The sequence below is a fragment of the Bacteroidales bacterium genome, from assembly GCA_023229505.1.
In the GTDB taxonomy this organism is placed as follows: Bacteria; Bacteroidota; Bacteroidia; order Bacteroidales; family JAGOPY01; genus JAGOPY01.
Map to the genome: position 1 here is coordinate 1 of JALNZD010000004.1, position 57,671 is coordinate 57,671.

At 43.1% G+C, this 57,671-nt stretch carries 56 protein-coding genes (1 of these 56 running past the window's edge); 25 read left to right on the forward strand and 31 right to left on the reverse strand.

Annotated elements, in window-relative coordinates; translation table 11 throughout:
- Positions 1-128 precede the first annotated feature (128 nt).
- Positions 129-3,071: a DNA polymerase III subunit alpha gene (gene dnaE / locus M0Q51_02195; protein MCK9398790.1), complete on the forward strand. Its 2,943-nt coding sequence runs from the start codon at positions 129-131 to the stop codon at positions 3,069-3,071.
- A 146-nt stretch (positions 3,072-3,217) separates the two neighbouring features.
- Here dnaE and M0Q51_02200 read toward each other — a convergent pair whose 3' ends face one another.
- The 5 genes from M0Q51_02200 to selD form a co-directional block, all read right to left on the reverse strand.
- On the reverse strand, positions 3,218-4,009 hold the full coding sequence (locus tag M0Q51_02200; protein ID MCK9398791.1) for a tetratricopeptide repeat protein: 792 nt from the start codon (positions 4,007-4,009) through the stop codon (positions 3,218-3,220).
- Positions 4,010-4,102: 93 nt separating this feature from the next.
- On the reverse strand, positions 4,103-4,543 hold the full coding sequence (locus tag M0Q51_02205; protein ID MCK9398792.1) for a hypothetical protein: 441 nt from the start codon (positions 4,541-4,543) through the stop codon (positions 4,103-4,105).
- A 662-nt stretch (positions 4,544-5,205) separates the two neighbouring features.
- The gene (locus tag M0Q51_02210; protein ID MCK9398793.1) at positions 5,206-5,433 is read right to left on the reverse strand and encodes a DUF433 domain-containing protein; all 228 of its coding nucleotides are present in this window, start codon (positions 5,431-5,433) and stop codon (positions 5,206-5,208) included.
- A gap of 185 nt (positions 5,434-5,618) precedes the next feature.
- Positions 5,619-6,689 carry a YCF48-related protein gene (locus M0Q51_02215; protein MCK9398794.1) on the reverse strand — a complete coding sequence of 357 codons (1,071 nt, stop codon included), beginning with the start codon at positions 6,687-6,689 and terminating at the stop codon, positions 5,619-5,621.
- A 154-nt stretch (positions 6,690-6,843) separates the two neighbouring features.
- Positions 6,844-9,033, reverse strand: coding sequence for a selenide, water dikinase SelD (gene selD / locus M0Q51_02220; protein MCK9398795.1), 2,190 nt, complete (start codon positions 9,031-9,033; stop codon positions 6,844-6,846).
- Between the two features lie 140 nt (positions 9,034-9,173).
- On the opposite strand from selD, the gene M0Q51_02225 reads away from it, so the two are divergent.
- Complete coding sequence (locus tag M0Q51_02225) at positions 9,174-10,136, forward strand: transketolase family protein (protein ID MCK9398796.1); 963 nt, start codon at positions 9,174-9,176, stop codon at positions 10,134-10,136.
- On the opposite strand, the gene truA is transcribed toward M0Q51_02225, so the two are convergent.
- On the reverse strand, positions 10,102-10,857 hold the full coding sequence (gene truA / locus M0Q51_02230; GenBank protein MCK9398797.1) for a tRNA pseudouridine(38-40) synthase TruA: 756 nt from the start codon (positions 10,855-10,857) through the stop codon (positions 10,102-10,104). The two genes, M0Q51_02225 and truA, sit on opposite strands and share 35 nt — an antisense overlap.
- Before the next feature lie 101 nt (positions 10,858-10,958).
- Here truA and nikR point away from each other — a divergent pair, with 101 nt between their 5' ends.
- From nikR to M0Q51_02245, 3 genes are read left to right on the forward strand one after another with little or no spacing between them, the layout of a single operon-like run.
- On the forward strand, positions 10,959-11,357 hold the full coding sequence (nikR, locus tag M0Q51_02235; GenBank protein MCK9398798.1) for a nickel-responsive transcriptional regulator NikR: 399 nt from the start codon (positions 10,959-10,961) through the stop codon (positions 11,355-11,357).
- A 33-nt stretch (positions 11,358-11,390) separates the two neighbouring features.
- Entirely contained in the window at positions 11,391-12,095 is a 705-nt protein-coding gene (locus M0Q51_02240; protein MCK9398799.1) for a formylmethanofuran dehydrogenase subunit E family protein, read from the forward strand.
- A 55-nt stretch (positions 12,096-12,150) separates the two neighbouring features.
- Positions 12,151-12,843, forward strand: a complete 693-nt coding sequence (locus M0Q51_02245) for a sulfite exporter TauE/SafE family protein (GenBank protein ID MCK9398800.1) — start codon at positions 12,151-12,153, stop codon at positions 12,841-12,843.
- A 135-nt stretch (positions 12,844-12,978) separates the two neighbouring features.
- On the opposite strand, the gene M0Q51_02250 is transcribed toward M0Q51_02245, so the two are convergent.
- Positions 12,979-14,370 (reverse strand): Gfo/Idh/MocA family oxidoreductase, encoded by a 1,392-nt coding sequence (locus tag M0Q51_02250; protein MCK9398801.1) that lies wholly within the window; start codon positions 14,368-14,370, stop codon positions 12,979-12,981.
- Positions 14,371-14,442: 72 nt separating this feature from the next.
- Here M0Q51_02250 and M0Q51_02255 point away from each other — a divergent pair, with 72 nt between their 5' ends.
- On the forward strand, positions 14,443-16,434 hold the full coding sequence (locus tag M0Q51_02255; protein MCK9398802.1) for a glycoside hydrolase family 127 protein: 1,992 nt from the start codon (positions 14,443-14,445) through the stop codon (positions 16,432-16,434).
- Here M0Q51_02255 and M0Q51_02260 read toward each other — a convergent pair.
- On the reverse strand, positions 16,431-17,339 hold the full coding sequence (locus M0Q51_02260) for a PAS domain S-box protein (GenBank protein ID MCK9398803.1): 909 nt from the start codon (positions 17,337-17,339) through the stop codon (positions 16,431-16,433). The two genes, M0Q51_02255 and M0Q51_02260, sit on opposite strands and share 4 nt — an antisense overlap.
- A 520-nt stretch (positions 17,340-17,859) precedes the next feature.
- Here M0Q51_02260 and M0Q51_02265 point away from each other — a divergent pair.
- From M0Q51_02265 to M0Q51_02285, 5 genes are read left to right on the forward strand one after another with little or no spacing between them, the layout of a single operon-like run.
- A complete protein-coding gene (locus M0Q51_02265; GenBank protein MCK9398804.1) occupies positions 17,860-18,831 on the forward strand; it encodes a substrate-binding domain-containing protein in 972 nt (323 codons plus the stop codon).
- A 2-nt stretch (positions 18,832-18,833) separates the two neighbouring features.
- Entirely contained in the window at positions 18,834-19,736 is a 903-nt protein-coding gene (gene pstC, locus M0Q51_02270) for a phosphate ABC transporter permease subunit PstC (protein ID MCK9398805.1), read from the forward strand.
- Positions 19,736-20,593: an ABC transporter permease subunit gene (locus tag M0Q51_02275; protein MCK9398806.1), complete on the forward strand. Its 858-nt coding sequence runs from the start codon at positions 19,736-19,738 to the stop codon at positions 20,591-20,593. Before pstC ends, M0Q51_02275 begins: the two co-directional genes overlap by 1 nt.
- Position 20,594: 1 nt before the next feature.
- Positions 20,595-21,356, forward strand: a complete 762-nt coding sequence (locus M0Q51_02280) for a phosphate ABC transporter ATP-binding protein (protein MCK9398807.1) — start codon at positions 20,595-20,597, stop codon at positions 21,354-21,356.
- A gap of 36 nt (positions 21,357-21,392) precedes the next feature.
- Positions 21,393-22,691 carry an alginate export family protein gene (locus M0Q51_02285; protein MCK9398808.1) on the forward strand — a complete coding sequence of 433 codons (1,299 nt, stop codon included), beginning with the start codon at positions 21,393-21,395 and terminating at the stop codon, positions 22,689-22,691.
- A 50-nt stretch (positions 22,692-22,741) separates the two neighbouring features.
- Here the strand turns inward: M0Q51_02285 and M0Q51_02290 are convergent, their stop codons facing one another.
- The 7 genes from M0Q51_02290 to M0Q51_02320 form a co-directional block, all read right to left on the reverse strand.
- The gene (locus M0Q51_02290; protein MCK9398809.1) at positions 22,742-23,473 is read right to left on the reverse strand and encodes a PKD domain-containing protein; all 732 of its coding nucleotides are present in this window, start codon (positions 23,471-23,473) and stop codon (positions 22,742-22,744) included.
- A gap of 72 nt (positions 23,474-23,545) precedes the next feature.
- Positions 23,546-24,523 (reverse strand): dihydroorotate dehydrogenase-like protein, encoded by a 978-nt coding sequence (locus M0Q51_02295; GenBank protein ID MCK9398810.1) that lies wholly within the window; start codon positions 24,521-24,523, stop codon positions 23,546-23,548.
- A gap of 19 nt (positions 24,524-24,542) precedes the next feature.
- Entirely contained in the window at positions 24,543-24,950 is a 408-nt protein-coding gene (locus tag M0Q51_02300; protein ID MCK9398811.1) for a hypothetical protein, read from the reverse strand.
- A gap of 78 nt (positions 24,951-25,028) precedes the next feature.
- Positions 25,029-26,480, reverse strand: coding sequence for a Ni/Fe hydrogenase subunit alpha (locus tag M0Q51_02305; GenBank protein MCK9398812.1), 1,452 nt, complete (start codon positions 26,478-26,480; stop codon positions 25,029-25,031).
- 16 nt (positions 26,481-26,496) lie between these two features.
- Positions 26,497-27,045 (reverse strand): hypothetical protein, encoded by a 549-nt coding sequence (locus M0Q51_02310; protein ID MCK9398813.1) that lies wholly within the window; start codon positions 27,043-27,045, stop codon positions 26,497-26,499.
- Between the two features lie 24 nt (positions 27,046-27,069).
- Positions 27,070-27,771, reverse strand: coding sequence for a 2Fe-2S iron-sulfur cluster-binding protein (locus M0Q51_02315; GenBank protein ID MCK9398814.1), 702 nt, complete (start codon positions 27,769-27,771; stop codon positions 27,070-27,072).
- Positions 27,772-27,798: 27 nt separating this feature from the next.
- Complete coding sequence (locus M0Q51_02320; protein ID MCK9398815.1) at positions 27,799-29,604, reverse strand: NAD(P)H-dependent oxidoreductase subunit E; 1,806 nt, start codon at positions 29,602-29,604, stop codon at positions 27,799-27,801.
- A gap of 198 nt (positions 29,605-29,802) precedes the next feature.
- Here M0Q51_02320 and hypF point away from each other — a divergent pair, with 198 nt between their 5' ends.
- The 4 genes from hypF (at position 29,803) to hypE (ending at position 34,799) form a co-directional block, all read left to right on the forward strand.
- Positions 29,803-32,112 carry a carbamoyltransferase HypF gene (hypF, locus tag M0Q51_02325; GenBank protein MCK9398816.1) on the forward strand — a complete coding sequence of 770 codons (2,310 nt, stop codon included), beginning with the start codon at positions 29,803-29,805 and terminating at the stop codon, positions 32,110-32,112.
- Positions 32,113-32,197: 85 nt separating this feature from the next.
- Positions 32,198-32,686, forward strand: coding sequence for a DUF4440 domain-containing protein (locus M0Q51_02330; protein ID MCK9398817.1), 489 nt, complete (start codon positions 32,198-32,200; stop codon positions 32,684-32,686).
- A gap of 3 nt (positions 32,687-32,689) precedes the next feature.
- Positions 32,690-33,775, forward strand: coding sequence for a hydrogenase formation protein HypD (hypD, locus tag M0Q51_02335; protein ID MCK9398818.1), 1,086 nt, complete (start codon positions 32,690-32,692; stop codon positions 33,773-33,775).
- A gap of 4 nt (positions 33,776-33,779) precedes the next feature.
- Positions 33,780-34,799, forward strand: a complete 1,020-nt coding sequence (hypE, locus tag M0Q51_02340; GenBank protein ID MCK9398819.1) for a hydrogenase expression/formation protein HypE — start codon at positions 33,780-33,782, stop codon at positions 34,797-34,799.
- An 18-nt stretch (positions 34,800-34,817) separates the two neighbouring features.
- Here the strand turns inward: hypE and M0Q51_02345 are convergent, their stop codons facing one another.
- A complete protein-coding gene (locus M0Q51_02345) occupies positions 34,818-35,228 on the reverse strand; it encodes a class I tRNA ligase family protein (GenBank protein ID MCK9398820.1) in 411 nt (136 codons plus the stop codon).
- Between the two features lie 148 nt (positions 35,229-35,376).
- On the opposite strand from M0Q51_02345, the gene hypB reads away from it, so the two are divergent.
- Both hypB and M0Q51_02355 read left to right on the forward strand, forming a co-directional pair.
- The gene (gene hypB, locus M0Q51_02350; GenBank protein ID MCK9398821.1) at positions 35,377-36,195 is read left to right on the forward strand and encodes a hydrogenase nickel incorporation protein HypB; all 819 of its coding nucleotides are present in this window, start codon (positions 35,377-35,379) and stop codon (positions 36,193-36,195) included.
- A gap of 75 nt (positions 36,196-36,270) precedes the next feature.
- Positions 36,271-36,897, forward strand: coding sequence for a redox-sensing transcriptional repressor Rex (locus tag M0Q51_02355; GenBank protein MCK9398822.1), 627 nt, complete (start codon positions 36,271-36,273; stop codon positions 36,895-36,897).
- Positions 36,898-36,917: 20 nt separating this feature from the next.
- On the opposite strand, the gene argF is transcribed toward M0Q51_02355, so the two are convergent.
- Both argF and arcC read right to left on the reverse strand, forming a co-directional pair.
- On the reverse strand, positions 36,918-37,919 hold the full coding sequence (gene argF / locus M0Q51_02360) for an ornithine carbamoyltransferase (protein MCK9398823.1): 1,002 nt from the start codon (positions 37,917-37,919) through the stop codon (positions 36,918-36,920).
- Between the two features lie 31 nt (positions 37,920-37,950).
- A complete protein-coding gene (arcC, locus tag M0Q51_02365; GenBank protein ID MCK9398824.1) occupies positions 37,951-38,895 on the reverse strand; it encodes a carbamate kinase in 945 nt (314 codons plus the stop codon).
- Positions 38,896-39,002: 107 nt separating this feature from the next.
- On the opposite strand from arcC, the gene M0Q51_02370 reads away from it, so the two are divergent.
- The 6 genes from M0Q51_02370 (at position 39,003) to M0Q51_02395 (ending at position 46,565) form a co-directional block, all read left to right on the forward strand.
- Entirely contained in the window at positions 39,003-40,541 is a 1,539-nt protein-coding gene (locus tag M0Q51_02370; GenBank protein MCK9398825.1) for an SLC13 family permease, read from the forward strand.
- Positions 40,541-41,425: a DMT family transporter gene (locus tag M0Q51_02375; GenBank protein MCK9398826.1), complete on the forward strand. Its 885-nt coding sequence runs from the start codon at positions 40,541-40,543 to the stop codon at positions 41,423-41,425. The genes M0Q51_02370 and M0Q51_02375 overlap by 1 nt, the downstream gene beginning before the upstream one ends.
- Before the next feature lie 333 nt (positions 41,426-41,758).
- A complete protein-coding gene (locus tag M0Q51_02380) occupies positions 41,759-42,409 on the forward strand; it encodes a hypothetical protein (GenBank protein ID MCK9398827.1) in 651 nt (216 codons plus the stop codon).
- A 3-nt stretch (positions 42,410-42,412) separates the two neighbouring features.
- A complete protein-coding gene (locus M0Q51_02385; GenBank protein MCK9398828.1) occupies positions 42,413-42,985 on the forward strand; it encodes a hypothetical protein in 573 nt (190 codons plus the stop codon).
- A gap of 45 nt (positions 42,986-43,030) precedes the next feature.
- A complete protein-coding gene (locus M0Q51_02390; protein MCK9398829.1) occupies positions 43,031-43,870 on the forward strand; it encodes a hypothetical protein in 840 nt (279 codons plus the stop codon).
- Positions 43,863-46,565, forward strand: coding sequence for a hypothetical protein (locus tag M0Q51_02395; GenBank protein MCK9398830.1), 2,703 nt, complete (start codon positions 43,863-43,865; stop codon positions 46,563-46,565). Before M0Q51_02390 ends, M0Q51_02395 begins: the two co-directional genes overlap by 8 nt.
- A 63-nt stretch (positions 46,566-46,628) precedes the next feature.
- On the opposite strand, the gene M0Q51_02400 is transcribed toward M0Q51_02395, so the two are convergent.
- From M0Q51_02400 to M0Q51_02450, 11 genes are all read right to left on the reverse strand, one after another.
- Positions 46,629-47,393, reverse strand: coding sequence for an SDR family oxidoreductase (locus tag M0Q51_02400; protein ID MCK9398831.1), 765 nt, complete (start codon positions 47,391-47,393; stop codon positions 46,629-46,631).
- A complete protein-coding gene (gene thrH / locus M0Q51_02405; protein MCK9398832.1) occupies positions 47,390-47,989 on the reverse strand; it encodes a bifunctional phosphoserine phosphatase/homoserine phosphotransferase ThrH in 600 nt (199 codons plus the stop codon). The genes M0Q51_02400 and thrH overlap by 4 nt, the downstream gene beginning before the upstream one ends.
- A gap of 62 nt (positions 47,990-48,051) precedes the next feature.
- Positions 48,052-49,422: a threonine synthase gene (thrC, locus tag M0Q51_02410; protein ID MCK9398833.1), complete on the reverse strand. Its 1,371-nt coding sequence runs from the start codon at positions 49,420-49,422 to the stop codon at positions 48,052-48,054.
- A 56-nt stretch (positions 49,423-49,478) separates the two neighbouring features.
- Complete coding sequence (locus M0Q51_02415) at positions 49,479-49,769, reverse strand: hypothetical protein (GenBank protein MCK9398834.1); 291 nt, start codon at positions 49,767-49,769, stop codon at positions 49,479-49,481.
- 70 nt (positions 49,770-49,839) lie between these two features.
- Complete coding sequence (locus tag M0Q51_02420) at positions 49,840-50,178, reverse strand: cupin domain-containing protein (GenBank protein ID MCK9398835.1); 339 nt, start codon at positions 50,176-50,178, stop codon at positions 49,840-49,842.
- A 17-nt stretch (positions 50,179-50,195) separates the two neighbouring features.
- Complete coding sequence (locus M0Q51_02425) at positions 50,196-50,717, reverse strand: hypothetical protein (GenBank protein MCK9398836.1); 522 nt, start codon at positions 50,715-50,717, stop codon at positions 50,196-50,198.
- 214 nt (positions 50,718-50,931) lie between these two features.
- A complete protein-coding gene (locus tag M0Q51_02430; GenBank protein MCK9398837.1) occupies positions 50,932-51,783 on the reverse strand; it encodes an ice-binding family protein in 852 nt (283 codons plus the stop codon).
- A gap of 329 nt (positions 51,784-52,112) precedes the next feature.
- Positions 52,113-53,207, reverse strand: coding sequence for a hypothetical protein (locus M0Q51_02435; GenBank protein MCK9398838.1), 1,095 nt, complete (start codon positions 53,205-53,207; stop codon positions 52,113-52,115).
- A 95-nt stretch (positions 53,208-53,302) separates the two neighbouring features.
- Positions 53,303-53,863 carry a helix-turn-helix domain-containing protein gene (locus M0Q51_02440; protein MCK9398839.1) on the reverse strand — a complete coding sequence of 187 codons (561 nt, stop codon included), beginning with the start codon at positions 53,861-53,863 and terminating at the stop codon, positions 53,303-53,305.
- A gap of 539 nt (positions 53,864-54,402) precedes the next feature.
- On the reverse strand, positions 54,403-54,558 hold the full coding sequence (locus tag M0Q51_02445) for a lmo0937 family membrane protein (protein MCK9398840.1): 156 nt from the start codon (positions 54,556-54,558) through the stop codon (positions 54,403-54,405).
- Positions 54,559-54,943: 385 nt separating this feature from the next.
- Positions 54,944-55,273 (reverse strand): nucleotidyltransferase domain-containing protein, encoded by a 330-nt coding sequence (locus M0Q51_02450; protein MCK9398841.1) that lies wholly within the window; start codon positions 55,271-55,273, stop codon positions 54,944-54,946.
- Positions 55,274-55,533: 260 nt separating this feature from the next.
- On the opposite strand from M0Q51_02450, the gene M0Q51_02455 reads away from it, so the two are divergent.
- Together M0Q51_02455 and M0Q51_02460 are read left to right on the forward strand one after the other, a co-directional pair.
- A complete protein-coding gene (locus M0Q51_02455) occupies positions 55,534-55,731 on the forward strand; it encodes a hypothetical protein (GenBank protein MCK9398842.1) in 198 nt (65 codons plus the stop codon).
- Positions 55,728-55,994, forward strand: a complete 267-nt coding sequence (locus tag M0Q51_02460; protein ID MCK9398843.1) for a type II toxin-antitoxin system RelE/ParE family toxin — start codon at positions 55,728-55,730, stop codon at positions 55,992-55,994. The genes M0Q51_02455 and M0Q51_02460 overlap by 4 nt, the downstream gene beginning before the upstream one ends.
- Before the next feature lie 290 nt (positions 55,995-56,284).
- Here M0Q51_02460 and M0Q51_02465 read toward each other — a convergent pair whose 3' ends face one another.
- Positions 56,285-56,809: a hypothetical protein gene (locus tag M0Q51_02465; GenBank protein MCK9398844.1), complete on the reverse strand. Its 525-nt coding sequence runs from the start codon at positions 56,807-56,809 to the stop codon at positions 56,285-56,287.
- 232 nt (positions 56,810-57,041) lie between these two features.
- Positions 57,042-57,671, reverse strand: partial view of a DUF3427 domain-containing protein gene (locus tag M0Q51_02470; protein MCK9398845.1) — the end only. Its footprint extends 2,511 nt past the window's final position; the window shows 630 of its 3,141 coding nt (coding positions 2,512-3,141); the start codon falls outside the window, past its right edge; its stop codon occupies positions 57,042-57,044.

A 57,671-nucleotide genomic window follows, 5' to 3' on the forward strand; every position in this document is an offset into this window, starting at 1 on the left:
GCTTTTAACCCCAAGGCCTTGGATGATTATCAACAAAAATATAAAGAAAAGAAAATCAATCAACTAAAGAAGAGAATCGCTCAACTTGAAGCTGCTTGAAAAAAGAAGTTATATAAGAGTCATTGGTGATGTTTTGGAATTGTCATTCATATTACAGTCTGCGTTACGGGACGATGTCGCCGGAAAAGCTTGTAGAACAAGCCAAAGTGCTTGGCATAGAGGCATTGGGGATGACTGACATCAACAATTCCACCGGGGTGCTTGATTTCGTCAGACTTTGTAAGGAAGCAGGTATCTGGCCGCTGGCCGGAATTGAATTCCGCGATGGCGACACCCTTCTATATACCTGCCTGGCAATGAATAACGAAGGTTTCCGCGAGATAAACGAGTTCCTGTCCGGCCGGAACCTGGAGGGGACTCCCCTGCCCCGCCATCCGCCGGTTTTTCAGAATGTCTACGTCATTTACCCTTTCGGATCTGTTACCGGACGAAAATTGAAGGATCACGAAAAAATCGGCATCCGGCCGGAGTTTGTCCGCCAGTTGCTACAGACGGAGTTTTCCCATAACCAAAAGGGGTTAGTCGTTCAACATCCGGTGGTCCTTGAGAGCCCTGCCAGTTTCCTGCTCCATCAGAACCTGCGCGCCATCGACCACAACACACTCATTACCAAGCTTCAACCGGGTCAGACGGCATCCCGGCATGAGTATTTTGTTTCACCGGAGCGCCTGTCGGGAGCTTATCGCGACTACCCGGAAATCATCCTGAATACGGAAAAGATGATGGCATCATGCCAGATAGACTTTGATTATCAATCGGTTAAGAACAAGGAAACATTTACGGGCAGTCTCTACGATGACCGCATCCTGCTCGAGAAACTGGCGATGGACGGCCTGGAATACCGCTACGGTAAAACAAACAAAGAGGCCATCAAAAGGATAAGGCATGAACTGGAGATCATTTACAAGATGGGATTTTCGGCTTATTTCCTCATTGCATGGGACATTATCCGGTATTCCATGAGCCGGGGGTTTCATCATGTCGGAAGGGGCAGCGGAGCCAACAGTGTTGTTGCTTATTGTTTGAAAATCACAGATGTTGATCCCATCGACCTGAATCTTTACTTTGAACGATTTATCAACCCGAAGCGGACCAGCCCACCCGATTTCGACATCGATTATTCCTGGACCGAGCGGGAAACGGTGCAGGATTATATCTTCAAAAGGTACGGGCGGGAACACACCGCTCTGCTGGGGGCCATGTCCACCTTTAAAGGCCGTTCCATCCTGAGGGAGTTGGGAAAGGTATATGGCCTGCCAAAACAGGAGATCGATGATCTGACCAACTCGCCTTACACGGAAATCAATAAAAATGCCGTTACACGCCAGATTTACGAGATCGCGCGGATGATGGTCGATTTTCCTAACATCAGGAGCATTCACGCCGGCGGGGTGCTGATCTCCGAAAAGCCCATCACCTGCTACACGGCGCTGGACATGCCCCCCAAAGGGTTCCTCACTACCCAGTGGGATATGTATGTTGCTGAAGATTTCGGCTTTGAAAAGCTCGATATCCTGAGCCAGCGCGGTATCGGCCATATCAAGGAATGCTCTGACATTGTGGCTGAAAACAGGGCAATCAAAGTGGATGTTCACCAGGTCGAACGCTTTAAACGCGATCCCAAAGTTAAGTCACAGCTGAAGAACGGTGAAACTAACGGCTGTTTTTATATTGAAAGCCCGGCCATGAGGGGCTTGCTGAAAAAACTGAAATGCGATAACTACCTGACCCTGGTCGCGGCCAGCTCCATCATCCGCCCGGGTGTCGCCAAATCAGGCATGATGAAGGAATACATCCACCGTTTTCATCATCCCGATAAGTTCCGGTACATTCATCCCGTAATGAAGGAACAGCTGGAGGAGACTTACGGGGTGATGGTTTACCAGGAAGATGTGCTGAAGGTTTGCCATCATTTTGCCGGGCTTGACCTGGCCGATGCTGACGTGCTGCGACGGGCCATGAGCGGGAAATTCAGAAGCAGGAAGGAGCTTGACCGCATCGTGGATAAGTTTTTTCAGAATTGCCGCGAAAAGGGATACCCGGAAGAAATCACGAAAGAAGTCTGGCGCCAGGTCGAATCCTTTGCCGGTTATTCCTTTTCCAAGGCCCATTCAGCATCCTATGCCGTGGAAAGTTTCCAGAGCCTTTACCTTAAGGCCCATTACCCACAGGAATTCATGGTGGCCGTGATCAACAATTTCGGCGGATTTTACCGGACATGGGTATATTTCAATGAAGCCCGCCGGAGCGGGGCGAAAATACACCTCCCCTGCGTGAATAACAGCAACTATAAGACCTGTATAAGGGGCAGCGATATCTACATCGGGTTTATTCACGTCGACAGCCTGGAGCGCCAGATGGGACAGTCGATTATTTCGGAACGCGAAAAAAACGGGATGTTTGCCGGCCTGGATGATTTCGTGGAGCGGGTGAATGCCGGTCTTGAGCAGCTGATCCTGCTCATCCGTATTGGGGCCTTCCGGTTTACCGGCAGGTCAAAAGCCGAACTGCTCTGGGACGTCCACCAGTTGCTGCACCGCAGTCAGCCCAATGAACACCACCAGTCGCTCTTCCGGGCGCCTTCCAGGGCATTCGAACTGCCCCGCCTGGTGCACAACCAGGTGGAAGACGCCTATGATGAGATCGAGCTGCTGGGCTGGCCGGTAAGCATGACAGCATTCGACCTGTTGCAGACCCCGTTCCGCGGGGAGATCATGGCCAGGGACCTAACCGGCCATATCGGGAAAAAAGTGAGAATGGTCGGAAACCTGGTGACGATAAAGTATGTCCGCACAGTCAGGAAGGAAATCATGCACTTTGCAGCATTCCTGGATCATGAAGGAGAATTCTTCGATACGGTGCACTTCCCTCCTGCGCTGAGGACGTTTCCTTTTAAAGGCGACGGGGTTTATCTCATTTTGGGAAAAGTGGTGGAGGAATTCGGTTTCCCCAGCCTGGAAGTGGAAAAGATGGCAAAACTGCCGTTAAAACCGGATCCGAGAGGCAGATAGAGGAGTTTTAAGGTTTAAGTGTTAAGGTTTAAGTTCGGGTATTTTTTTATGTCTGTTATCAGAAAAGTGTCAACCTGAAAAAGAGATGAATTTCGTTTCAACCTATTGAAACAACAATTATTGCATAGAAATAAGTGGATATAATCCTATTCATTTCCTAAACTGTCGAGCTTCTTTTTGTAATCCGGGTCATTGGGATTCAAGTTGTAGGCTTCTGCATAACATATGCGAGCGTTTTGGATATCGCCTTTTTTACTATATGAAATGCCCATATTGTACCAGGCCTCGTGATAGTCCGGTTTTATTTCAACGGCCTTGCGGAAGGAGGAAATCGCTTCGTCATAACGCCCCCATTCATCCAACCAAAACGCAAGATTGTTATATAACTGATGACTTTGAGGTAAAGCTGATAATGCCTGCAAGTAAATAGCCTCTTTCTCTTTGGGATCTTTGGCGGCTGCAACTTTCAATTGCCACTGAAGCCAGTCGGTCGTATCAAAATCATCAGCCACTTTACCTAACTCGCTTTTTTCTTGGGCAGTACCTGTCAGGCCAATGCCCTTTCCGGCTTCTTCAAATTCATTGCGCAGTTTTTCGGCACGCTCTTTTGCCAGTTGTTCCAGCACATCATGTATCTTTGTAAGGCCAAAAAGGTCAATAAAGCGGAACATCAGCCGGTTGAATCCCCCGGTAACAACAAAACTGCCCCGATGTCTCGCTACTACATCTAAAATATCTTGGCGCGGGGTGCGTTCACTAACCAGACACCAGTACATTCGCTGGCAAGCGTCAATATGATTGAGGTAGTTCATCAGACTTCCGTCATTACCGCCATAGCCTATTACAATAGGTATATAGTTACTGAAAATACCGTTCAATGCTTTTTTCCATTGAGGCTTTATTTCTGCAATTTCGTCCTGGTCGTTCAGTGGATCCATGTATAGACCGGGATGTATTTTAACAATCAGAGGTCTTGTACTGCTTGGCCGCGCCAGGTGGGCTACATTTTCGTGGTTGCAAACCAAAGCGCGTTAGTTAGTAAATACCAATAGTGATTCTTCAGTCAGCGTGTCGAAGTTTGTTGTGATAACTACGTTGTGTTGTGTGCGTTGCAATACCTGGCTCAATATGGTATAGCCAAAACCGGGGTTACCTTTCTCTATAATACTGGTAATGTGGTGTATCCCATCATCGCGGTGGCCATCATAGCGTAGTCTGAATAGTTTGGAATAAAAAGCTGGAATATTGTTTTCATCAAAAGCCACTTCAGTTTTCCAATCGGCAATTCTTTGTTCGGAATGAAACTTAGGAAGTTCGCTATACCACTGCCGCGCAAGCATGGCTCCGCTTTCAATGCCAGATTCCACGCTGGCACCTGCACCTAATATAAAACAGATTTTATTGTCGGGATTGCGCAAAGTATCGCGTAAATGGTTGATTAGGACTTCGGTGGAAATAGTGGTTACAGGCATTTTCAGTTACTTATATGAGGTTTTTCGAATATTCCTTGTTTCTGGTTCTATATTGTCGTTAAAACATGACGTATAATATGGCTAAATGTACCACATATACTTATAATCCAGCGCCTGAATTATTATATATACTACAGACGGATGTTTGTGCGAATAAACATAACTCTACCTGAGTGGGATTCTTTATACATTAACGAATACATCCGTTTCTATAGTTAAATGTTGACTAATAGCGAATTGACGTGGTTAACTCTCTCAAAAGTACAATATTTAGATGTCCGAATTATCCTTCAGCATCTGTATTAATTAGTCACCGGAGCTATTTTCTTGTTTACCCGGGCTTTTTCGAAATATACAAATAGCAGGCAAATTCCCGCGTAAGCGGGAAACTCTTTCATGCCGCGCCGCTTTTGGTTAACATCACTAACAACGTCATCCCCGCGAAAGCGGGGATCCGCTTCAAGTACGAACCCTGATCAACCCGGTTCCTGTTGATTTAATCCTGCCGATGGCGGCCCCCGTGATGCCGCTTTCTGTCATTCGGTGAAGAAAATCCTAGTTGAATCTTTCTGGTGAGATGCCTTATTATTTGGCGTAAACGCTATTTTTATCTATATCTGATTATCTCAAAACAACCATGGTTTTTATCATAAATAAAAATCTCATACTGCAACCTGATATATCTTATTCTCTCTGTCCGCTGCATAGCTTAAAACTGCATAAATGTCGTCCTCCGTAAGCTCATCAAAATCTTTTAGAATCTCCGGAATTGTCATCCCGGAAGCTAACCAGCCAAGAATATCATTCACAGATATTCTCATCCCTCTGATGCATGGTTTACCGCCTCGTTTTCCTGGTTCTATTGTGATAATCTGTTTATAATCAATCATAATATTAACCTTTTTGCAAAGATACATCATAAAATTACGAACCCGGGTTTGAAAATAATAGAAATAGTGTCTAAAAAGAATATTTAGATTTCTTGCAGATTCACGCAGATCATTTCAAATCAGCACATTATAATCCGCGAAAATCAGCGAGAAATTCTTCCTGCCATACGATGTGAATCCGCTTTTTACCGCTTTCCACCAACAAAGGTGATCCTGCGTAAAGAAATATCAGCCGGGGTATGCTGAATGTCCCAGGTAGCTCCTCCATCGTTTGTGTGAAAGATTTGCCCATGCCCGGAAAAACCTTCTGACGTTATCCAAACCATGTTTTCATCCATTGCTGCGACCCCCATGTACATGGCCGACAATGCGCCATTAATGCCCGGTTGTTTAACCCAATCGCTATTTAGCCCGGATAGTTTGAAAATCATGTTATAATCGGTTGCAACCCATACTACCAGGTTATCTGCATAAGGGAAAATATCCGTATTACTGGCAATGCAAACACCGTTATTGTGATTGTACCCGATAGGAGTCGGTTTATTCACCCATGTTTTTCCTCCGTCTGTTGTATAAATGGCCTGGCTCGGACCCACAGCCCAGGCAAAATTGGCATCGACTGCATGAATGTCGATGAGCGCATTGGGCATATTACCGGTGGTAAGGCAGTCGGTCCCCTGCCTTTCCCAGGTAAGGCCTCCATCGGAAGTGTAATGGATCATTGCAACCGTATCGCCCATTCCTACAACCCAGACATGGTTTTCATCTGCAGCTGCCACCATCTGGTATTCATCTGAATAATCAATTGAGGCCTTTAGGGCTGTCCATGTATTTCCTCCATCTGTTGTTTTCAGGATCACTCCCTGGTCGGCTACAGCCCAGCAAACATCGTTATTCACAGGACAGATTCCCGATACAGATACATCCGGCAGTCCTGAACCTGATCCTTGACGGACCCAGGTTATACCTCCGTCTTTCGTTCTTAAAATCACCGGATAGCCGCTTTCAGAAATTCCGCCAGCCCATGCATTATTTTTATCTACGGCACGGATGTCCTGCAGGTATGCATCAGGGATCATCGTGGAATCGCCCTGTCTTTCCCAGCTGGTACCGCCGTTTGTCGTATGAATGATCGTTCCGAAACCATTGTGCGCATTCCCTGCCGCCCAACCAATTACTTCATTATCAGGCGGATTGTCGTTGTTTTTATTACAACTGGTCATGAATACCGGCACTGCAAATAATACCAAAATCATCAAGTTTTTATTTATCATGATTATAATGGATAAAGATTGATGTTGAATTAATTTTCAGAAAAGACCGGTTTGGTTGCCCACAAATATAAGAAATCCATCTGTAAAAATCAATTTTTTTCTTCACTCGGATGCCTGGGTAGATCCAACCCGAAAATCACCCAACCCTGATCAATCCGGTCCCCTGTGATGTGATCCTGCCAATGATGGCAGCGGTGATTCCACTTTCATCCATTCGGTGCAGAAAATCCTCTGCGTATCTTTCCGGTAAGGCAATCAACAGCCCGCCGGAAGTCTGGGCATCGCAAAGCAAAACTTTCCTTAGGTAAGACACTTTTTCGTCCCAGATCACAAATTTTTCAGCAAATTCAAGGTTATTGAGAGTTCCGCCCGGAATAATATTAGCTGCAGCCATTTCTTCTGCCCCGGGCAATAAAGGGACATCCGATGAAAAGATTTCAGCATCCACGCCACTGGCAGATGTCATCTCATATAAATGCCCCATCAATCCAAACCCGGTGATATCAGTGCATGAACTGACCGGAAAGTCTTTCATGATTTCTGCGGCTGTTTTATTAAGCATCATCATCTGGTCGATGGCAATTCTCCCCAGATTGCTATCAAGCACTCCCCTCTTCATAGCAGTTGCAAGAATACCTGTTCCAATTAGTTTGGTGAGGATCAGCTTATCTCCTGGCAGAGCGCCGTCATTCTTCAGGATTTTTCCAGGATGGATAATCCCGGTGACTGCCAGGCCGAATTTAGGCTCCGGGTCATCCACCGTATGACCGCCAATGATCTGGATCCCGGCTTCAGCCGCCTTATCGGATGCACCTTTCAATATCTGCTTAAGCACTTCCAATGGCAACCGGTTAGATGGGAACCCGACAATGTTCAAGGCAAACAATGGAACCGCTCCCATCGCGTAAATATCGCTTAGTGCATTGGCCGCTGCAATGGCACCGAATTCATAAGGATCATCAACCACCGGGGTGAAAAAGTCAAGGGTCTGGACAATAGCCTGGTCATCGTTGATCCGGTAAACTGCCGCATCGTCCGATTTATCATTTCCCACCAGGATATCCGGATGAAAACTTACAGGCAGGGATTGCAGTATTTCCTCCAGCGCCTCGGGACGGAGTTTGCAGGCACATCCCAGCCCATGGGTAAATTGGGTTAACCGGATTTCCCGCTCTTCTGCAGCTACAGGCTTATCCGACATCATGCGGCTTACTGCCCTGATTATCGAACCGGATGCATTTTCAATATCATCTTCATTGAGAAACCGTCCGGTAGAAAATCGGATAGTACCCATGGCAATTTCAAGCGGTACATCCATGGCTTTCAAAGTTGCTGAAATATTGGTTTCCCCTGCATGGCATGCTGCCCCGGCAGATGCTGCCACTTCTTCAGATAATTCAGATAAGATAAGGTTTGCTTCTATTCCGGGAAAAGAAAGGCTAAGGGTATTAGGTAGACGGCGTTCGGGGTGACCGTTAAGAACCACGTCCGGAATTGCTTCAGAAATCTTTTGATGAAGAAGATCACGGAGTTTTTTGGAATGCCCCATATTTTCATCCAGATCCCTGAGCGCCAATTCACAAGCCTTTCCAAGCCCGACGATCAATGCCACATTTTCCGTGCCGGCCCTTAAATTGTGCTCATGATCAGCGCCATGAATCAATTTTTCCAGCTTTACACCATCCCTGATAAAAAGCGTCCCAACACCTTTAGGAGCATAAAGTTTATGTCCTGCCACGGAAAGTAAATCGACATCCAGGTTATCAACCGGGATTTTCCCGGCCGATTGAGCTGCATCAGTATGAAAGAGAATATTATGTTTCCGGGCAAGAGCAACAAGCTGTGAAATAGGCTGAATGGTCCCTACCTCATTATTTGCATGCATGATGGTAACGAGGATCGTTTCATTGGTAATGGCTTTTTCCAGGTCATTAACCGATACCAACCCAGTTTCATCCACTGGAAGCCAGGTAATCCGGAAACCCTGAGTTTCAAGATATTTGCATACTTCCGAAACGGCAGGATGCTCTATACTACTGGTTATAATATGATTACCCTTATTTCTATAATTAAAGGCAACTCCTTTTATTGCCAGATTATTCGACTCACTTCCACCACTGGTAAAAATGATTTCATGATTCTTGCATCCCAGCAGAGCAGCAACCTTGGCACGGGCATTTTCCACAGCCATTCTGGCCCGGGCGCCGTAAACATGAGTGCTGGAAGGATTTCCAAAGATGCTTTCAAGGTATGGTCTTATGGCGTCTGCTACTTCAGGATGAACCGGCGTTGTGGCGTTGTAGTCGAGGTAGATCGGTAAGGGCATGATTGTTAGTTTCTGGTTTCAATTTCAAAGTTACTTTTAATTAAAATGATCCTGCCTTCCACAATAATAATTCAGATAGATTTGATTTGTTATTTTTACAATTGAAATGCTCTGGAACATTGAAACTTGAAACCTAGCTAATGCAAGAATTTGAAAATAAAGGAGATAAGCCCACCAAAACCGGCTTCGGTGAAGGAGTCAGGGATGCTGCCAGGATTAACCCTCATGTGGTCGGGCTGGGTGCAGATATTACAACATCTGTTGGAATGAACCTGTTCGCCATTGAGTTCCCTGAAAGGTTTTTCTCTCTTGGAATTGCAGAACAGAATTGTATCGGTGTGGCAGCAGGAATGGCCTTATCGGGCAAGATTCCCGTATTTTCAACCTATGGCGTATTTGCTGCCATGAGGACAACTGACTTTATCAGGATATCCCTTTGTTATAACAACCTTCATGTCATTATTGGAGGAGCGCATGCGGGGATTTCGGTGGGGCCGGATGGCGCCACGCACCAAGCCCTTGAAGACATTGCCATGATGCGTGTTCTCCCCAATATGACCGTCATTTCCCCATGCGATGCCACCCAGGCAAGAATCGCCACCATTCAGGCCATACAAGAGCTCACCGGTCCGGTTTATATCCGGTTTGGAAGGGAAGCCGTACCTGATTTTACGGATGTGAATCAGAAATTTGAAATTGGAAAATCGGAATTGATGTACGATGGTAACGATGCAACCATTATTGCCACGGGACACCTGGTTTGGGAAGCCCTGCAGGCAGCTAAGGCATTGAAAGAAAAAGGCATACGGGTGAGGGTGTTGAATATGCACACCATAAAACCTATTGATAAAGGGGCTATTATCAAAGCCGCCCGCGAAACCGGAAGGATCATCACTGCTGAGGAACACCAGGTAACAGGAGGTTTAGGGGGTGCGGTTGCAGAAGTTATAGCAGGGAATTTCCCCGTGCCGGTTCATTATGTCGGGATGCCCGACTGCTTCGGTGAGTCAGGAAGCCCAAGGGAGCTTATGGAAAAGTATGGGCTTACCAGTCAGTCTATACAAAAAATCATTCTGGAAAGCCCGGATATTCGATCCTTGTAAGATATAAACCTTTGGCAGGGACTGATTCCCCTGCACCCGAACGTTTTTTGCTTTCTATAATCCGTCTTAAATCTTCGATCGAAATTTTTTGCTGCCCTAGATCAAGGAGGGTCCCAACAATTGCCCTCACCATGTTATGAAGAAAACGGTCAGCTGTAATAGTAAAAATCAGGCGGTGGTCAGATAAATCCCAATTTGACCGGATTATCTTGCAGATATTAGTTTTTCGATTTGCATTAGGCTTCGAGAAGCTTGTAAAATCATTGTATTCTTTCAATATATCAGCCCCTGCGTTCATCAAACCGATATCTGATTTCTGAGGAACAAACCATGAAAACTCATTTAAAAATGGATCCTTTCGGGTATGGATGTGATATTCATAGGTTCTGGAGATGGCGCTGAACCGGGCATGAAGGTCTTGAACGACGGGAAAGATGTTGTATATCAGGATATCTTCCTCCAAATAACGGTTTAACCCGCGTGTAAGTTCATTCAGCTCCTCCCGGCTTTTCTCTTCCTCCAAATCAAAGTGTGCATAAAACTCCCTGGCATGGACGCCGGTATCAGTCCTTCCGCAACCAGCCATATTAAAATCCATTGACCATATTAACCGTATCGCTTTGGTAATAACCTCCTGAACGGTTAAAGCATTATCCTGGATCTGCCAGCCATGATACCTGGAGCCGTTATAAGCAAGCTTGATGAAATACCGGTAAGACATCTTATCTAAAATCGGTTCAAATTTAAGGCTTTCCTGCTTTTTTAACTAATTGGTATAGTAATTTAATATTTTTGTGTTATCATTTTAAAATTCGTGTTACTATGAATATAAAACGATTTGGTGTATCATTGGAAGATGATCTCCTTCAAGCGTTGGATGAATTTGCTGCAAAGAATAAATTTCCTAACCGGTCACAGGTAATCCGTCACCTGATCCGGAAGAATCTTGTTACGCAGCGATGGGAAGGAAACCAGGAAGTTGCCGGAGCCATTGTATTGGTATACGATCACCATAAGCGAGACCTGCAACATAATTCCACGCAAATCCAGCATGATTTTCACGACCTGATCCTTTCGGTACAACATGTGCACCTCGATCATCATCATTGCCTTGAAACCATTGCTGTTAAAGGAAAATCGGACAAGCTGACCGAATTGGCCAACCAGTTAATCGGGCTTAAAGGGATTTTTCATGGTGAATTAGTGATGAGCGGAATGTGATTAGTTCTGAGTTCTGAGTTAATAAAATAGTCTATGAAATTAATTATTATTTTCAGTATGATTATGATAGCAAATTCTATTATTGGGCAGGTTGTTTCCGATAAGAAGGAAAGCATACAAGGCTTTTCCGAGGAGCAAATTTCACAAAAAGATAGCACGGGTTCCCATTCTAATGAAAATGCAGGAGTCGTATTTTCCAATTTCCCCATTCACCCGGAAGATTACGCAATTGATATCCGGATGATGATGACTAAAGTCATCGAAAAATACGGGTATGAAGAATGGAGGCTTGTGGTTTTGACCAGCGAACTGCATGGTCATCTGGGCGTTTATGCAATAATCGGCGCCAAGATGGGTTTGTACGCCAGGGAAATCCTTAATGCCGGACATGATGAACTGATCATCATTACAAACGCAGGGTCTAAACCTCCAATCAGTTGTTTGAACGATGGCTTGCAGGTCAGCACCGGCGCCACCCTTGGTCATGGGCTGATCAGCATCAGGGAGGTTAATACTGCAGGCCCGGTTGCTGATTTCACCTGCGGGGGAAAGACAATAAGAATAGCTCTTAAAGAGATCATTTATAAAGAAATAGAAGGCTCAATAAAAGAAGCAATCAAGGTATCAGGAGGACTGACAGCCGAATACTGGCAAAGGATCCGGGAACTGGCCCTTGACATCTGGCTTGAATACGACAGGAATGAGATCTTTGAAATAGAGGAAGTTAAAGGAAACTAAAGAGGAACCAAATTAACAATCGAACAATCGAACAATTTAATTTAACAATTATCGAATGCTCCAATTCTTCACAGGTATCCTGATGTCCTCAGTACATGTGGTTACCGGTCCGGACCACCTGGCAGCGGTCACTCCACTGGCAATTGAAAACCGTAAAAAAGCCTGGCATATTGGATTTTTCTGGGGATTAGGCCATGTTTTGGGAATGTTGATGATTGGAATGTTGTATATAGCTTTCAGGGAAGTCATTCATGTAGAAAAAATTTCCGGATACAGTGAATACCTGGTTGGCATTGTTCTGATCGGAATAGGAATCTGGGCAATTATTAAATCGCTGAAACATTTTCATTCTTATCATGTTCACCCTCATTATCATGCAGTGCCGTCCCCACAGATCCATATTCACCGGCATGAACATGAAGATGAATTTGAGCATTTTCATGAACATCAGAAGACAAACAGGCAGAATAGCGTTACGGCACTCCTAATCGGAACCCTGCATGGTTTTGCAGGAATTTCACATTTCCTCATAATCCTGCCTACGTTGGCACTGCCCAGTATGCATGATTCAATTATCTATCTTTCTGGTTTTGCATTTGGAACAATAATCACGATGGTTTCCTATGCACTGATTTTAGGCCTGGTTGCCCAAAGGACTGCTGATTTCCCTAAGTCAAAAGTTTTCAGGAACATACGGATCATTGCTGGTTCCCTGGCTATTGCAGTTGGCATTTGGTGGCTGATCTGAACTTAATCCTTCCAGGATAACCGCTTTTTAATCCTGTATTCCGAAGGTGTCATGCCCGTAACCTTCTTAAACAAGCATTAAAAGAAGATTTTGATTGAAAGTGTAAAATTATATAGTAAGAAGATAGTCTGTTCCTTACTCCACAATACCTAACGGTTTGGTTTCAGCCCATAACCCCCTGGTAAAGTCAGGAATTTCAAGCATCTGGCTCTTATTTCTTACGGATATTTCGCTTAGTTCAACAATGCTTGACCAGGCGGCTGCATCATAAACATTCTCGTCGAGGGGAAGGCCATTCCGGAGGCAATAGATCAGGCGCCAGTCCATGATGAAGTCCATCCCGCCATGACCGCCGACTTCCCGGGCCATCTCCCCTACTTTTTTGACTAAGGGATGTTCATATTGAGCCAGGAGCTTTTTGTACTCGTCTTCAACCAGCCATTCGTGGGCATTGGGTTCCAGGGCGATCTGTTCCACCGGCCATTTCTGCGCAATTCCGCCCGTTCCGCTGATCATATGGATCCGGCTGTAAGGCCTGGGACTTGTCGTGTCGTGCTGGATCATAATGGTTTTACCATTTGCTGTTCGGACAAGTGTTGTATTCATATCACCCAATTCATAAGCTTGCTGATATTCGGGCGAGTTTTCCCCGAATTTATTTTTTGCATATAAGCTCATTCCAACCTGGTTGGTAGATATGGAAGTCAGGTATTCCATCCGGTCGCCGCGGTTGATACCCATGATCTGGGCAACCGGGCCAAGGCCATGAGTCGGATAAAGGTTGCCATTATGATTCATACTGTATTTAAGCCTCCACATGTTATAATAGCCATTTTCCTCATCGAATTTCAACCAGCGCAGGTCATGGATATAAGCACATTCAGCATGCATGATTTCGCCAAAGACCCCCTTTCGGGCCATATTTAAAGTTGCAAGTTCAAAGAAATCATAGCAACAGTTTTCCAGCATCATACAATGTCGTTGTGTCTGTTCTGCTGTATCGACGAGCGACCAACATTCTTCAAGTGTAGTTGCACCGGGAACTTCAATGGCCGCATGCTTTCCATTCTTCATTGCATATACTGCATTAGGGGTATGCAAGTACCACGGAGTGCAGGAATACACAAGGTCTATATCATCTCTTTCACAAAGTTTCATCCAATCATCTGGTCCGGCTGAAAAGCCAATTGGTTGAGGTAATCCAAGATCTTTCACATTTTTTTGAGCCTGAAGGACCCTATCGGGCAATATATCACAAACCGCGGTAATTACTACACCGTCCACGCTTAGCAATCTACTTACCGCTTCCATCCCTCTCATTCCCAACCCAATTACCCCAATACGGACTTTTCCCAATGGCTTACAAGTAAGCCCCATCACGGTTTTTTGACCTGACGGCCTGTTTGGGGTAATTCCTGGAATGGCTGAAGCGTATCCGCTGATTCCTTTCAGGCCTAAGCCAAGAGCCGCTGCACCTGCCGCAGCAATGCGGATAAAATCCCTACGATTTGTTCCTTTAACGGACATAATAGTATTTTTATTTGTTATTAATAACTTTGTAAATTTATAAAATGTTACTTGAGTATTATTGAAAAAAGTATGAAAGAAAAAACAACATTGACCGCTGTAAAAACATATGGTATTCTGCTTATTTTTGGTTTATCCTTCATACTGTTAAACGGATGTCAGAGAATTAGCCCTTCAACGTTGGACTATCCCATAAAACCTGTAGCATTTACTAATGTAAAGGTATCCGACAATTTTTGGGCCAGGCGGATGTTAATCAATCACGAAGTTACTATCCCGATCGCTTTCCGGAAGGCACAAGAAACTGGCAGGATTGACAATTTTCTAATTGCCGGAAAACAAGTTGAGGGTAAATTTTGCTCACCATACCCTTTCGATGATTCAGATGTATACAAGAATATAGAAGCAGCATGCTATTCGATGCAGATTTATCCAGACCCAAAACTCAATGCCTATCTCGACTCATTAATCGGCTATATTGCTGCTGCGCAGGAAAGTGACGGATATCTGTATACAAACAGGACTATTGATCCGCAAAATACACATGAAATGGCAGGAAAGCAACGGTGGGAAAAAGAAGAAGAGAGTAGCCATGAACTTTATAATGCCGGCCATTTATATGAAGCTGCTGTAGCCCATTACCAGGCTACAGGCAAACGGACATTACTCGATGTTGCTATAAAAAATGCAAACCTTACCGACAGTTTGTTTGGTTGGGGAAAAATCGAGAAAGCACCTGGTCACCAGGAAATTGAAATCGGTCTTGTAAAGCTTTTTCGTGTTACCGGTGAAAGAAAGTACCTTGATCTCGCAAAGTTTTTTCTTGATGTGAGGGGATCAGGCGGGGATGAATATAACCAAATGCATAAAAAAGTAGTAGAGCAGGATATTGCTGTCGGACATGCGGTGAGGGCTCAGTACATGTATGCGGCGATGGCCGATATAGCAGCTCTTACGGGAGAAAAGAAGTATTTGAAAGCAATAGATACGTTATGGTCAGATGTGGTATCAGGGAAAACGTATATTACAGGAGGCATAGGTTCGGCCGGGAGCTACGAAGGGTTCGGAGAAGCCTATGACCTTCCCAATATGGAGGCTTATTGTGAGACCTGCGCGGCCATTGCTAATGCATTATGGAATTACCGGATGTTTTTATTCCATGGTAAATCCAAATATTTTGATATTTTCGAGAAAGTCCTTTATAACGGCTTGCTGTCAGGTGTTTCTTTAAACGGTGATCAGTTTTTTTATCCAAATCCCCTTGCTTCAAAGGGCCAATATACCCGCAAACCATGGTTCGGTTGTGCCTGTTGTCCGGTGAATATTACCCGTTTCCTGCCATCAATCCCTGGTTATATTTACGCAGTTGATAGGGATAAGCTTTTTGTAAATCTTTTTATTGGTAATGAAGCTGAAATTAAGATCGAAGGGCAAGATATCAGACTTGGGCAATCAACCGACTACCCTTGGGAAGGTCAAATCAGGTTAAAGCTAAATACATCGGAGCCTTTATCCTTCAACATGATGGTCAGGGTTCCAGGTTGGGCCAGGAATGAGGCGTTTCCGACAGATCTGTATTATTTTGTTGATGAATTCAAAGAACAACCAAAGTTTTTAGTTAATGGAAAAGAATTGAAGGTTTCTCAAATAGATGGCTATGCTTCTATTGAAAGAAAATGGGAAAATGGCGATGAAGTTATTGTTGAATTTCCTATGATGCCCAGAAGAGTCAAATCGAACAAACTGGTCAAAGCCAATGAAGGGCGTGTTGCTTTGCAACGCGGGCCTATTATTTATTGTGCTGAAGCGATTGACCAAAAATTGCCCGGTGTTATGAACCTCATATTGGATGACGATGCAGAGGTACATTATGATTATCAAACAGGTTTGCTCAGCGGGGTAGGCACCTTAACCGGTACCATTAATGCTGCTTATGAATCGGAAGCCGGAATTGTCAGCCTTGTACCACAGGAGTTCAGGGCAATACCCTATTATGCATGGGCTAACCGCGGTTCCGGTGAGATGACAGTCTGGTTTAAGGATGGTTTTGTTCAGGATTTCTAACCCTTGGTCTTTAACTTTTCAATCAGGTCTTGTGCCGCCTTGAGTTTATCGATTATCTTTTCTTTTTCGCGCAAATCTTCTGTTATATCCACTCCGATGCTTAAGCTCCCTGTTATATTCTCGTTAAGATCCCGGGTCCTTACATTAAACCACCTGATCATTTTTTCTTCCTTGTATTTGGTTAAAATCAGGTTGTTGTAATGAGTATGAAATTCAAAATCAAGAATTTCGATAAATGCGCCCTGAACTTTATTGTACTCTTTTGGAGGAATAAAAAACTCAAACCAGTCTTTACCCATAACTTCATCTTCCTCGTAACCAGTTAATTCAAGAAAAAACGGATTGATAAACTCTACATGTCCCATACGGTTAAGGTCAACAACTATGACATCTGCTTCATAAATCAGGTTTCGCCATTTTTTCTCCTCTTCGTAGATTATATTATTTTCAAAGACATTTTTCAGTAAATCGGCATATGGGATAAAATTCAAAATCAGGTAAAACAGGAAAATTGTAAAAGGAAGCAAGTAGATCGAATTTATCGGGCCAAGGTCAACAATCTGATCGAATAAGCCTGCGAACAAGATCAACCCTAATCCTGTAAAAAATATGATAACGGTTTTATAACTGACAGAATCTAATCTTTTAACGATTAAAAGAATAGTTGAGATGGCAAACATTAAAATAGTCATGTCAGTAATTGCCCTCCACCAGGTAAAACCTTTACTGATCAATGGAATATTGCCATCAGACAAATCACTAAAGTACCGTGCTTGATTATTGCCAAATAAAATATTATCAGGTATGATCAGGCTCAGGATCATCAAAAAACCAATCATTGAAACATGCAATAAAATGATCAATTTCTTTGTATGCTCCAGGAAATAAAAAATTACACCAAGCATGAAAATGAAAACAGCCTGGGTCAATAATAACTGACATCTCAATAGGGTCAAATGATGATCTGCTATGCCAAAAGGTTCAGAGCATAATATAATTACGCTAAAACGGAGAAAAACAACAAAAGAAAGTATTAAACTAATGAGAGCCAGAATATTACCCCTTTTGACAAATGATAGAACAAGTTGAAGAAAGCACGTAAAAAGCGATATTGAAGCGAACGCGGTATATAATACCGAAACGGTTTTCATTGAGATAATAATATGAAAATTGTGGCAAAAGCTTAACAAAAATAAACAAATCAATGACAAAAGTCAAAATTTATATAAACAATTTTCTTATTCTTTAGCGCAGAATGCTGATATCCCCCATCATTTTCTTTCCGGACCAGCATTGGAAAAATCAAGATTAAATACTTTATGAGCAAATATTTTTAATTTTACTGAAATTTTTATAACGATCGGATAAGTCATACATTCCCTAGGATTGAGATAAGATGGCAATCCGGTCCGAAAAATAATACACATGAAAACTTTAAGAACAATCACGTTTTTGATTTTTATTTCCATGATTATTCTTTCGGCCGGATGTACGTCACCAGAGGGTGGAAGAAGAAACAAGAAAGGTGAACTTAAAGGGACCATTTCCATTTCAGGAGCTTTTGCTCTTTACCCTATGACTGTTAAATGGGCAGAGGAATTCCAGAAGCAAAACCCTGCTGTAAGAATCGATATATCGGCAGGAGGAGCAGGAAAAGGCATGACAGATGTCCTCTCAGGAATGGTTAACCTGGCCATGTTCTCCCGTGAAGTCAGTCAGTCCGAAATTGACCAGGGGGCATGGTTCATAGCCGTGACAAAAGATGCTGTTTTACCTACCATCAGCAACCAAAACCCTGTTCTTGATGAAATATTAAAAAAGGGATTTACACAGGAAATTTTCAAAGAAATTTACCTTAGTGGAAACACTCACACCTGGGGCAAATTTCTCGAATTTCCCGATCAAAATAAAATCAATGTTTATACCCGTTCAGATGCATGCGGTGCTGCTGAAATATGGGGAAAATACCTGGGAAAAAACCAGGAAAGCCTTCTTGGGGTTGGCGTTTTCGGTGATCCCGGCATTGCAGATGCGGTTAAAAATGATAAATACGGGATTGGCTTCAATAATGTGATTTATGCCTATGATATCAAGTCGCGTAAGAAATATGAAGGCATGGAAATCATCCCTATTGATTTTAATGGTAACCGGTTGATTGATGCTGAGGAAAACTTCTACGGAAGCCTTGATACTATTATGCTTGCCATTCAAACCGGCAGATATCCGTCGCCACCTGCACGTGACTTATATCTTGTCTCCAAAGGCAAACCAACCGATCTTGTGATCATTGCTTTCCTTGACTGGATACTTTCTAATGGTCAGCAATATGTACACGAAGGGGGCTATGTGCAGCTCCCTGATGAGAAGATCAAAAACGAAAAATTAAAACTCAAATAAGCTTGAGCAGGTATAGAATTGGGCGACATCTAAGAAGCAGGCTGCACCTGATCTGGATGATGATCGGTCTTATAATGGTCATTTTCCTTCCTTTCTTTCTGGGAGTCGGGCTTTATATAAAGTCTACCCTCCTTTTGGAAGACCAATCGCTTGTTGACCTTCTGTTCTCAAGCGACTGGCGGCCATTGTCCGGGAAATTCGGCTTTTTAGCTTTTGCCGTCAGTTCTATATGGGTGACTGTATTATCCCTTTTAATAGCCGGACCTATATGCCTGCTAACTGCAATTCACCTGACACAATATGCCAAAGGCTGGGTCCTTCGCATCATGCACCCGGTTATTGATATCCTGGCAGGGATACCTTCCGTAATTTTTGGTGTTTGGGGAATACTCGTTATTGTACCCTTCATTTCACATTATGTAGCTCCTTTTTTTGGAGTCAGTTCATCAGGATATACTATTATCACCGGCGCAATTGTTCTGGCTGTTATGATCATTCCTTTTGTCCTGAATATTCTTATAGATGTATTTAAGACTGTTCCTGATGAGCTTAAAGAAGCTTCGCTTTCGCTCGGTGCCAGTCAATGGCAAACGATCAAACTGGTGTTGCTCAGGAAAGCTTTTCCGGGCATTATTTCCGCTTTAGGGCTGGGCATTTCCCGTGCATTCGGCGAAACCATTGCCGTTCTGATGGTTGTTGGAAATGTGGCTAAAATACCGACCGGGATATTTCAGCCGGGGTATCCCCTGCCAGCACTTATCGCAAACAATTACGGGGAAATGTTATCGATTCCAATGTACGATTCGGCACTGATGCTGGCCGCGTTGATCCTGTTCTTCGTGGTATTGGTGTTTAACTTTTTATCACGACTAGCCATTGTAAGGCTTGAAAAACAGACGAGCTGATGAGGAAGTTCAGATTCATAGAAGAGAAATTTTTCAGGGTTTTGATGTTCATTTCAACTAACCTGATCGTGATCATACTTCTCCTGATCATTTTCAGTATATTATATAAGGGCTTACCGTCACTTTCCTGGCAAATGATTTCTCAAACCCCAAAAGGCGGCTTTTATTTTGGTAAGGAAGGCGGGATCCTGAATGCAATAATCGGCTCCCTGTATCTTTCAATCGGCGCCACACTGCTGGCTGTTCTTATCGGGTTGCCGGTAGCATTATTAATGAATGTCATCCTGGTGAAGCATAAAAAACTTATCAATATGATCAGGTTTTTACTGGACCTGCTCTGGGGAATACCTTCTATTGTTTATGGTGCTTTTGGATTTACGATCATGATCTATTTCGGGCTAAAAACTTCTTTGCTGGCAGGTATTATCACTGTAACGCTATTCATCATTCCAATCATGGTCAGGGCCATGGATGAGGTTTTAAAAACTATATCCATCGGGTTATTGGAAACATCCTTGTCACTGGGATCAACTCATTCAGAAACTGCTTTCAGAGTATTCCTGAGACAGGCTTCTCCAGGACTTGTCACAGCCATCCTGTTATCATTCGGAAGGGCAATAGGTGATGCGGCATCAGTGCTTTTCACAACCGGATATACCGATCATATCCCTACTTCACTCATGCAGCCCACGGCAACATTACCGTTAGCCATATTTTTCCAGCTTTCATCACCTATTGCAGAAGTTAAGGACCGGGCCTATGCCTCCGCCGTTATCCTAACGGTAATCATTCTCATCATCAGTATCCTGGCAAGGTTATATTCTAAAAGGTATCAGAAACACAAAATTAATTTCTGACATGGATAAAGGTGTCAAAATACTTATCAAAGATCTCGATCTGTACATCGGGAAACAACATATTCTGAAGAATATCAATGTTGTTATTCCTGAAAAGAAGATTACCGTCATACTGGGCCCTTCGGGCTGTGGAAAAACCACCCTGATGAAAAGTATGAACCGGCTTACCGATATATACCCGGACGTGAAGGTAACCGGACAGATCTTTATTAATGATGATGATATCCTTCATACCCAGATGGATATTACAAAACTCAGGCAGAAAATGGGTCTCCTGTCTCAGCGTCCTTACCCCCTTCCAATGAATATTTATAACAATATCGCTTATGGATTAAGGATCAGTGGAAGGAGAAAGAAAAGATTTCTGGATAAGCGTGTTGAACATTATCTCAGGGTTGCAAATTTATGGGATGAAGTGAAAGACAGGCTGAGGGACCCGGCCTCTAAATTGTCAATCGGCCAGCAACAACGACTATGCCTGGCGCGCGGCCTTGCAGTTGACCCTGAGATCATTCTTGCCGATGAGCCGACTTCTGCTCTGGATCCCATATCCAGCCAGGCTATTGAAGAGAAATTCATCGAGCTCAAAAAGAATTATACCATCATCCTGGTAACCCATATCCTGCGTCAGGCCAGGAGGATTGCGGATAACGTTATCTTTATGTATATGGGAGAAGTAATTGAACAAGGCACTGCAGACCAGGTGTTTAATCATCCGAAGGAAGAAAAAACCAAATCCTATCTAAAAGGGTTATTCTATTAAATTTTATTTATTCTTGAATCCTTAAATTTTAAACTGATGAAAAAAGTACTGATATTTTTTATTTTCGGACTGTTAATCATTTCACAAACGAAAGGACAATTTACGCTGAAAGGAGAATTCAGACCCCGTTTTGAATACCGGGGAGGCTATGGGGAAATCCTTTCGAAAGATGAAAAACCAATTTTGACAATTTCTCAGAGAAGCAGACTATCGGCTTACTATCAGACCGGGATTTTCTCATTCGGGTTTGGAATCCAGGATGTCAGGGTTTGGGGGGATGATGACATGTATTCTTCAACCGGCGTTACCGGGAGTAAGTCCAGTATCGACCTGAATGAAGCATGGTTGGGGATTAAACCTTATCAGAATGGATTGATTAAAATTGGCAGGCAATACTGGATTTATGAAGATGAGCGGTTACTTTCATCGCGTGGATGGAATCAAAGCGAAATTAAGTATGATGCAGTCCTTTTCCAGCATATCCAGGATAAATTGCAATTTGATGTGGGACTATCCTGGAATAACTTATCTGAAAAAAATTATTATGATGAATATACCAGCGCTAAGATGAAATCATTGAATTTCATATACCTGAAAAAGGGCATCACAAACTGGCTTAATGTTTCGGTAATGGCCCTTGCGTCTGGGTTTACTGCTACTGACACGACACCTGATATAAACTGGCAAGGAACTTATGGCGGTTACCTGGGGATAAAAAAAGGAGGGCTTAGTGCCATGGTCAGTGGTTTTTACCAGAATGGGAAAAACAGGAAAGGATTAGAGACCAGTGCTTATATGTTTGCCATCAGCGGTGATTATATTTTTAAGAAGGCCTTTTCAATTGGTGCAGGAATTGATTACCTGTCGGGTAATGATCAGAAGAAAATCAATTATCCCGATTATGGGGAAAAGTCTCATTCTTTTGATAATCTTTATGGAGTCAGGCACAGGGTTTTTGGGCACCTGGATTTATTCAATAATCTGCCAAAAGCTACCGGTGATGGCGGGATTATGGATATATTCCTGAGATTAAAATGGAATCCGGTAACCAATACAACACTCGCTGCAGACTTTCATTTTTTCAGCCTTGAGAATAACGTGATTGATGCATTGCCTCCCATGCAAACCAGTTACATACCAAAAGGACTCGGACAGGAACTCGACCTCAATATTTCATGGGATATCAGCAAAATAGTGAATTTGAAAGGAGGTTATTCTTGCTATCTCGTTACAGATTCCATGGAAAAACTCCAGGGAATTGAACCCGGTAACTCGAGGTTTCCTTCCTGGGTTTGGGTGATGATAACTGCAAAACCTGTTTTCCTCGAGAAATAAAAAAGGCCGCCTGATTCACCAGGCAGCCTTTTTTATTTATTTATTCATAATTATTTGGGTAGTTTAGCACCTTTGGCAATGATGTACATCTGAACACTAAAGTTCTTTGTCTCGCCCTGAATAATCTGGAATTCGGTCAATGCCGGGCTTCCCAGGCCACCTGATCCATACCATCCGACAAAGTCTCCTGATGACCAAGTAGCACCATTGTCAATATCTTTCCATACATCGAGGTAATAATTGCCAGGAAGCACATCAACCATCGAAAAAGTAACAGAAGCGCCTGAACCAATAGCACCCACAAATTTGATGGGCTGGTTCCAATTCCAGTTATCCAGCGTTGTATAAATGCTGACCTTAGAGTTGGAAAGATCACCACTAACACCTGCCGGGAAATAGGCTGTACCATTAATGGTCGTGACGGTGCTTACAGCAGTGACCGTAAGGGTGCCTGAACCGGTGGCTGTGCCTCCTTTACCATCCGTGACCGTAACAGTAACTGAATAAGTACCTGCCTGGCTGGGTGCAGTCCAACTGACTGAAGCGCCAGCCCCGTTGATGGCACCACCGTTTGGGGTGTAAGCATACGTCAAGGCATCGCCATCCGAATCAGTTGCTGTAACAGTTACGTTAACGGAGCCACTGGCCGCGATGCTGGAAGGATTAACAGCAACTGATACAATTACCGGATTGCTGTTATCTTTTTTGCAGCCAGGAAATAGGACTGCGAGAGCCAGGAAAAAAATGCCTGTCAATGTTGTAATGAGTAAGACTCTTTTCATAGGTTTAAGATTTAAATTTTAAGTGGGTAAAGATAAAAAGAAAATGACGATTCTGTAAATAAATTGCAAAAATTATTCTCCAAGTGCTTGTTTCAGGAATTGAACCCTTTCAAATGCAGCTATATTTTCATGATGTTTCGTTAATTTTCCTTTGAAATCGTCGATTTTTTCATAACCTTTCCAGGTCATCCATTTCTGCAGATCACTGATCATCGTATCAATATAACCGAGCCCATTGATATATAATGTTGAGCATACCTGAACTGCTGATGCACCGGCTAATATCATTTTAATCATGCCACTTCCGTCATGAATCCCGGTATTTCCGGCAATATCACATTTAACGCGTGTGGAGAAAAGGGATACCCAACGAAGAGGCTGGCCCATTTCCTGCGGGCAGCTCAAATAATTCGGCCGGGTGATTTCTTCCGTATCAATGTCAATATCCGGCCTGTAAAAACGGTTAAATACAACCATGCCATTGACTCCGGCCTGACAGAGGCGTTTGGTAGTATTAAATGCATTGCTGAAGAAAGGGCCGATTTTTATTGCAATTGGAATATCGACATTCTTCCTTACCTCCTCGACTATTTTAACATAAAGATCTTCGATTTCGGCACTGGAGGTTCTTTCATCTTTTGGCACGATAAAAACGTTTAACTCCAGACCATCCGCGCCGGCTTCAACCAATTCCTTCGCATAACGGGGCCACTCGGTGGCGGTGACACAATTAATACTGGCGATAATCGGGATATTGGTTTGTTCTTTTGCTCCATGTATCAGTTTAAGGTATCCTTTGATCCCATGCTCCTTTGAATGCTGACTTATGAATTCAATCGCTTCAGGATACCAGAAGTAACTCTCGTCCTGGTCTATCAGCCGGTTGGGATCTGCAATAAATTGTTCCTCAAACAGTGATTTCAAGACGATGGCGCCTGCGCCATAGTCGGCACATTTTTTAATATCTTCGACTGTACTGGTTATTCTTGAACTACTGACAATTAGGGGGTTGCGAAGCTTAAGCCCCATATAAGTCGTTGAAAGATCCATGCTATATCAGTTTTAAGTTTTAAGTTGGTCTTATTTCGGTGTTGAACAAATTTAACAGATAATCCTTCATGTATTCGAATGCTTTTTGTAAATTATTTTCCGCTTTTTCAGAAAAACCTTCCCGGAACTCCCATTGATATCCTTTGATATGCAACAAATACACTTTTGGGCATTTTCCGAATAAATCCGCACATAACTTCACGATATACCCTGGTGAGGCAGCATGAGTTGTGAAAGATACTTCATTTTCCCCTGTTACCTTTGTTAATATAAAATCATCAATTTCTTCTGTTGAGGCATCAGCAAAAATTACCAGATCTTTTTCTGAAATAACTTCTGCATCTTCGATATTCAATTGGTAATTTGAGTCAAATGTTATGCCTGGCAAACCAGATTTTTTAGACCAATCTTCCAGTCTTCTTGCCAACTCGATGCCAAGCCCGTCATCTTCCCGGCCGGGATTACCAAAGCCGTATATGAGTATTTGAAAGAACGCTGTCAATGTTTATGTCCGCTTCCTGTCAAGCAGGTTATTATCTTTATCAAAAAGTGAAATATCAAGAGGCATCTGACCCAATGCATGCGTAGCACAACTCAGGCAAGGATCATAAGCCCTGATAGCCACTTCAACGGCATTCATCATCGGTTCGGTAATCTGAGTTTTACCATTCATCCATGATTTAGCCACATGGTTCACTGAACGGTTCATCGGCTCATTGTTATGTGTGGTTGAAACGATAAGGTTGGCCATAATGATCTGGTCATACTCATTGATCTTGTAATGATGGAAAAGGGTACCACGGGGTGCCTCGATCAAACCGACACCTTCATTCGTTTTGGTTCCTTTTGTGACAAGTGGTCCTTCAAGAAGGTCAGGATCATTCAATAATTTTTTCATTTCTTCAGCCGAATGAAGAATTTCAATTAATCGTGCATAATGGTAATGCATGCAATGGTTGTTCGGTTTACCATTTGTCAGGGATTTAAATTCTTCAAATTCTTTCTGAGCAAGAGGAGTTGGAATAAAGTCGCAGGTGTTCAACCTGGCCAGCGCACCTACCCTGTACCATCCTTTTTGCGGGCCTAATTCCTTCAAATAAGGGAATTTCATATAGCTCCACGCCTTGACCTCTTCCTCAATATAATCAGTATAATTCTGGTAATCAATATCATTAAGGATTTTCTTCCCATCAGTATCAACTGCACGAATAACACCATGATAAAGGTCCAGTGCGCCATCTTTACGCACCAGGCTGAGATGGTTGGAGGGGAAGTAGGCAAATGAATCGATGAATTCTTTATTCTTTTTGTAATAAGTCTTAAAGAAATTAAGAGCACCGATTGACCAATCGATCATTTTATCAATATTCATCGGGTCCGGGCCTATCAGGAAATGGTTTCTTTCCTCAATGGTGAGGTGCTTGTTGATACCACCTGGTATAGCGCCTGTTCCATGTATTTTTTTACCTGCCGTCGCGGCAATGATCTCCTGACCGAATTTTCTCATCATCACACCCTGGATTGCCAGGTCCCTGTGATGAATAGCGATCCCAATGACATTCCTGATAGCGGGATCGGCATCGATTCCCAAAAGCAGGTCAGGAGAGGCAAGGTGAAAGAAGTGCAGCGAATGTGACTGGAACATTTGTCCATAGTGCATTAGCCGGCGCATTTTTTCTCCGGTCGGTGTGAGGCCTTCGCCCGTACCGGCGCCAACGATCACATCCAATGCTTTGGCTGCCGCCAGGTGGTGGCTCACCGGGCAAATTCCGCAGAGACGCTGAACCAAAACCGGGGCTTCCCAATAAGGCCGCCCCTGGACAAAGCGCTCGAAGCCGCGGAATTCCACAATATGAAGCCTTGTCTGTGAAACGTTATTTTGATCGTCGAGTCGGATGGTGACTTTTCCATGGCCTTCCACCCTGGTGACGGGTTCTATAGTGATTTTCTGAGACATTTCCTGATCCTCCTTATTAATCAAATTTAACAACTTCGTAGGGCAAATTCATCTTATCACCTGTCAGCAATGCAACGAGTGCATTCCAGATCAGATCAGCCCTTGGAGGGCAACCAGGCAGGAAATAATCGATCTTGACAATCTCATGACATGGGTACACCTTATCTAATAGCATTGGCAATTCATCATCGTTTGGAAGTATTTTTTCTTTGTTTAATCCAACCGTGGGCCCGTTCAGGTAAGCTTCTTCAATACATTCCCGGATGGGAATACCGTTCCGGAGAGCCGGAAGTCCGCCCATGATGGCACATTCGCCGACAGAGATCAGAATGGTGCAATTCTTCCGGAAGTCCTTCAACACTTCGATATTTTCGCTGTTACAGCAGCCTCCTTCGAGAAGTCCAATATCGCAATGTTTAGTAAATTCCTTAATATCGTCTATTGGTGATTTATTGAATTCCACCAGTTCGATCAGATCAAGGATCCGCTCGTCTATATCAAGTATCGACATATGGCATCCGAAACAGCCTGCCATTGAAGTCGTTGCTACAATCGGTTTACTCATAACTGTTATATTTTTCAGATTAACTTATAATTTCTTAACAAGGTCTGTCCCAATTTCATCAAAATCATATTTTCTTTGCCCGATTGGGGAATAGTATCCTCTTTCTTTTTTGATGATGGCTCCAACAGGGCACATATCCATAGCCTTGAGCGCTTCAGCTTCGGTCAGCTGGTTGGCCAGATTCACATCCAATTCAATGTGGAGGTGATGACCGCCACGCTGGTTAAAAGCAAATACCGGTTTCCCATCCTTAAGAACGGTCCTGATGCAGCGCTTGCACATAATGCAGCGGTTCCTGTCGTGATAAATGAATTTACTTCCGGCATTGACCCCTTTTAGTGGAAACTCATACGGGAAACGCGGCACCATCATCTGGTAGCGATAACCCAATGCCTGAAGTTCACAATTGCCGCTTTTTTCGCAGGCAGGACAAAAATGGTTCCCTGCAACAAAAAGTACTTCTACGATAGCTTTACGCATATCCTCAAGGTCCGGGAGGTTATTCTCCACAACCATTCCTTCAGCGACGGGAGTAGTGCAGGCAGTCATGTTTCTTCCGTTTACCTTGACATTACATATGCGGCAAGATCCGGCAGGTTTAATGTCCTCGACATAACATAATGATGGAATGAAAACACCATTATCCCTGGCGGCATCCATAATCGTCTGGCCAGGAGTGGCGTAACAGACTTTATCGTCTAATATGAATTTAATTTTTTCGCTCATATCCAAAGATCTTTATTGATTTCTGATTCAATGATGTTCAAATATAGGGATCCGCCCCACATACGCACAGGAATCGGCAACGGCTTCTTCCATGTTAAATGTTGAAACAAATTCTTCCTCGGGGATAACGAGGTCTTCATAGAGCTGCCTGAAGTTTTCAATGGTTGAAAGTACAGGATTGGCAGCAGTTTGTCCAAGGCCACAGCGGTTAGCAGCTTTCATATATTTGGTCCATTGGTACAGTTCATTGATATCGGCACGGGAACCATGCCCATCGAGGATTTTTTGCAGTTTATTCCTGAGGATCACAGTAAGGGAACGGCAAGGTGTGCAAGAACCACAGGATTCTTCAATAAAGAAATCCATGAAGTTGACCACTACATCTTTCAGCAAATTGCGTTGTTTCCCGATCACGATCATTGATCCGCCTGTAGCAAGATCTTCAAATGATATTTCTCTCTGGAACTGTGTCGGGTTTATGCAAGTACCAGAAGGGCCACCAACCTGGACAGCCTGAACAGAATTTGCCCCGGCCATTTCCAACAGTTCCCGGATTGTAATCCCCCACTCTATTTCATAAACTCCGGGATGCTTGCAATCGCCGGATATACTGAGCAGTTTCGTCCCGGCAGATTCTTTGGTTCCCATCGCTTTGAACCAGTCTGCCCCTTTCACCATAATTTTAACTACTGCGGATAATGTCTCAACATTATTAATGACGGTAGGCATATCCAGATAACCTTTTTGAACCGGGAAAGGCGGGCGGTTACGAGGTTCGCCGCGTTTTCCTTCCATCGATTCTATCAGGGCAGATTCTTCTCCGCAAACATAGGCTCCGGCTCCGAGCTGTATCCGTATATCGTAATTAAATCCCTGCTTGCCTGCTATATTTTTCCCCAGGAGGTTGCCGGCACGCATTTCCTGAAGCATTTGTTCAAGGTAAGCAACAAGATACCGGTATTCGTACCTTAAATAAAGGACCCCTTCTTTAGCTCCCAAAGCGTACCCGGCAACGATCATTCCTTCGAACAACTGTTTAGACAACTCGGTCAATATGACCCTTTCCTTAAAAGTTCCGGGTTCTCCTTCATCGGCATTGCAAAGAAGGTAGATGGCAGGACCTCTTGATTTGCGGCAAAATTCCCACTTCAAACCAGCGGGGAATCCGGCGCCTCCCCGACCTCTTAGGTTTGATCTCTTCACTTCATCAATTACCTGCTCAGGTGTCAAATTCACAGCTTTACGGATGGCCATGCCCAGTTCATAGTCAGAAAACAAAACCGGTCCTTTTTTCATCAGGTGGTTATGGACCATGGCTTTGATCTTTGGATGGCTGTTTTCGCCATCTCCATATTTTGTAACCAATTCTGTCACGTCTTTACCTGAACGAAAAGCACCAACCAGTTCCCGTACTTTAGAAGGAGTAAGTCCGGTAAAAATTACATCATTGATAATAGCAGCAGGTTCCTGGTCATTCATCCCGATGTCTGCAGTATCCCAAAGGCCGATCAGGCCGTCTGCCGTAACGGAGTTAAACGGGATTCCCACCTCTTTTTCAAATGTTTTTGCGATCTCAGCCCGCCCCATCATGCAGGCTACGGCGCTGTTGTTAAGGTAAACGGCATACTTCCCAACAGGTGACATCGAATAAAAATGATAAAAGGAAATTGTTTGTTCCACCTCGACTTCCGACATCTTAAGAAAAACAGCGATATGCCTCACAGCCTCCGCAGAAATGTAACCAAACTCATCTTTCACTTCATGCAAAATATCCATGAGCCGTGTCCTGTCATAATTGAATTTTGTGATAATGGCCTTTATTTTTGATTCCATTTGTTAGGTTTATTTAAATTATAATTCTGATATTCAATTAAGTATTGTTAATTTATTAACAAAACAAAAATAATTGAAAATGTTGATCTTACAACCTAATTAATAAATTTAGAATTAGTACAAATAATATCTAATGTCATTAATTTTGTATATCAATATGAAGATTCTACATTAATTTAGCCCCCCTTTGTTTTAATAATGAAAGCCTCCACAGCAAAATCAATTCATATTTCCGGCCTCGTTCAGGGGGTTGGTTTCAGGCCATTTGTTTACCGCCTTGCCATTTATAACAATATAAGCGGGTGGGTGGAAAATGGCAATGATGGGGTCAGGATCCACGCCGAGGGATTGGATGAGGATTTGGAGAAATTTATTGCAGGACTTTCAGAAGAAGCGCCTGCAGCTTCACAAATACTGGATATAATTGTCCAGACAGGCGAATTGCAATATAATAAAACCTTTCAGATAAAAAAGAGTGGCGATTATTCGGATGAAGTAACGGAGATAAGCCCTGATATTGCCTTGTGCGATAAGTGCCTGGCTGATATGAAATCGCAAGCTCACCGTATTGATTATCCTTTTATTAACTGCACCAATTGCGGTCCCAGGTTTTCCATTATTCAGGGACTCCCCTATGACCGGGCTAAAACAACCATGGATCCTTTTAAGATGTGCCCAATATGCAGAAAAGAGTACGCAGATGTCATGGATCGAAGGTTTCATGCGCAACCGGTTGCCTGCAACCATTGTGGCCCGAATTACGAATTAACTCACGGCGAAGCAACTTATAACGGGATTGACAATATATTAACCGAAACTGCCAGGCTGATCATGTCAGGCAAAATCCTTGCTGTAAAAGGCATGGGAGGTTTTCACCTTGCCTGTGATGCGACGAGTGAAGCAGCAGTGAGTTTGCTCAGGCAAAGAAAAAACCGGGAAGGAAAGCCTTTTGCGGTAATGTTTAAAAGCCTGGCAGATACAAAGAAATTTCTGGAAGTAAGCCATGATGAAGAAGAAGCATTAGTATCCTGGCGCAGGCCAATTGTAATTTTAAAAAACAGGAAACATAATTTAAACCTGGCAAAAAGCGTGAGTAATGGTTTTGACACGACAGGTGCCATGCTGCCCTATATGCCAATACATTACCTGCTATTTGAACGGTTAGATATTCCAGCCATCGTTTTAACGAGCGGCAACCTTTCAGACGAGCCTGTCATCATTGATAACCATGAGGCTATTGAGCACTTGAGTTCTGTTGCAGACGCTTTCCTTAGCTATAACAGGGAAATATATAACCGCACTGATGATTCCGTGATGATGTTCGCCGGGAGCCAGAGCCAGGGCAGGCTTATCAGGAGGTCCAGGGGATATGCACCATCACCGGTAAACCTTTCCATTGGTGTTGATGGAATTTTTGCTACCGGAGCCGAACTGGTCAATTGTTTCTGCCTGGGCAAGGACCGTAAAGCTATAATGAGCCAGCATATCGGGGATTTGAAAAACCTTAAAACCCTTGATTTTTATACGGATTCATTGAACCGCTTTCAGCGGCTGTTCCGCGTGAAGCCCTCTTTGGTTGTATGTGACCTTCACCCCGATTATTTATCTACCAGGTTTGCGGAAGAATATGCAGCTATGAATGGAAATCTTCCGCTTATCCGCGTGCAGCATCATCATGCCCACCTGGCTTCCTGCATGGCCGAACACAATGTGGATGAGAAAGTTATCGGGATCAGTATGGACGGTGTCGGTTATGGAACAGACGGTCATAGCTGGGGCTTTGAAGTGATGATCTGTGATTTGCTGGATTTCGAGAGAAAGACTCACCTGGAATATGTGCCTCAGCCCGGCGGAGACAAAGCCACTTTTGAACCCTGGCGCATGGCCCTCGCATTTTTGTATCAATATGTCGATCATGATATAGAGAAATCAGATTTGCCAATTATTCAGCATATCGGTCTTGAAAAAGTCAGGATTATAAAGACTGCCATAGAAAATAACATCAATGTTCCCCTGACATCGAGTGCCGGCCGGCTATTTGATGCGGTGGCAGCTATGACCGGTCTATGCCGGTATTCAGCGTTTCATGCTGAAGCACCAATGCGATTGGAAAATATAATTGATATTAACGAATCCGGCTGTTATGATTTTCATATCGGTAACACAATTGACCCTGGTCCGTTGATTCGAAGCATTGTCCGGGATATTAAAGATAAGGTGCCAGCCGGGAAAATATCTGCCAAGTTTCACCGTTCGGTTGTCGAAGTCATTATTCAAATCGCAGATGAGCTTCGGTCTGAATCAGGTATTAAAATAGTTGTACTTTCAGGAGGCACTTTTCAAAACGGGTTTTTGTTATCGGAAACCGAGAAAAGATTGCGTAACAATAATTTCCAGGTATATACACCCTGTATCTTCCCTTCCAACGATGGTGGCATAGCCCTCGGGCAGTTAATGATAGCTGCTAAAAGGAGGGCTGTTGGAAAGCCGGATTCATTCTTTATGTAAAATAATTCCTATATTTAAATTTTAATATTTAATTTTATACGTATTACTTTTTCATGTGGAAAGCGATCTAACTAAAACATTACAAATGAAATCTTTGACTTGGTTCTTCACTACCTTACTTTTGCTTACTCTGATGCAGACTGGCTGTGATCAAGCCGGCAGGAATAAACTCATGACCAATGAATTAATGGAACTTGACCGTGAGTTTGCCAGGCAGTCAGTTGAAAAAGGTGCACATGACTCATTTTTGGCTTACATAGATGATAGTTGTGTCTTATTGAGGCCGAACCGCACCCCGGTTATTGGCCGGGAAAAGATAGAAGAAATGTTCAGTACACCCGACACATCTTTTACTCTTAATTGGAAACCTTTGTTTGCAGATATTTCCAAGTCCGGTGACCTGGGTTATACCTATGGAATTTATACTGTAGAGATGGACTCACCCGAGGGCACTCTGGTGACGAAAGAAGGCACATATGCCACCATTTGGAAAAAAAATAAACAGGGAAAATGGAAATTTGTTCTTGATACAGGAAACCAGGGATTAGGAAAGAAAACCGGGGAGACTGAATAAGAGATGAGGTTCATTGATGAATACCGCGACAAAGAACTGGTCTTAAAATTATCTGAGGAAATCCGCAAAACTTCCACCAAACCAGTTTCATTGATGGAAGTTTGCGGAGGGCATACCATGTCGATACAGCGTTTCGGACTTCCTTCTTTATTACCGGTAACTATAAGGCTGCTTTCAGGCCCCGGATGCCCGGTCTGCGTTTCAAGCAGGAAGTTTCTTGACCAGGCCATTGCCTACAGCCGATTGCCAAATGTCATTATCACTACTTACGGTGACCTCATCCGGGTGCCTGGATCTACGTCGACACTGGACAGGGAAAAAGCTAATGGTGCAGATATCCGGATTGTATATTCAGTAATGGATTCACTGGAGATTGCCTGTAAAAACCCGGATAAGAAAATAGTCTTCCTTGGCATCGGTTTTGAAACCACATCGCCGGCCAGTGCTGCTGCTATATTAAGTGCTTACAAGCAAAAAATCAGCAATTTTCACCTGTTCAGCTCACATAAGGTCATGCCCCCTGCAATGGCCGCCTTAGTGGATGAAGGAGTCAAGATCAATGGCTATATTGCTCCGGGACATGTCAGCGCCATCACCGGAGTATCAATTTACAAAGACATAGCTGAAAAGTACCATTTAGGTTGCGTAATTGCCGGGTTTGAGCCTGTTGACCTGATGGAAGCTATCTTAATGCTGGTAAGGCAGTTTGAAGATAATGAACCTAAAGTCGAAATCCAGTACCGCAGGGCAGTCAGGCCTGAAGGGAATATCAGGGCCAGGGAAATGCTGGATGAAGTATTTGAATTCCGGGATGACTGGTGGAGAGGCCTGGGTATTTTACCAGCCAGTGGAATGGGAATCCGCGAAAAATATGCTGCATTTGACGCCGAAAAGATGCTGACCGTTGAGGTTGAACCTACCCGCGAAGATAAAGGCTGCATGTGCGGGGAAATACTGAAAGGGCTGAAAAATCCAAAAGAATGCAAACTGTTTGCAAAAAGCTGCACTCCGCAGAATCCGGCCGGCCCCTGCATGGTTTCAAACGAAGGTGCATGCCATGCCTTTTACCGTTATAACAGAAATACTTAAAAAAATGATCAAAAATGATAAAGTGTTGCTGGGTCATGGCAGTGGTGGGAAACTCAGCCACGACTTGGTCAGCGACCTTTTTGTGAAGTATTTCAACAATAATTACCTTGATAAACAGACAGATGCTGCTATTCTTGAATTATCCGGAAACCAGCTATCTTTCACGACCGATTCTTTTGTAGTGGACCCAATCTTTTTCCCCGGGGGGAATATTGGAAAACTGGCCGTTTGCGGTACAGTCAATGATCTGGCAGTATCAGGAGCCACTCCGTTATATCTCAGTGCAGGGTTTATTATAGAAGAAGGTTTTTCGTTTGAAGATCTGGAAACCATTGTTCGTTCCATGGCAGAAGAAGCTAAGAAAGCCGGGGTTGTCATTGTCACCGGCGATACTAAAGTAGTTAACCGTGGCAAATGTGACAAGATCTTCATCAATACTGCCGGCATCGGCAAAATTGAAACGCAACATGTCCATATTGGAGAAGGAAGCCGGATCAAACCTGGCGATAAGATCATCATTAACGGTTCGATAGGTGACCACGGCATGGCTGTTTTAGCTGCCCGGAAAGAATTAAACATTCAGAGTGACATCCAATCTGACTGCGCTTCTCTTAATGGCCTTATCCAAAATATTTTAACAGCTTCAGACGGGATAAAATTCATGAGGGATGCAACCCGTGGCGGGTTGGCAACAGTATTGGCCGAACTGGCTGACAAAAAGGATTTCGGAATTACCCTTGAGGAATCTTCTCTGCTGGTCAGGCCGAAAGTGAGGGCATTTTGTGAATTACTGGGTTTTGATCCGCTCTACATTGCCAACGAAGGAAAGGTTGTTGTCATTGTTGACCAAGATTCTGCAGAAAAAGTCATTCAAGCTATGATTGCTAATGAATTTGGTAAAGATGCAAGGATTATAGGAGAAATCACAGATGGTTACCCGGGAAAAGCCTGGATAAATACCGGGATTGGTGGGAAAAGGATCCTGGATATGCTTGCCGGTGAGCAACTACCACGGATTTGTTAAGCATCACCTCATTCTCTGTCAATGGTAGCCGTAATCTTCGTAAAATTTGCGGATTGTCGTATCGAAATCTTCGAAAACGACATAATGATTCTTACATCCACTTCTTGAACAGATACTGACTCTTCCTCCTATCGAGCAACTCAGGCTCACAATCGGCGCACCACAGATTTCGCACTCGATTTTCTTACGGTTAAGACTCTCTTTGCAATGAGGGCAATAGAATTCAATGATCTCCCCCTCATTAATCCTGAATTCAGAGGTGAAATTATAATCCCCATAAATAGAACTTAGCCTGATAAATCCCTTTTGGCTGATCTTGGTATGAATCAATAACTTAATACTTGGCTTGTTGTTGATAAGGTGACTTTCGTCCATTAAGGAAGCATCACAATGAGGGCATTTGACATCTAATGAAATAATCTTCGGCATGGTTAGTACTTTTATTACATACAAATATATAGGAAATTGATTATAATTCATAATTCTGAACAGGAATATTAAATACGGCGAGTTAATTTAGAATTATTCTAAAGTTTTATCTATTTTTGCAAGCCAAATCAGATTAAAAACATTCAAAATGTGCGGAACATGCGGTTGTGGGCAACCTGACCCGTCAAATATCAGGAAACCCGGTGAATTATCTAATCATGATCAAACTCATGATCATCAGCACGATCATGACGGGCTCCAGCATTCACACAGCCATTCCCATCTTCATACCGATGACCATAACCATGACCACGGTCGTGAAATCAGCCTTGAGATTGATATAATGCATAAAAACAACCTCCTGGCAGAGCGCAACCGGGGTTACTTTGAAGCAAAAAATATTTTTACGGTGAACATGGTTAGTTCACCCGGGTCAGGAAAGACGTCAATCCTTGAAAGAACGATTAAAGAATCAGCCAGTCAAGCCGGAATTTATATTATTGAAGGTGACCAACAGACCATGCTCGATGCTGAAAGGATTGAAAAGGCTGGTGCACCGGTCGTGCAGGTTAATACCGGAAATGGCTGCCACCTTGATGCACAGATGATCAATTTAGCTGTGAAAAAATTAGAAGTACCTGATGGGGCTTTGTTGATGATTGAGAATGTGGGCAATTTAGTCTGTCCTGCCCTCTTTGACCTGGGAGAATCCAAACGGGTTGTGATAATCAGCGTTACCGAGGGGGAAGATAAGCCTCTGAAATACCCTAACATGTTCCAGTCATCCCATTTATGTCTTATCAATAAATCCGACCTGCTTCCTTATGTTGATTTCGATACGGAAAAATTCAGGGACTATGCCCTGCGAGTCAATCATCATCTTGAATTCATCACTGTTTCTGCAAAGACAGGCGAAGGATTCGGAGAGTGGTTGGATTGGCTGAAAAAAGGAGTTGTTGTTAAATAATTAACAAAACTCTTGCTTTTTAGCATTGGCGAAGCTATTTTTGTACAATTATAAGACAAAAATAATTTCGTTAAGATGAGACATCTTCCCCATAAAACCATTGAGAGGTTGAGCCAGTATCGTCGTGCATTACTTATGGTTCATGCCAGCAGCAAGACTCACATTTTTTCCCACGAAATTGCCAAAATCATCCATATCACGGCAGTTCAGGTCAGGCGCGATATTATGCTGATCGGTTACACAGGCACACTACGCAAGGGATATAATGTTAAAGAGCTTATAGATCTGATAGGAGAAATCATCGACAGCGAGCTGATCATCCGGGTGTGCGTTGTTGGGGTTGGAAACCTGGGACGGGCCATTATCAACTATTTCAGCGGTAAGCGTACTAAACTATCCATCATTGTTGTTTTCGACAGTAATGTTGAAAAAGTCGGTAAAAAGTACTCCGGCGTAACCTGCTATAGCATTGATCAAATCAATGAACTGGTTAAAAAAGAAGATATTAAGATCGGAATTATAACTGTGCCTGCTGATCAGGGGCAGACTACGGCAGACCGTTTGGTAAAAGCAGGTATTAAGGGTATCCTGAACTACGCACCCAAATCTGTTTCAGTTCCTAAAGACGTCTACCTGGAAGAATATGATATGATCACTTCTTTGGAAAAGGTGGCATTTTTTGTCAAGACGCACAGCGATTAAGTGGAACGGTGTATATTTATTTAGCCGCCCAAAGTAGCAACCATTACTGCTTTTATCGTATGCAGGCGGTTTTCGGCCTGATCGAAGACGATAGAAGCGGGTGATTCAAAAACTTCATCGGTTACTTCCATTTCGGTTACACCGAATTTTTGAAATATATCTTCTCCCACAATGGTTTCCCGGCTATGAAATGATGGCAGGCAATGAAGGAATTTCACTAATGGATTTCCGGTTTTTGCTAATAACTGTGCAGAAACCTGGTAAGGCAGCATAAGTTGTAAACGTTCTTTCCAGGCTGAATCCGGTTCTCCCATTGACACCCATACATCGGTATAAATGAAATCAACACCTTTGACACCTTCATCAACATTATCCGTGACAGTAATCTTTGCTCCGGTTTCTCTGGCAATTTCCAGGCATTTGGCTACCAGCCCGGCCGAAGGCTGGAACTGTTTCGGGGCGATTGAACGGAAATCCATGCCCATCTTAGCTGCGCCGACTAACAGGGAATTACCCATGTTGTTCCGGGCATCGCCAAGATAACAGAATGAGATTTGGTTAAGGGGCTTGTCACTATGCTCAATCATGGTCAACAGATCGGCAAGGACCTGGGTCGGGTGAAATTCATTGGTGAGTCCATTCCATACCGGCACATTAGAATATTTCGCCAATTCTTCAACAATTTCCTGCCCATAACCGCGATACTCGATCCCATCATACATCCTGCCCAATACTCTTGCCGTATCCTTGACAGATTCCTTCTTTTTCATCTGGGAGCCCGATGGCCCCAGGTAAGTAACATTGGCACCCTGATCCATAGCAGCCACTTCAAAAGCACATCGGGTACGTGTGGAATCTTTCTCGAAAAGAAGTACAATATTCTTTCCTTTCAGCCTTTGTTGTTCTGTTCCGGAATATTTCGCTTTTTTCAGGTCAGCCGACAGGTCGAGTAAAAACTTAATCTCCTCTGGTGCAAAATCAAGGAGTTTTAAAAAACTGCGGTTATGAAGATTGAATGGCATGGCTACAAATTTTGAAATTTGAAATTTGAAATTAAACTATAGTGATCCTTGTTCCGCCATCATCTATACCAAGAAGGGTAGTTTGGGTGATTATAGCATCCCGGCCGCTATGTTCAACAAAATAGATGGCGGCACGGATCTTTGGCGCCATACTGCCTTCGGAGAAATGGCCTTCAGTCAGGTATCTTTTAGCTTCGGCAATATTCATGCGATTTAATGTTTTTTCCTGTGGTGTATTGAAGTTCAGGCAGACCTTCGGGACATCAGTCAGGATAAAAAACCGGTAAGCGCCGATTTGTGATGCCAGCAAAGCTGAAGCATGGTCTTTATCGATAACGGCATCGATACCCTGGAGTTTGTTTTCCGTTTTATAATATGACGGGATACCACCTCCTCCGACTGCGATCACTATCTGACCCTCACGCGCAATCCTTTCAATCGTTTTAGTATTATATATGACGAGAGGCCTTGGGGAGGCGACCACCTTCCTGAATCCTCTTCCCCTGGGATCTTCCGAAAAGATATTCCCGGTCAGTTGGGAATTCTTGTCGGCTTCTTCTTTCGTATAAAAAGGGCCGATTGGCTTAACCGGGTTCTGAAAAGCAGGATCATCTTTGTTTACCAATACCTGAGTGATTATAGTGATGATATCGCGGTCGATGTCATTTTCACGGAAGACATTCCTCAGTTGTTGTTCGATGACATAACCGATAAACCCTTGTGAATAGGCCACGCTGATATCGAGCGGCATTTCAGGAACGCCATAAAGCTTCTCACCGGCGGCATTTGCCAGCATGATATTTCCAACCTGAGGGCCATTCCCATGGGTGATCACCAGGTCGTAACCACCATCGATGAGCACTAATAAGCGTTCACAGGTCATATACGCATTTTCTTCCTGTTCTCCGATAGTCCCTTTTTGCTTTCCGGTAATCAGGGCGTTCCCTCCAAATGCAACAACACCAAGCTTTTTCATAAATCGTTCTACTTTTTAAAGGTACAAAGCTAATAATATTTAAGGGTTTGGGAAAGGACTTCGGCTTAAATATTTATCTTCGTTTATCATTCCATGCAGACCTTCTTATGAAACAATTTCTAAGGAATCTTTTACTTTCACCCCGGTCACTAACCGGGTATATCATAGGCCCGGGTGCTTTTTTTTACTTGATATGTTTTGCGCACCTGGATCCTGAGAAACCAGCCGTGACTTACACCCTGGCCGTAGGTTTGTTAATGGCCATCCTGTGGATCACCGAAATTGTTCCACTTGCTGCCACATCGCTTTTGCCGGTAGTTCTTTTCCCATTGTTAGGTATCATGGATGGTAAAGATGTATCGGCAACCTATTTTAACCATGTGATCTTCCTGTTCATCGGCGGATTCCTGGTAGCCCTGGCCATGCAGCGCTGGAACCTTCACAGACGGATAGCTCTTCGAATACTGATGCTTACCGGATCCCGGCCTGCCAGTATCCTGCTTGGGTTTATGCTCTCTACAGCATTTTTATCTATGTGGATTTCCAATACAGCTTGTGCCATGATGATGATCCCTATTCTCATTTCGGTCATGCAAAAACTGGAAGAAACTACTGAAAAGAGCGTAATGTCAAAATATGCTGTCGGATTGTTGCTTGGCGTGGCTTATAGTGCTTCAATCGGTGGAATAGCAACATTGGTGGGCACACCGCCTAATTTATCTTTCGTCAGGATTTTCCAGATCATGTTTCCTGATGCGCCAGAAGTCAGTTTTACCGAATGGTTCCTTTTCGCTTTTCCTGTCGCCATTTGTTTATTAGCCTTTGTATGGTGGCTATTATATTTCATGTATGGCCCCAAAAAAGGACACTGGAATGCCCTGGAAAAAGGAATTTTTCGCCAACAATACAAAGCCCTGGGACCCATGGGGTTCGAAGAGAAGGTAATCCTGGCAGATTTTATCTTACTGGCTTTGTTATGGTTATCCAGGTCAGATCTTGACTTTGGCAGTGTAAAGATACCAGGTTGGGGTAATATATTTGATAATCCTGAATTTGTCAACGATGGCACAGTAGCAATCATGATGGCAGTCATCCTGTTTTTCATTCCATCAAAAAATGACAATGGTCAAAAGATCCTGAACTGGGAAACTGCCGGTAAGTTGCCCTGGCATATTGTACTCCTTTTCGGCGGCGGATTCGCATTGGCAACGGGATTCAAGGAATCAGGCCTTTCCGTGTGGTTTGGTGAACAATTGAACTGGTTATCCGGCCTGCATCCATTTATCATTATTCTGATGATTTCTTTACTGGTGACTTTTCTGACTGAGTTGACATCGAATACCGCCACGACGGAGATGATCCTTCCGATATTGGCCGGACTTGCCGTTTCTATAGAGGTAAATCCATTATTTCTCATGCTTCCCGCTACTTTATCAGCATCCATGGCTTTCATGCTTCCGGTTGCCACGCCGCCTAATGCGATTGTTTTTGGCACAAACCGGTTAACTATTGCAGACATGGCAAAAACCGGGCTGGTAATCAACCTGGTCGGGGCCATCATTATCACAGTTTTCACTTATTTCATGGTGGGTATCGTTTTCGGGGTCGAGGATCTATCCTTGCCTTTATGGGCAATTCATCCATAATGGAAACTATGACCCGGCAGAATAAAGCATATTTTTACGCAGGAACGGCAGTATTGATGTGGTCGACCGTAGGATCGGCATTCAAGCTGACACTCTCATACCTCTCCCCTATCCAGATGCTGCTTTACGCCTCCTTTATTTCAATATTGGTTCTTTTCGTAATACTGCTGATATATAAAAAACTTCCGGTGCTCTTCTCATCCAGCCTAAAAGAGATTTTTCATTCAGCTTTGAATGCTTTGCTCAACCCATTCCTTTTTTACATCGTCCTGTTTAATTCCTACGACTTGTTACTCACACAGGAAGCCATGGTTTTGAATTTCACCTGGCCAGCCGCCCTGACGTTGCTTTCGATCCTGATCCTGAAGCAGAAGATCGGCTGGAAAAGCCTTCTGGCCATCTTCATAAGTTTCATCGGAATTGTGGTCATCGCCACTAAAGGCGACCTGGTAGCACAAAGATTTTCAAATCCAACTGGTGTAATCCTGGCATTAAGCAGCACAATAATCTGGTCCCTTTTCTGGATCATTAATATCAAAGATAAACGCGACGAAGTGGTAAAGCTTTTCCTGAACTTTTTCTTCGGCTTTATTTATATCCTGATTACCGCGATAATAATGAGAATAATTGTCATCCCTTCATGGCGTGCTGTTGCCGGCTCCATTTATATTGGTCTTCTTGAGATGGGTATCGCTTATGTATTCTGGTTGAAGGGATTGCAGCTTTCATCCACTACAGCGAAAGTGAGCAACCTGATTTTCCTTGCTCCATTCATTTCATTGATCATCATCAACATTACCGTTGGGGAACAAATTCTCTGGTCGACATTCGCCGGGCTTGCTTTTATTACTGCCGGGATTGTGATGCAAAGAAGGATGAGATAAAAGAAAATTGAAAATTGAAATTTGAAAATTAAAATTTAATTTTGCAGCATATTCATAAGTCCTTTTATGAAAACTGTCATCGTCGTCGCCTTTTAAATTTATCCGGACTACTTTACCTGTAGGCGGAATTCCTATCAGCATTTTATTGTTTTCCAGTAATTTATTTTCAGGTGCGGGAAGTGGAAGTTGAAGAAGGTGTAGCGGTGGAGGTACGAACTGTCAAATGCTGACCGTTGACTGCCGACTGTCGACTATTATTTGCAGGAACCTATAATTTTCAATACTTTTGTCCGTTTGTTACATGTGAAGGTCTAACCATTAAAATTTCTAACTATGTTGAAGAAAATCCTTTTCAGATCGGTCATCATGATGATGGTCATTTCGCTTGCCGGCGGGATGGGTGCCTGCAAAAGCAAGAAAAAACTTGCTAAGCAGAAAGATGCTGCTGAATATGCAGCTAAAGTGAATACGGCCAAAACAACCCTGCTTGAAATCCTGAATGATAATACGGCTATGTCCCTTGATGAAAAGGAAGCCGCTGTCAGATCTATCAAAGCATCGAATCTGAATGATCCAGAAGTCGATGAATTGCTGCGTCAGGCAGATGAAAAGCTTTCGTTGGAAAGGGCAGCACTCAATAAAGAACAAATGGACGCTAAAAAGGATGCAGAGGAGGGCACGATGAAGAAAGGATCGCCCGGTGCAACCATCACCGATTACTTTGCATCAATAGCATCAGCTACCAGTGTCTCACAGGCCAATATGCTGATCGCAGATGCTTTGAAACTGTTTACTTCCCCTGACGCCACGGTCCTGATCATTATCAGCAAGTCCGGCAACCAGGTCGATTATGACCGTCCGACAACAATCAAAAATTATCTTAACTACCTGAAAGACACCAAGAACAATACTAACAAAATAGAAAAGATTGTTAATGATAATAGTGGTAAGATTAAGGAACTCGAACTTTTAAAAACTAATTAAGCCATGAAAATTAAGTTTCTATTAATATCTGCATTTATACTGACCATTTCGTCAGGAGTAATCGCCCAGGATAATCTCAGCAAGCAAAGAAAAGCTGCCATAGATAGTCTTGCCCTGGAAAAAGTGAGGGACCTCAGCAAGTACATCAGCATTATCGGAAGCAAGGAAACTCCTTTCTCTGAAGCCAACCGGGTGATTGAGCGCACACTGGAACTTTTCGTCGAAGATGCCGAGATGGGCGTATCTTCTATCTACCGGGAAGAGATCAAATATTATCCTGTCCGCAAATACCTTGAGCGGTTAATGGCATTGAATTACGACAAGATTAACATCACCTGGTACAACATCGAATATATCAGTGACCTGGAGCTCCAGCCTGACGGCCGGTATGTCGGCGTTATAACTATTTATCAGCGGTTTGAAGGAACAACTGATGACGGAATGGTCTATAAAGATACTACCAAGAAAGACATCACCGTGTATGTTGAAAAGAAACAAACCCAGATCAGTGGGAGGTTGATAGACTTCTGGGATGTTTTACTGGGAGATATCCGTGTGGCGGAGACGGCGAGGTAAGAAAAGTTGGCAGTTGACAGTCGGCAGTCAGTTAGAATTAGGTGAATGAGAATTTTTTTCATTTTTATATACTTAGTTATTTTTTTTACACCTGCACTCACCAGATCACAGGTGATTGGTGATTTTGTGGATGATGAAACCGACCTTTACACTTCTACCAAGCAGGTTAACCAGTTTTTCAGGCGTTTTAACGGTGAAGAGGACATCAAAGGAGAACGTTACTATCCCGAGGATAAGGATTACCGCAATCCTGCTCTCAGGAAAAATTACCTCGGTAATCTGTTCAATAATGAAAACACATACCTGACAGCTGCACTAAAAGCAGAATTCATCAATCATTTGCTGGATAAAGAGGATCCGGTCTTTCTGGCATTTCATGACGGTGAATGGTTTGCTGAAGTCACTACAACTTTTAATTATCAGGGTATCGAAAAGTTTCTGACGCTCTTTCTTCAACTGGAAAATGATACTGTCGGTTCAAAATGGGTGATCACCAATGTTTATTTTGAGCCTTTTGCCAGGGTATTTGCCGATCAGGACAGCCTCCGTTTTTCCGGTCAGAAGTTTCTTCATCCCATGAGCCATGAGCTTGATTTCATGAACCTGGTCAGAACATTTGCTGATAAATCAAGCCTGGAACATTATCTGGCCTGGAAATACAGGCCGGACTACCTTACTCTTTTCATTTATGAGTTTAAGAATGGCAACCTTAAGTTTAATACTATCACAAAGGTGAAATTTCATTTTTTCCAGGTGAATGGATGGTATTTTGAACTATCGGATTTTAACCGGCAGGGCTATAATACCGGCTGGCTGATATCTTCTCTTATGAAGATCAACAAAGAAGAAAAAGATGTCCTGATGAAATACATCTACCATGAATAAATCTACCCTTATTGCCCTTATTTTTCTTACTTTCATCCTTATCTGGATTTTCCCGGTCGGGGCCTGGTCACAACAGGAAAGCAAGGCTGATACAAACCTGAAAAAGGTTGAAAATTACCAGGAACAAATCAGGAGGCTGATGGGATTCCTTGAATTTTCCCTTAATACCCTTGGTAGTTCTGAGACATCAACCAAAGAAAAAGAAATCCTCATTAATGAAAGCTACCAGAAAGCATTTCTTCATGAGAAAGTGCAAATAGAGGACGATCTGGATGAGAACCGGGAAATTCTAACCTATAAAGATGTACAAGCTTATCTTAAAGATGTCGATTTCTTTTTCAAAGAAGCCACTTTCGGCTTTGACATACAGGACATTCAGTCATTGACCAATGATCTTGGAATGACTTATTTTAAAGTTACAGCCAATCGAAATCTGCAGGCGGTAACAGTGGAAGATGAAAAGATCAATAATAATAAAACCAGGTATATTGAAATAAATCTTGACGAAGACGAACAGGTGTTGAAAATAGCAAGTATTTACACTACCCGCCTTAATGAGGCCCAGGAGATGATGACCTGGTGGAATGCGATGCCATCCGGATGGAAAGATATCCTGGGATCAGAATACATGGTGATGGAGGATGTCCGGTTAAGCCAGATCGATTTCCTTAATGATACTACCTTTCTGGTTGTCCATGAGGTGCCTGAGATTATCCAAAAAGAATCCTTCATATACATAGGCAATGATAGCTTGCTGATTTTTGAAAATGATACTATTTTGAGAGAGATCTACGATACAGTGCCGGCTGGTAAAAACAACAGCTTGCGTATGTTAAAGGATATTACCAGGCGCGAGGGCCTTGAAGTTCCTGGAAATCTCTTCGTCCTTGATCTTTACCCGGTGGATCAGATGTCTGAACTCAGATCGCTGAATATTTCCAACACCCTGATTTTCGACCTTTTCCCTGCCCGAAACCTGACCAAGCTGGTTTCCCTCAACATTTCCGGGACCGGTATTGCTGACCTGGGCCCTATCCGGTATAATACGCAGATCAGGGAATTATATCTCGACAGTTCATCGGTCAGAACGTTATTACCGATCCAGAATTTTGCCGCACTGGAGGTGCTGCATTTCAACAACACACAGGTTGATAGCCTGCTTCCGGTCAGGCATTTAAATAACCTGAAGGATCTGCGCCTGGAAAACACTCCGGTGAGCGATTTATCGGCACTTGGCAACCTTACAAACCTTGAAAACCTTAGTATTTCCGGTACCCAGATCGACAGCCTTACCTCTCTTCAGTATCTTATCACCCTGAAGCGCATCAGCTTCGAAAATACCCGGATCAGTGACCTGGGCCCTTTATCACGGCTGGACAGCCTTGAATTTATCGATGCGGATCAGACGCAGGTCGCCAATCTTGCACCACTTGGCAGTATACCGGCTTTAGAGAAAGTATATTGCGACCAGACCCTGATAACCCGCAACATTGCCAATGCTTTCATGGCAGGCCATCCCGATGTGCTTATTATCTATGAAAGCCAGGAACTGACCTCGTGGTGGGCCGGGCTAAATCTCGACTGGCAAAATGTTTTCAGGAGTTATGTCATTCTCGATCCCAAACCATCCCGTGAGCAACTGCATCAGTTAACCTTGCTCAGCGAGATCAATATTGAAGGAAATGATAATATCACCAGCCTGGAGCCTTTGGCCAAGCTGACCAACCTCAAAGAGATCCAGGCGGGTGGAACTTACATCAGCGATATCGGCCCACTTGCCGAACTCATTGATTTAAAAATATTGGGTTGTGCCGACACACGCGTCAGTGACCTGAAACCTCTTCAGCCATTGGTGCAACTGGAAAAGCTTGATTTTTCCAGTACACTGCTGGATTCATTGGATGGGTTAAATACATTGAGCCGATTACAGATCTTGCAGATTGACAGGACCGGTGTCGATAATCTTCAGCCTGTGATGGGCTGCAAGGATCTGCGCTTCATTTATTGCGATAATACAAAGGTAGGGAAACTTGATATAGACAAGTTCCTCGATAACAATCCCAACTGCCTGATCATCTATCAGACTAATCTGCTTAACAGTTGGTGGAGCAGCCTTTTACCTGCATGGAAAAAGGTATTCCGGGTTCATACCCAGGTTGATGAACCTCCTACCCGTGAGCAACTCCAGACCCTGGCCGGACTGAATGTTTTAGACATGGCCGGAAGTCGTGAAATCACTTCTCTGGAGCCACTTACAACCTTGAACCGACTTGAAGAACTAAGCCTTGCAAACGGTACTTTGCAGGATATTACACCACTACGTGATCTGGTGAGGCTGAAAAAGCTTAATCTGAGCGGCAACCCGGTCTCCAATCTTTCCCCAATAAGTTCTTTGCCCAGCCTAATGCAGCTCGACATCAGCAATACGGCCATCGGCAAGCTGGATGCTGTTAAAACCCTGGTCTCGCTGGAGTACCTGAATTGTTCGGGCACACAGATAAAAAAACTCGACCCGTTAGCCTACCTGCCAAATTTGATAAAACTGGAGTGTTTCAATACCGGGATCAACAACCTTAAGCCTCTGACCGGACTGCTGCATCTCAGGCAGTTAGTGTGCTACAACACCAAGCTCTCGAAAAAGAAAGTGGAAGCTTTTAAATTGCTTATGCCGGAGTTGGAGGTGGTCTTTTATTAGTTCAAAGTTCAAAGTTCAAAGGGCAAAGTTCAAAGGGCAAAGTTCAAAGTGCCCAATTGTCCTCTACGTTCTCAAATAACTCGCCCCGTTCATATCGAGGATGCAACCGGTCATATATTCTGTGCCGGAAGAGGCAAGGAGCGTGATGGCATTGGCAAGTTCCCCGGGGGTTGCAAAGCGGTTCATCGGGCTTTGCGCGGCGACAGCTTTTCCCTGTTCACTTTCCAGGATTTCATGCGTCATGTCAGTATCTACCCATCCAGGAGCAATCGTATATACCTGGACGTTTTTATCGGCTAATGCCCAGGCCATCGACTGGCCAAAGGAATTCATTGCAGCTTTCCCTGCGCCGTAAGGCAGAGCATGGGGTTCTCCACGGAAGGCACCACGCGAAGAGACATTAATGATCTTCCCTCCTCCTTGTGCAATCATTTGCTTTGCGACAAGGAAAGAAAGATTGGCCATACCTGTGAGGTTAGTATCGATGGTTTTTTTCCAATGCTGTTGCCATTCTTCATAATCCAGTTCCCACCAGCGGGTTTCTTCGTAAATACCGGCATTGTTTACCAGGATATCGATCCTTCCTTTCTGCCTTAATACTTTATCGAAGAGTCGCTTTACATCGTCGGGCACTGACAGGTCTGCTTTCAGCAGCATGTGACATGACCCTGGCAGGCTATTAAAAGTCTCCCTGGCTTTATATATATCTTTTGAATAATGAACGATGACAGTGGCGCCAGATTCAGCGAACTTTAGTGCGGTTGCGGCTCCGATGCCCCGGGAGGAGCCGGTGATGAGAACGATTTTGTTATCAAAACGGATGTTCATAATATACTTTGTATGATCTCCCTCAGCCCTTCATAATCCTTCGCTACCGGGAACTGCGGGAAGTCCCTTATCACATTTTCGGGTGGACGGAAGAGTATCCCGTATTCAGCCTGCGCCAGCATAGAAGTGTCGTTATAAGAATCCCCTATGGCTATGACAGTATAATTCAGGTTTTGGAGAGCCTGAACCACTTTGCGTTTCTGGTCGTGCTGGCGCAACAGGAAGTCAGAGATAAAACCCTCCCCGTCGATGACCAGCTCATTACAGAACAATGTCGGCCGGTTCAGTTGGGCTATCAGCGGATCGGCGAACTGGATGAAGGTGTCTGATACAATCACCATCGGGACCTGTTGTTTGATCCATTCGAGCAATTCCAGTGCGCCATCAAGTGGCCGGATGGTAGCAATCACATCCTGGATGTCTTTCAGTTTCAGCCCCTTTTCCCTCAAAAGGGCCATGCGGAAGCGCATCAGTTTCCCATAATCGGGTTCATCGCGGGTCGTTTTTCGAAGTTCCGGAATGCCGGTCTTTTCCGCGACATTAATCCAGACTTCAGGAATGAAAACACCTTCTAAATCGGAGCAAAGAAAGTTCATATAATGTAAAATTGTTAAATTGTTAGTATTTTATCATCTCACCGTTCCACCGTTTCACCGATTCACTTAAAATTCGATCTTAAATATTCCTTAAACGCAGCATATTCATTCTGCATGCTTCCGTAGCTTTCTTCTTTATTTTCAATTCCCTGTAAGCTTGGCGGCAATTCTGGGTCAAATCCCAAAAGCTTGTTGATTTCTTCCGGAAACTTAGCCGGGTGTGCCGTTTCAAGTGAAACGAATAGCTGATCTTTGTCGGGGTCATTGCCTTTATCTTTCAAATAGGCCTGCAAACCTGCCCAGCCGACGGCCCCGTGGGGTTCCAGAAGGACATTATGGTCTTCCCAGGTAGCTTTAATCGTTTTCCTGGTGGTTTTGTCAGTTATGCTCACAGAAAAAAGTTCTTTCCGCATCATCTCCATATCTGCTAGTCTGCTTATCCCTCCTTTTTCATTCATCATCCCGCCATAAAGTGCAACCAGCCTGGCCAGGTTACTCGGATGGCCGACATTCATCGCACTGGAGATGCAATTGCGGGAGGGCTCTACTTTTCGATATTCCCCTGTTGCCAGATACTTTGGGAATTCATCGTTATCATTAACCCCAATGATAAAGCGTTTCACAGGCAGTCCCATTTTCATGGCAAGCACCCCTCCCATCATATCACCAAAATTTCCTGAAGGAACGGAAAAGATCACATTGTCATCAGGGTTTCCAACCCTCAGACGGGCAAAGGCATAAAAATAATAGACGATCTGCGGGACCAGCCGGCCGATATTGATCGAATTTGCAGATGAAAGGTTCATGTGCATCAGATCAGGATCGGAAAAGGCTTCTTTGACAAGGGCCTGGCAATCATCAAACTTGCCGTCAATCGATATCACCTTGACATTTTTCCCAAGTGTTGTCATTTGTTTCCGCTGACGGTCAGTGACCTCTTTTTCCGGAAAAAGAATCACTATTTTGATATTATTGAGACCGTAAAAAGCATTGGCAATGGCGCTGCCGGTATCGCCCGAGGTGGCAGTCAGGATCAGGAGGCTCCTGTTTTCCAGCGCCAGGTAATAATGCATCAGGCGGCTCATCATCCTTGCGGCAAAGTCTTTGAAAGAGGCCGTCGGGCCCTGATCAAGACGCATGATATATTTCCGCTGGTAAACCGGTTCGAGCGGGACTGGATAGTTGTAAGCCTCCTTTACGATCCTGCGCAACTCATCCGGAGGTATTTCGCCTGCCAGGTATTTCGCCGTTACATCATAGGCAATCTCATGATAAGGTTTATTGATAAAGGATTTTATCTCATCTGCACTCAGTTGCGGGATAATTTCGGGCAAATAAAGTCCTTTATCGGGCGCCTGGCCCTGCAGGAGCGCCTCACGGAAGCTGATTGACGGAGATTTACGGTTAGTTGAATAATAGAGGGTTCCTGGCATATTTAAATCAAGGTATATCTGGCTGATTCCTTACTTTGGATTGAATGGTTAACCGATTAATCGCGAATTTCATTTATAGAAATCTCATCAAGGCCATCCGGGTGCATTTGACAGAAAGCCTTGCTGTTTAACTCGTCATATTTGATTTCCACTTCCATGTCGCCGACTTTAAATTCATCCGGAAGGTTTTTCGGCGAATAAAATTCTGAATTAATTTCGATAAGCCAGCCACAACCAGCTAAGGGTAAGCTTTCATCACGGATTGTAGCATTTACAAATTTATCATCCTTTTTACAGGCTGAAATGGCCAGGAGGAAAATCAGGAAGAGCAGTGAAAGTCTTTTCATTTTTTGCAATAAAGTTACATTATTCACACATTTGTGTAAAACAGGCCTGTAACATCTATACCATTTCGGTTTATTCGTATCCGCTTTTTATGACGGTCAGGATCATTTTGAACCGCCCGTTTGGTTTTACAAAATTGGGCGCATGAGCAGGTATTACGATTGACTGGCCTGTCAGCAGGAAATTGGATACCCCGCTGATTACGATCTCCGCCTTACCGTCAATGATTTGAGCGAAGGTGTCAAAGGCAGTGGTTTTTTCGGTTAACCCTTCGCCACTGTCGAATGACATTACGCTGATATTTCCTGTCGATTTTTTTAGAATCGTTTTGATGACCACAGAATTGGGTATATATTCGATTATCTCCACTGTGATGTGTGCTTTTGATTTTTCAACTTCTGCAATATCCATTTTGTTTGATTTTTGATTTATTTCTTCTTACCTTTTCCACCGCCATGATGTCCGGTACTTTCATGGCCATGACCACCTCCTTTGTTATCATGCTTATCTCCTTTGTAATTATGGTTGCCTTCGTTAGATTTTTTTTCGCCGGAGTTTCCTTTTCCCGGCCTCTCACCAAAGGTTTTTTGCTCCGGACCATGGTAGCCTCTTGCATATTTCGTTTTATGCTCCTTAAAATGTGTGTAAGGAGTGTCACCGTGATAGTCCGTCATCACTACTTTATATCCGCTGTACAAATCATAATTTCTGTACCGCCCAGGAAGATTAGCTCTGCGAATCCATGCCCCTCCTCCATAATAAATAAACATGGACGATTGAACATCATAATAGGCTTCCACATCTGGCAGGTAGTAATAACGCACTTCGGTATATCCGACAGGACCCCATGGCGGAGGCGAACCAATAGTCACATTCACTGATACCTGCGCCTGCACTGCGCCTGAAAGAAACAACACCATTCCTATAACGATTAATTTCAAAGCCTTCATCTCATATAAATTAAATTATGAATTAATTTTAACAGTACAAAGGTCAGTACTTTAGTTCCGGAAAGTGTTACACAATTTTAGAAAAAAATTACATCATTCACACATTAAATAAAAGGAGCCTTCCCAAAAGGGCGGCTCCTTTCTACTGTACTTATGCCGAAGTCAACTGTGATGGTACTGGCTTCGGCAGGGTATTTTATTTGGAAACGATTTTCTAAATAATACGACGATAACTTACAAATACACCGATGGCGATCAGGGCGCCTCCGAGAACGAGGGCCCAGGTAGAGATGGGAATTGATGGTGGTGGCTCCAACGGTCTGTTCATTGTGCTACCACCAGCGAATGTCACTGCCGCATTTCTTGCAAGTAATCTGCCTTCTATTCTGGCATATGAATTCATGGTTATAGATGTTAAGGCCAATACGTTACCGTAAAAATCTGTATAGTTTCCAATGGTCGCTGAACTGCCAACCTGCCAAAAGACGTTATCAGCCAGAGCGCCTCCGGTAAGGATAACATTGCCACCTGACCCAGACGGAAAAGGTCCACCGCCTACTGTAGTAAAGTCAGATGCTATCTGAAAAATCCATACGGCATCTGCATCACCCTGAGCATCAAGTGTCAGATTGCCTGATTGTATTAAAAGTGTAGAGGTTGATTTATAAATGCCCGCGTAAAGTGTTGTGCCGCCCTGATCACCTGATACTGTAACGGGCGCCGGGGCGGATGCTCCTGCAGCATCAAGATACGCATTGGTAAGGTCCAGTTTGGCCTGTAAAAGCATGGCAGCCACACCCGGAGGGGCAACATCATCGGCAGCGTAAATCGCTCCATTCACTACGCTGGAAGGAGGAACTCCTGTGATGGAAGAACGAAAGCCCGGACTTAACCCAACATCCATATCATTAATCACACTAGGGACTCCGCCGAAGGTGATTGCTGTACCTGCGAGAACCCCGAAGTCGGCAGCCGAATTAAGATCAGGTGCAATCTGTCCGAAATTCACATTTGGCATAAAAAACAGCATAGCCACTGTTAATGCTTTGAGTAGTTGTGTTTTCATTTTATTTTGTTTTAATATTAAAATTATTTGTAAGTTCTTGACAATAAAATAATTAGCTTGGCAATGCGCGTTTAATACTTGTTTTTCCTGGTATTAAACAATAGATATTTTCACATCTAAGCACAAACTTATAACATTTAAAAGTAAAAAGCAAATATTTATCTATAAAACTTTTAAAAAACCCGGTAAAAGACAATTTTTCATTCTTCTGAAGAATTTATACCAATAAATTTCAATAAGAATATTCAAAGATATGGAATATTAATTGAAGGGGGAGATTATTGAACTCCGGAATGTTCCTGGGTGCGTTAACAGAAAAGGTGAAACGATTAATGAGGAGGTTTTTCTCCCTTAGTATCTTTGGGTGGTTTAGCTTGTTTTGTTGTCTTTACCTTTGCCGCCTTTTTGGGCTGATTGGTTTTCTGGCGTTCTGCCGGCTGCTGCTTACCCGGCTGATCAACTTTTAGCTGCTGTGCTGGCTGCTGCTTAGCCGGTTGATCGGCTTTTTGCTGCTGTGATGGCTGCTGCTTAGCCGGTCTATCGGTTTGCTGCTGCGATGGCTGCCGCTTAGCCGGTTGATTTACTCTTTTCGTCGGAGTTTCAGTAGCTTTTTGCGATGAAGTTTTCACATTTTCCAAACTCGTCACTTTGGATGGAGCAGGTTTCTGTCCGCCGGAGGTATGTTTTTGCACCTGCGGTCTGTATAGCTGAAGCTGATTTTTGCTCAGGTTCTGACCGGGCTGGCTTCTTTCTTTAATAGCAACCGGGGTAATTGTTTTACCAACATGTTTTTCTACTTCTGTCCTTTCCGGACCTGCATTGTATGTTACATTGCGTGAATTATCAACCCGGATATTATTTATCACCGTGGAATTGTTGATGATCGTAACATTGTTTGAGGAATTAATATAGTAGTTATTGATGTTCCTTCTTCCAAAATCCCTGTCTCTTACAAAAGTCCACTGATTATAAGGTACATTATAGCCATTACCATAAGCTACACTGATGCTGACACCAGGCCCTATTGGTGCCCATCCGTAATAATCTCCTGATCTTCTCCAGGTAACCCATCCCGGACCCCATTCGTAATCCGGAACCCACATGGGTCCGTAATAAGGATCGATGTACCAGCGACCATAGTGAAAAGGCGCCCATCCCCATGAATAATAAGAGACCCATGTCCACCCCTCATCGGTTAATACCCAATAGCCGTCAGTGGCATAAGGAGAAAACCCGGGAGCTACATCGGGTATCCAGACATATCCATAATCGGAACTGTATACCCATGTTCCATAGGGGCTTAATTCATCATAAAAAACCTGGAAGCCTATAGATACCCCCTGTGCAGATGCTTTTTGCGGTGTTATGCTTACACCTATAAAGAGCATAAGAAAAATAGATATAATTCTGATTTTAGTTTTCATTGATTATGTTTTATTGTGATGAAATTATCACGCTGCAAAGTTGCGCACCTTTATACTCAAAAGTGTTACACAATTCCGGAAAAGAGTTGCATCATTCACACATTATCAAGTGTGAGGCGTTTTTTGCGTTTGAGCGATTTAAAAAAGGAAGGCGTTAAACCTGTTATCTTTTTAAATTGATGGGAAAGATGGGCTACACTGCTGTAATGAAGTTTCCAGGCAATTTCAGAAAAGTTGAGTTCGTCATAAATGATGAGCTCTTTTACCCGTTCAATTTTATGAAGAATGATGAAATGTTCAATAGTGATCCCTTTTGTTTCTGAAAAAAGATTTGCAAGATAAGTATAGTCATAATTCAATTTTTCACTCAGGTAATCGGAAAAATTTGTTTTGGGCAATTCATCTGCATAATGGATCATTTCGATAATAACATTTATTATTTTTTCAATCAGTATGGCTTTCTTGTCATCCATCAGTTCAAGCCCTGATTTCAATAAAGCGGTTTTCAACCGGGCGCGTTGTTCAGCAGTAATACTTTCCCTGATCTGCACTTCACCCAGATCCACTACTCCGTAATGCAGCCCGAGTTTATCCAGCTCTGACTTCACCACCATTTTGCAGCGAATGCTTACCATGTATTTGATGTAGAGTTTCATATTATTCATACCTGCCGAAAACGGCAGCCTGTCTGAAAACCTTCATTGAATCGTGTAAATATAGGAAAATATTCCGGAAATTCATTCAAATTGAAAAAGAATTTCACGGTGGGTAAATTATTCCTGCATGCGGGAGGTCGTCATATACAAAACAAGGAGGTCCCCGCTGATGCGGGGATGACGTTTCATGCTTTCGTGGGTTAGTACTTATTTTTTGTGGCTTCCCTTAGCTTTTCCAGGGTTCGTGCTATGGGAATGATGCGGATTATTTTGATTTTTGTCACTCCCCTGGGATCTTCCCGGGTTTGTGCTATAGGTATGATGTGGGTTATTTGGATTTCTTTGCGATCCCCTATGATGTCCGTTGTCTCCTCTGACAAATACAGCACAGGATGATGTGCTGAACAAAAGACCTATGCATAATAACAGCATAGCAAGAAGTCTAAATGTTTTCATTTTTTTTAATTCCTCTTTTTAGCTTTTTCTGATTTGGCATTGCCCTGTTCAGCAAAACCGGAAACTTCTTCCATTACCCCGGTTTAAAAGATTCTCCGCCCCCGTATAACCTGAAATAATAATGCAATAATTGCAATAACAAGAAGAACGTGTATGATTCCACCGGCACTGAAGTAAAAAAATCCCAAAGCCCATCCGATAATCAGGATCACTGCAATGATATAAAGTAGATTTCCCATGACTGTAAGTTATTTAAGTTTGTGAGTAAATTTTTACATTGACAAAGGTATGCCTCTCTATTCCGGGAATCGTTACATAATTTTGGGAATAAGTTACATCATTCACACATTATCAATGTAATGCTTCTCTTGCTCATGTGAGGTCCTTCTTCGGGATAACGAAACAGAAGGCGGGGAGGCATGGACAAGTCTGTTCCGAAAATTCACAATCTGATGAGAGTTTTTAAGCTCAATCCCACTTTCTTTCCGAAAAAAATTCACAGCCTCCCCAATGATGACCAATTGCCTTTCCACGGCACTTTTAGTTTTTTGATCTCTCTGATAACCAGCAAAATCAGGAACATCAGAAAGAAATTCCCCGATTAAACCGGCAGCAATAAGAATATCAGATAGATATTTCCTGCTTCTCCCTGTCATAAATCAATTTTTTCGTTTCTTCAAGGCTGGAAAAAAAGTAAGGATTCTTAACCGGCTGATCCGAAACCAGGTCGACTTTCCGGTTGAAAAGTTTTTCCAATTGGTCCCACAATTCAAGAAGGGCTTCTCCCTTGTCCATCGGTGACATCGGAAGAAGTTCAACGAGAAGGTCAATATCGCTGTTTTCTTCAGAAAACTTTCCGGAAACCACGGAGCCAAAAGCATAAAGCTTCCGAACCCCATAGCGTTCGCATAATTCAGAGATTTGATGAATATTTTTCCGGATCAGGTTTTCCATGTTAATTATCCAGTTTAATAAACAAATCTACTAAAATTTGGCTTTCAATTGCTAAATTCTATGTTAAAAACTGTTTCCAACGGAAGATTTGTTTTCTTTTCATGTCCTTGTATTGCCGTGCGGTAAATTTTAATATAAACCGCGGAGACGCGAAGACGCAGAGAAATTTTCACGCTTCACGCTTCACTCTTCACTCTTCACAAAGACACTCTTTTCGATCAGGATGAGTGAAAATTGAATAAATTTGTAAAAAATATTTCATGGAAACCATTGTAATTAAAACCAAAAATAAAGCTGAACTGAAATTTTGGCTGGAACTGATAAAAAAAACGGGTGCCGAAGCGATGACTATTAGTGCGGAAGATCTTGAGGATGCTGTTCTTTCATCACGTATTGAAAAAGGGATGAAGACACCTGATGTCAGCCGTGAAAGAGTTATGAATGCTTTAGGAAGATGAATACAGCATTTAAGGCTTCGTTTCTCAAGGCGATCGAAAAGATCAGAGATATGCAATTAAAATCTGAGGTTGCCCAAATAATTGAAAAGATTGAGGCAGCTGACGATTTGAGAAGCATAGCCAACTTAAAAAAAATGAAAGGACGCAGGAAACACTATCGGATTAAAGTTGGAGACTACCGGATAGGACTTAAAATCATTGATAATGTTGTTTTTTTCGTTGATCTTGCCCATAGGAAAGATATTTATAAACATTTTCCCTAATCAGCCATAACTGTTTGATTATTAATGCAATTTATAATCTAAAACCGCGTTGACGCGGAGTCCAGAGGATTTTCACTTTTCACTCTTCACTCTTCACTCTTCACTCTTCACTTTTCCTGGGGATGACGTTTCCCGGTTGGACGAAGTTTTAAAGATGGGTGTGGGAGGTGCTGAACCATCAGGATATTATTTCAATGATTTTTTCTAAAACAATAGGAAAGCGTTCATCCACCATAAACGGATGTATTTGCGTCCGGATAATTTCTTCAGAATAAGGGTCGTTGATAATTTTATTCTCCATGCAGGATTCTACTTTTCAGTTCATTCACGGCCAAATCCCTTTCCCGGGCTCTGCCTATCCTCAAAGCATCAGCCAATGCCAGCAATTCATACAGCTTATCATCCTGGTCCACAGCATCGGGCACTGAGGAATAAAGGGGTACAATGCCATGTCCTCTGACTTTTCCTTTTGCCCAGGGCCAAACATACGATTCGTCGCTTAAAATAACAGTATTTAAAGGTCCTGCTGAATGGGCGGTAGGCATACCCCTTACCACAGGCCCGGGTTTCTGTGGAAATACATACGCAAGACCATATTGTAAAAAGTCCATAAAGGCAAGGCGCATGACCTTTTTGCCGCTGCCATCAAGCAATCCGGCATATTTTGAACGGGCTACCGACTCGCTCACCTCCGACTGGCTCATTTTTAAAGCTTCGGCCAGGGGCATTTGCTGCCAATTGCCGGTATTTAAAGCAATAATTTTCAGCAGAATAACCACATCCTGTGGTTTCATACTAGTTTGAACTTGTTTCATTTCTTAATACTTTATTGCATATTGCGATATGCAATATTAAGAAATAAATTATTGAAAAACAAAATAAACCAAAAATATATTGCATATCGCGATACGCGATACTTTACAATCCCCATCCGAAAAATCATCGCCTTTTCAGCTTTTTCAGTTCTGATATAAAACCAGAAGATCCCGGTTAGACGACGTTTTAAAGAGGCAGTGTGGGAGGGGTTCAACCGGATGTAAAATGAAATTATCCAACAGCCATCTTAGCTGAATCCTTCCATAAATATGGTGGCATTGGCTCTTTGAGTTCCCAAGTAATGTTCATAGGTTTTGAACCTGTGTGTTCAATAAATCTCACATCTCCAAGAAAAACGTATGACATTGTATTCTTATATTCATCCTCATTCCTTTCCCTCACAAACAACAAAATTGTCTTATTTAATTCTTTTTGATTTATATAGGTCAATCCTTTCCCAACATCAGGTCTTGCCGAGTTCTGAGTTTGCCAATGAAAAAGCCGCTCACTAATTGCAAAATCCTGATATAGTGTAGAAGGAGAAAAATCTTTTTCTGATTTAATTAAATCGACAAATAGCAACTCCGTATTTAAATTTTGAATCATTGCAACTCCTTCCCTATTTGAAGATTCCTTTTTAAAAGTATTGAGTCCAAATGCAGCAAGGGTTTGGTCTCTTGTATAACGGCTATGAAGTTTAAGAGGTTGAATATAAGGAAGTGAGATTTCTTTTTCTAAGAAGTCAACTTTATCTATGAGGATTTCAATCATTTCAATGATCTCATCCGTTAGAATTTTATTTCTACCGATTGCTTTAATACTATCTTCAAGTGTGTCAAACCCACCAGCAGTCTGCCAAAC

Bases quoted from the DNA above. Each gene is read 5' to 3' on its own strand.
- M0Q51_02210 (MCK9398793.1), bottom strand. From the start codon at position 5,433: ATGATTGATTATAAACAGATTATCACAATAGAACCAGGAAAACGAGGC.
- M0Q51_02460 (MCK9398843.1), top strand. From the start codon at position 55,728: ATGAATACAGCATTTAAGGCTTCGTTTCTCAAGGCGATCGAAAAGATC.
- arcC (MCK9398824.1), bottom strand. From the start codon at position 38,895: ATGAAAAAGCTTGGTGTTGTTGCATTTGGAGGGAACGCCCTGATTACC.
- M0Q51_02440 (MCK9398839.1), bottom strand. From the start codon at position 53,863: ATGAAACTCTACATCAAATACATGGTAAGCATTCGCTGCAAAATGGTG.
- hypF (MCK9398816.1), top strand. From the start codon at position 29,803: ATGAAAGCCTCCACAGCAAAATCAATTCATATTTCCGGCCTCGTTCAG.
- M0Q51_02280 (MCK9398807.1), top strand. From the start codon at position 20,595: ATGGATAAAGGTGTCAAAATACTTATCAAAGATCTCGATCTGTACATC.
- M0Q51_02455 (MCK9398842.1), top strand. From the start codon at position 55,534: ATGGAAACCATTGTAATTAAAACCAAAAATAAAGCTGAACTGAAATTT.
- M0Q51_02345 (MCK9398820.1), bottom strand. From the start codon at position 35,228: ATGCCGAAGATTATTTCATTAGATGTCAAATGCCCTCATTGTGATGCT.
- M0Q51_02420 (MCK9398835.1), bottom strand. From the start codon at position 50,178: ATGGATATTGCAGAAGTTGAAAAATCAAAAGCACACATCACAGTGGAG.
- thrC (MCK9398833.1), bottom strand. From the start codon at position 49,422: ATGCCAGGAACCCTCTATTATTCAACTAACCGTAAATCTCCGTCAATC.
- M0Q51_02370 (MCK9398825.1), top strand. From the start codon at position 39,003: ATGAAACAATTTCTAAGGAATCTTTTACTTTCACCCCGGTCACTAACC.
- M0Q51_02400 (MCK9398831.1), bottom strand. From the start codon at position 47,393: ATGAACATCCGTTTTGATAACAAAATCGTTCTCATCACCGGCTCCTCC.
- M0Q51_02430 (MCK9398837.1), bottom strand. From the start codon at position 51,783: ATGAAAACACAACTACTCAAAGCATTAACAGTGGCTATGCTGTTTTTT.
- M0Q51_02225 (MCK9398796.1), top strand. From the start codon at position 9,174: ATGCAAGAATTTGAAAATAAAGGAGATAAGCCCACCAAAACCGGCTTC.
- M0Q51_02290 (MCK9398809.1), bottom strand. From the start codon at position 23,473: ATGAAAAGAGTCTTACTCATTACAACATTGACAGGCATTTTTTTCCTG.
- selD (MCK9398795.1), bottom strand. From the start codon at position 9,033: ATGCCCTTACCGATCTACCTCGACTACAACGCCACAACGCCGGTTCAT.
- M0Q51_02205 (MCK9398792.1), bottom strand. From the start codon at position 4,543: ATGCCTGTAACCACTATTTCCACCGAAGTCCTAATCAACCATTTACGC.
- M0Q51_02265 (MCK9398804.1), top strand. From the start codon at position 17,860: ATGAAAACTTTAAGAACAATCACGTTTTTGATTTTTATTTCCATGATT.
- M0Q51_02435 (MCK9398838.1), bottom strand. From the start codon at position 53,207: ATGAAAACTAAAATCAGAATTATATCTATTTTTCTTATGCTCTTTATA.
- M0Q51_02390 (MCK9398829.1), top strand. From the start codon at position 43,031: ATGAGAATTTTTTTCATTTTTATATACTTAGTTATTTTTTTTACACCT.
- M0Q51_02305 (MCK9398812.1), bottom strand. From the start codon at position 26,480: ATGTCTCAGAAAATCACTATAGAACCCGTCACCAGGGTGGAAGGCCAT.
- truA (MCK9398797.1), bottom strand. From the start codon at position 10,857: ATGTCTTACCGGTATTTCATCAAGCTTGCTTATAACGGCTCCAGGTAT.
- M0Q51_02310 (MCK9398813.1), bottom strand. From the start codon at position 27,045: ATGAGTAAACCGATTGTAGCAACGACTTCAATGGCAGGCTGTTTCGGA.
- M0Q51_02255 (MCK9398802.1), top strand. From the start codon at position 14,443: ATGAAAGAAAAAACAACATTGACCGCTGTAAAAACATATGGTATTCTG.
- M0Q51_02295 (MCK9398810.1), bottom strand. From the start codon at position 24,523: ATGGATCTTTCAACGACTTATATGGGGCTTAAGCTTCGCAACCCCCTA.
- M0Q51_02200 (MCK9398791.1), bottom strand. From the start codon at position 4,009: ATGGATCCACTGAACGACCAGGACGAAATTGCAGAAATAAAGCCTCAA.
- M0Q51_02240 (MCK9398799.1), top strand. From the start codon at position 11,391: ATGAAATTAATTATTATTTTCAGTATGATTATGATAGCAAATTCTATT.
- M0Q51_02215 (MCK9398794.1), bottom strand. From the start codon at position 6,689: ATGATTTTGGTATTATTTGCAGTGCCGGTATTCATGACCAGTTGTAAT.
- M0Q51_02315 (MCK9398814.1), bottom strand. From the start codon at position 27,771: ATGAGCGAAAAAATTAAATTCATATTAGACGATAAAGTCTGTTACGCC.
- M0Q51_02260 (MCK9398803.1), bottom strand. From the start codon at position 17,339: ATGCTTGGTGTAATTTTTTATTTCCTGGAGCATACAAAGAAATTGATC.
- M0Q51_02355 (MCK9398822.1), top strand. From the start codon at position 36,271: ATGAGACATCTTCCCCATAAAACCATTGAGAGGTTGAGCCAGTATCGT.
- M0Q51_02425 (MCK9398836.1), bottom strand. From the start codon at position 50,717: ATGAAGGCTTTGAAATTAATCGTTATAGGAATGGTGTTGTTTCTTTCA.
- M0Q51_02330 (MCK9398817.1), top strand. From the start codon at position 32,198: ATGAAATCTTTGACTTGGTTCTTCACTACCTTACTTTTGCTTACTCTG.
- M0Q51_02415 (MCK9398834.1), bottom strand. From the start codon at position 49,769: ATGAAAAGACTTTCACTGCTCTTCCTGATTTTCCTCCTGGCCATTTCA.
- hypD (MCK9398818.1), top strand. From the start codon at position 32,690: ATGAGGTTCATTGATGAATACCGCGACAAAGAACTGGTCTTAAAATTA.
- M0Q51_02250 (MCK9398801.1), bottom strand. From the start codon at position 14,370: ATGTCCGTTAAAGGAACAAATCGTAGGGATTTTATCCGCATTGCTGCG.
- M0Q51_02385 (MCK9398828.1), top strand. From the start codon at position 42,413: ATGAAAATTAAGTTTCTATTAATATCTGCATTTATACTGACCATTTCG.
- dnaE (MCK9398790.1), top strand. From the start codon at position 129: ATGTTTTGGAATTGTCATTCATATTACAGTCTGCGTTACGGGACGATG.
- M0Q51_02450 (MCK9398841.1), bottom strand. From the start codon at position 55,273: ATGGAAAACCTGATCCGGAAAAATATTCATCAAATCTCTGAATTATGC.
- M0Q51_02445 (MCK9398840.1), bottom strand. From the start codon at position 54,558: ATGGGAAATCTACTTTATATCATTGCAGTGATCCTGATTATCGGATGG.
- thrH (MCK9398832.1), bottom strand. From the start codon at position 47,989: ATGAACTTTCTTTGCTCCGATTTAGAAGGTGTTTTCATTCCTGAAGTC.
- nikR (MCK9398798.1), top strand. From the start codon at position 10,959: ATGAATATAAAACGATTTGGTGTATCATTGGAAGATGATCTCCTTCAA.
- M0Q51_02395 (MCK9398830.1), top strand. From the start codon at position 43,863: ATGAATAAATCTACCCTTATTGCCCTTATTTTTCTTACTTTCATCCTT.
- hypE (MCK9398819.1), top strand. From the start codon at position 33,780: ATGATCAAAAATGATAAAGTGTTGCTGGGTCATGGCAGTGGTGGGAAA.
- hypB (MCK9398821.1), top strand. From the start codon at position 35,377: ATGTGCGGAACATGCGGTTGTGGGCAACCTGACCCGTCAAATATCAGG.
- M0Q51_02275 (MCK9398806.1), top strand. From the start codon at position 19,736: ATGAGGAAGTTCAGATTCATAGAAGAGAAATTTTTCAGGGTTTTGATG.
- argF (MCK9398823.1), bottom strand. From the start codon at position 37,919: ATGCCATTCAATCTTCATAACCGCAGTTTTTTAAAACTCCTTGATTTT.
- M0Q51_02320 (MCK9398815.1), bottom strand. From the start codon at position 29,604: ATGGAATCAAAAATAAAGGCCATTATCACAAAATTCAATTATGACAGG.
- M0Q51_02380 (MCK9398827.1), top strand. From the start codon at position 41,759: ATGTTGAAGAAAATCCTTTTCAGATCGGTCATCATGATGATGGTCATT.
- M0Q51_02375 (MCK9398826.1), top strand. From the start codon at position 40,541: ATGGAAACTATGACCCGGCAGAATAAAGCATATTTTTACGCAGGAACG.
- M0Q51_02285 (MCK9398808.1), top strand. From the start codon at position 21,393: ATGAAAAAAGTACTGATATTTTTTATTTTCGGACTGTTAATCATTTCA.
- M0Q51_02245 (MCK9398800.1), top strand. From the start codon at position 12,151: ATGCTCCAATTCTTCACAGGTATCCTGATGTCCTCAGTACATGTGGTT.
- M0Q51_02465 (MCK9398844.1), bottom strand. From the start codon at position 56,809: ATGAAACAAGTTCAAACTAGTATGAAACCACAGGATGTGGTTATTCTG.